Origin of the sequence: Nocardioides sp. zg-1308 (assembly GCF_013155375.1) — a bacterium.
Taxonomy (GTDB): Bacteria; Actinomycetota; Actinomycetes; order Propionibacteriales; family Nocardioidaceae; genus Nocardioides; species Nocardioides renjunii.
This window is the reverse complement of sequence record NZ_JABJQY010000005.1, coordinates 1-55,429: the sequence shown is the minus strand read 5'-3', so window position 1 is coordinate 55,429 and position 55,429 is coordinate 1. Positions and strand designations below refer to the sequence as shown.

Genomic DNA, 55,429 nt, shown 5'->3' with positions numbered 1-55,429 from the left:
TCCGGTCGGCCTCGAGCGAGAGCAGGGCGCCCGCGAGGATCGGGAACACCATGATCACGAGCATGCTGGTGATCAGCGTGTTCCACACGAAGATCGGCATCCGGAACATGGTCATGCCGGGCGCGCGCATGCAGATGATCGTGGTGATGAAGTTGACGCCACCGAGGATCGAGCCGAGGCCCGCCATCCACAGGCCCATGATCCAGAGGTCACCGCCGACGCCCGGGCTGCGGACGGCGTCGGAGAGCGGCGTGTAGGCGAACCAGCCGAAGTCGGCGGCGCCCGACGGGGTCAGGAAGCCCGAGGCGGCGATGAGGCCGCCGATCAGGAACAGCCAGTAGCTGAACATGTTGAGGCGCGGGAACGCCACGTCCGGTGCGCCGATCTGCAGCGGCATGATGACGTTGGCGAAGCCGAAGAACAGGGGCGTCGCGAACAGCAGCAACATGATCGTGCCGTGCATGGTGAACAGCTGGTTGTAGAGCTGCTCGTTGACGACCTGCTGGCCGGGGTAGGCCAGCTCGGAGCGGATCAGCATGGCCATCAGGCCGGCGATGAGGAACCACGCGAACGAGGTGCCGAGGTAGAGCTTGCCGATCAGCTTGTGGTCGGTCGTGGTCAGCAGACGGACGACCTGGGTGCCCAGCGCCTTGCGCGGCGGCTCGCCGGGCGTCATGCGCTGTGACTCGGTCGCGGTCGGAGCACTCACTCTTCGCTCCCTTCCTGGGACTGGCTCTCGCCGAGTCCGGTCTGCGTGGTGGCGTTGGCGCCGCCCAGGAGCGGCTCCTCGGAGGTCTGGCCGGCCTCGGCCAGCTCGGCGAGGTAGGCCTCGTACTCGGCCTGGCTCACGATCTCGACCTGGAACAGCATCCGCGAGTGGTAGACGCCGCAGAGCTCGTAGCACTTGCCGGCGTAGGTCCCCTCGACGGTGGGGGTGACCTGCAGCTTGTTGACCCGGCCCGGGATGACGTCCATGCGGGTGAGGAAGGACGGCACGCCGAAGTTGTGGATGACGTCGGGCGAGTGCAGGTTGAACTGGATGCGCTGGTCGACGGGCAGCACCAGCGTCGGGATCTCGCTCGCGTCGCCGGTCGTGTAGACGTACTCCTCGTAGGCGAAGTCCCCGTCGTCGCCGAACGCGTCCGGGTTCTGCTCGCCGATGCCGTGGTTGAAGCCCCACTGCCACTGGTAGCCGACGACCTCGACGGTCAGGTCGGGGGTGTCCTCGAGCTCGGTCATCACGTCCTGCACGCGGACGGTGTGGAAGAAGAACACGATGCACATCAGGACCGGGGCGATCGTGTAGAAGACCTCGAGCGGCAGGTTGTAGCGCGTCTGCCGCGGGACCTCGTCGTCGCTGCGTCGGCGGAACTTGACCACGACGTAGGCGATCAGGCCCCAGACGATGACACCGGTGATCATCGCGGCGACCCAGGCCCATTTCCAGAGCTCGTAGGTGTAGGGGCCCTGCTCGGTGGCGCGGTCGGGCATGGCGAGGTTCCTGATCTGGCGCGTGTCGGCCTCGGAACACCCGGCCAGCACCAGCATCGTCACGCCCAGGAGCGCGACCCTCAGGCTGCGCTGCAGCGCGCCCGAACGCTTGGGGACTTGCAGACCCACTGACGAGCCTCTCTCTCGGTCCTTCTCGACACACAGAGGGTATCCCCATCTTCCCCGTCCGTGCGGGGCAGGGTCCGGTGTCGCGCGATCGTGCCGACCGTCACACCCCGAGGGCTGTGATCCCGGCTGGCCAAGGTCCGGACAACGTTCCCGTACGTGCTTAGGCTGCCCCTGTGACACGGCCTGGCCAGGGAGCGGGAGACCTCGACAGCGCCTCCGCCGCGCCGCTGCACCCGGCGGCGCGGGAGGTCCTGCTCGCGGCCCTCGAGCGGGGGTACGCCGACCCGCGTCGGCTGCACCGCGCCGGCCGGGAGTCACGCCTGCTGCTCGACAACGCGCGCGAGGCGACGGCCGACGCGCTGGGCGTGCGCCCCGACGAGGTCACCTTCACGCCCAGCGGCACCCACGCCATGCACCTCGGCCTGCTCGGGCTGGTCCGCGGCTCCCGGCGCGGCGACGTGGTGGTCCACCCGGCAGTCGAGCACTCCGCCGTGCGGCACGCCGTGGCGTGGGGCGCCCGGGCCCGGGTGGTCCCGTGCGGGAGGGACGGCCGGGTCGACGTCGCCCGCCTGGTCGAGGAGGCAGCCGCCCCCGATGTGGGCGTCGTGGCGCTGCAGACGGCCAACCACGAGGTGGGCACGACGCAGCCGGTCGGGGAGCTCGGGCTGCCGGACGACGTCCCGCTCTTCACCGACGCCTGTGCGGCGATGGGGCGGCTCCCGCTGCCCTCCGGCTGGGCCGCGGCCGCCGGCTCCGCGCACAAGTGGGGCGGCCCGGCGGGGGTGGGCGTGCTGCTGGTGCGCAAGCGCGCCCGATGGCGCAACCCGTTCCCCGGCGACGACCGCGTCGACGAGCGGTCCACCGGCTTCGAGAACGTGCCCGCGGTCCTCGCGGCCGCCGCCGCGCTGCAGGCCGTGGTGGCCGAGCGCACCGAGGTCAACGCCCGCCAGCACGAGCTCGTCGACGTCGTACGCCGACGGGTGGCGGCGGAGGTGCCGGACGTCGAGGTGGTCGGCGACCCGGACCGGCGGCTCCCCCACCTGGTCACCTTCTCGTGCCTCTACGTGGACGGGGAGGCGCTGGTCACCGAGCTCGACCGCCGTGGCTTCGGGATCGCGAGCGGCTCGGCCTGCACCGCCTCGACCCTGACCCCGAGCCACGTGCTCGAGGCCATGGGTGTGCTCACCCACGGCAACGTGCGGCTCTCGCTCCACCGCGACACCACCCGCGCCGACGTCGACGCCTTCTGCGAGGTCCTGCCCGGGCTGGTGGCCGAGATCCGGGCGCGGGTGGGCCTGTGAGCGCCGACCCGGTCCCTGACGTCGCGCTCGAGCTGGACTGCCGTGCCCTGCCCTGCCCGATGCCCGTCATCGAGCTCGCCCGCCACCTCGCCGACGTCGAGGTCGGTGCACTGCTGGCGGTCGTCGCCCACGACCCCGCAGCGGCGGTCGACGTGCCGGCGTGGTGCCGGATGAAGGGCCAGGACTACGTGCGCGCGGACACCGCCGACGACGGCGCCCCACGCCACGTCGTACGCCGCGTCAGCTGACGCCGGACCCCCGGGCATCTGTGGGGCGCTGGGGGCGCTGGGCCCTCAGGGCCGGATGGTCTCGAGGTGCGGCTCGAAGTCGGCAACGGCCTCGTCGCCGTAGGTGGCCGCGCAGCGCGCGAGGAACGCCGCACGCGAGATCTCGTACTCCTGGGTGCCGACCTGCTCCACGACGTAGACCGCGAGCAGGCAGCCGAGCTGGGCCGCGCGCTCGTGGCCGAGGCCCCAGCTGAGCGCGGCCAGGAAGCCGGCGCGGAAGGCGTCGCCCACGCCGGTGGGCTCGACCTTCTCGATCTCCGGCACCGCCTGGACGACGATCGATTCCTCGCCCTGACGGTCGATGCGGACACCGGCGGGGCCGAGGGTCACCACCCAGGTGCCGACGCGGGAGAGGACCTCCTCGGCGCTCCAGCCGGTCTTCTGCGTGATCAGGCTGGCCTCGTACTCGTTGGAGAACAGGATCTCGGCGCCGTCGACGAGGGGACGGATCAGGTCGCCGTCGCCGAAGGCGAGCTGCTGCGACGGGTCGGCGAGGAAGGGGTAGCCGCGCTGGCGGCACTCCTCGGTGTGGCGCAGCATCCCCTGCGGGTCGTCGGGGCCGATGAGGACGTAGTCGGGGGCGCCGACGCGGTCGATGATCGGCTTGAGCTCGATCTCGCGCGACTCGCTCATCGCGCCGGCGTAGAAGCTGGCGATCTGCGCGTGCGCGCTGTCGTTGGTGCACACGAACCGGGCGGTGTGCCGGGTCTCGGAGACGTGCACGGAGTCGCAGTCGACGTTGTGCCGCTCCAGCCACGAGCGGTACTCGGCGAAGTCCTCGCCGACGGCACCGACGAGCACCGGGCGCAGGCCCAGGTTGCCGAGGCCGAAGCAGATGTTGGCGGCGCAGCCACCGCGGCGCACCTCCAGGTCCTCGACCAGGAAGGACACCGACAGCTTGTCGAGCTGGTCCACGACCAGGCTGTCGGCGAACTTGCCCGGGAAGGACATCAGGTGGTCGGTCGCGATGGATCCGGCAACGAGGAGGGACACGCCGCGAGACACTACCTCCCGGTACGCCTCCGGATACGCATCAGTAGCCCCTAGCGTCGACCTCATGACGACGTCGCGACACCCCGCACACCTGGTCCACGACGAGCTGGGCACGCCCGCGGAGCTGGCCGCCGACTGCGAGGAGGCCGGGCGCAACCTGCGGCTCGGCTCCCCGCTCGAGCGTGCCGCCCGGGCCGCGGTGACGGCACCGCCGAGCCTGCGCTTCGAGGACTACCCGGCAGAGGTCGGCAAGCGCGAGATCCGGGTCTCCGACGCCGCCGCCCGCCTGGCCAACGCGCTGCACCTGCACCTGGACTGACGCCTGACCGGCACGCCACCCACGTACGACGAAGGGCCCCAGCCGGGTGGCTGGGGCCCTTCGTCATGGTGCGTCAGGTCTCGACACGCGGGTCGTGACCTCGCTCAGTGGAACGAGTCGCCGCAGGCGCAGGACCCGGTCGCGTTGGGGTTGTCGATGGTAAAGCCCTGCTTCTCGATGGTGTCGACGAAGTCGATCTCGGCACCGTTGAGGTAGGGGACGCTCATCCGGTCGACGACGACGGTCACGCCGTCGAAGTCGGTCGTCACGTCGCCGTCGAGGGTCCGCTCGTCGAAGAAGAGCTGGTAGCGCAGGCCCGAGCAGCCACCGGGCTGCACGGAGATGCGCAGAGCCAGGTCGTCGCGACCCTCCTGCTCCAGGAGGCTCTTCACCTTGCCGGCGGCGACAGCGGAGAGGTTGATCTGGTCGGTGCGGCGCTCAGTGGTCTCGACCTGCTCGGTCATCTCATCACTCCAGGAAGTCTCGGGGTACTGCAGGTTCCAATGGTCGCACACGCGGGGTTATTCCCCACGGCGGCCGCGGGTTCGGGCGGTCCGCCTGCCCGCCTTCCTTCCCGCGCCGACTGCCTGCCGCCGGGGGTGGCGGCACATCGCGGGTTGAACCGGCCGTTCGAGGCGATCTGCCGCCACCCTGGACGGGCCCTCGGAAAGGTGGCGGCACATCGCGGCGCCGACCGGCCCTTCCAGGGGATCTGCCGCCACCCTCACGCCGTACGACGTCGCACGGGCGCCGCAGGGACGCGTGCGAGGAGCGCCGCCCGGCCGGCGGGGGTGAAGAGCGAGTCACGCAGGAGCGCGTGCCACAGCCTGATCCGCGCGGGGTCGTGCGGCCGGTCGAGCGCCCGGTCGGCGTCCTCGAGGATGGTCACCGCGCGGTGGATGACGTCACCCGCCGTGTAGCCGCGACGCGTGAAGCCCTGCCTCTCGATACGGCGGTCACGTCGCCGGTCCTGCACCCGTCGGGGCGCCTTCTCGTGCTCGTCCCCGTCGAACTCGTGCAGCGCCGTCGTGCCGCACAGCCACAGGTCCGCGGCGGCGACGAAGACGCCGTCGCCGTCCGTCAACGTCCACTGGGGCTCGACGTCGATCCCGCACGAGACGTGCACCAGCCTCAGCAACGACTCCCAGAGCGACTGCGAGCGTCCGTCCACCAGGATGAGCGCCTCCCGCAGTCGACGGGCGCCCGGACGCCTCGTCGCAGCCACCTCACTGAGCTCCTCCTCGGCCACGAGCTCGAGCTGGAGGGCCGCGTCGACCATCGCCACGAGGTCGATGAGCCCGACCCAGCGGCCGGCTGCGGCAAGCGCCTCGGCGACGACGGCGACCCGCAGACCGCGCTGAATGGCGTACGGCACCGGGCGCACGTGCCGGCTGGTGTGGACGCCGCGACGCAGCGGTCGCGGGTCGTCCTTCCCGAGTGCCAGGAAGACCGGGCACTCGGCGGGCAGCGGCGGATGCGGGACGCCCCAGACCTCGAGGGCCGTCAGACCGGTGAACGCTCCGTCGTCGGTCAGGAGCAGCTGCCAACCGGCGAGGTCGTCCTCGTCCCAGAACGGTGGGTGCTCGACGGGGTCAGGCGCCGTCGCGCCACGGTGGATCCCGTAGGTGACGTGAGCCCACTCCCGGCCCCGGCGGTGTCCCCTGACCGGCTCGCTCGATCCCATGACCGCAGGTTGAGGCCGTCAGGGCGGTCTCCGCCCATGTCGCTGGTCGAGCCTGGGGACTGCCGGGTGTCGGGGTCACCTGTGGACTCCCGGTGGCTCGCCCCCGGCGAAGGTGGCGGCAGATCACCGATCGACAACCCCGCCACACGCAATGTGCCGCCACCATGCCGGGTGACGGCCGTCGCCCCTCGTGAAGGTGGCGGCAGATGACCGATCAGCACCCCGGCCAGACGCAATGTGCCGCCACCCAGCAGCGGCGGGCGGCGGGCGGAGGGCGAGGGCGGAGGGCGGAGGGCGGAGGGCGGAGGGCGGAGGGCGGCGGGCGGAGGACGAGGACGAGGACGAAGGACCCCCGTCCCTCAGCGCGACCACGTCCGCGCCACCCGCTGCGCGAGGTCGGTGAGGGCCTCGGCGGGGGCGGCGAAGGCGCGCTCCTCCCCGACCAGCTCCACGACGGAGTACGCCGACTCGATCCCGAGGGCGCGCATCTCGCGTGAGCCCACCAGGACCTGGCCGGCGAGCGCGATGCAGGGGCGCAGGGCCTCGGAGGCCACGCCGGCCACGCCGTAGGGCACCTTGCCGGCGCGGGAGGAGAAGTCGAAGGCGCCCTCCCCCGTCACCACCAGGTCCGCGCGGCGGGCGCGCTCGGCCAGCGAGACCGCGTCGGTGACGAAGCCGATGCCGGGCTCGCGGGTCGCACCGAGCACGAGCAGGGCGTAGCCGATGCCGCCCGCGGCGCCCGCGCCCTTCTCGAGGGACGTACGCCGGTCCGTGGCGGCGGCGAACCCCTCCAGCCAGCCGTCGACCTCGGCGATCCGGTCCTCGCCGACGCCCTTCTGCGGCCCGTAGGTCTTGGTGGCCCCGAAGAGCCCCGTGAGCGGGTTGTCGACATCGCTCGCCGCGACGAGCGTGACACCGGCCAGCCGCTCCCGGGCGCCCGCGAGGTCGACCTCGGACACGGAGGCCAGTCCGGCCGCGCCCCGGTCCAGCGTGCCGTCGGAGGTCGCGCCGAGGGCGGCCAGCAGGCCGGCTCCGCCGTCGTTCGTGCCCGAGCCGCCCAGTCCCACGACGACCGTCCGCGCGCCGCCCTCGACGGCGGCCAGCACGAGCTCGCCGACGCCCCTGCTGGACGCCGTCTCGGCGTCGCCGTCGACCAGGTGCGGCCCGACCGCCTGCGCGCTCTCGACGTACGCCGTCCCCGCCACGCGCAGCACGACGGCGGGAACCGAGGCCCCGTGCGGGCCGGAGACCGTCACGGCGGAGAGCTCACCTCCGAGCGCGGCGTGCAGGACGTCCACGAACCCGGGTCCGCCGTCGGCCATCGGCGCCAGGTCGAGGTCGTCGTGGGGTGACTGGCGGCGCCACCCGGTGGCGATCGCCTCGGCCGCCTGCACCGCGGTGAGGGTGCCGGCGAACTTGTCGGGGGCGATGAGGACACGCATGGCGGCCATGATCCAGCACCGCCCCCGCTGCCCCGGTTCCGGCATGCTTGCGGCATGACTCTCGATCCCATCGTCGCGGAGGTCACCGTGCCGGTGACGACCACCGAGGCCTTCGTCGGCTTCACCGCCCAGATGGGCGAGTGGTGGGACCCCATGCTGACCCCCGACCCGGCCGCCTACACCGGCATCGCGATCGATCCCGACGGGCCCGTGGCGAGCGTGCACGGCGACGAGCAGTACGTCTGGGGCCGGGTCGTCGGGTGGGACCCGATCGGCCGCTACACGCAGGAGTTCTGGCTCGGCCACGCCGAGGAGGAGCCGACCACTCTCGACGTCACCTTCACCGACACGCCCGAGGGGACACTGGTCCACCTCGAGCACCGCGGCTGGACCGAGGGCAGCGAGGACGTGCGCGCCACGTACACCCACTGGGACGACCTGCTCCGCCGCTACGCCGCGCACGTGTCGTGACCGCACCCGTCATCCGGCCGATGCGCCGCGAGGACCTCGAGGACCTCGCCGACATCACGGCGACCAGCTACTACGAGGTCGACGCCCGGACCTACCAGCGCGCCTGGCCCGACCCCGTGCGCCGCCCGGCGTCCCGCAACGGGCACTGGCTCCACCGGACGGGGCAGGCGCTGGTCACGGACCCCGGTGGGTGCTGGGTCGCGGAGGTGGACGGGGCCGTCGTGGGTGGTGCGGTGTCACGCGTCCGCGAGCTCATGTGGATCCTCGCGTCCTTCGCCGTCCGGCCCGAGCACCAGGGGCAGGGCATCGGCGCCCAGCTGCTCGCGGCGGCCATGCACCACGGCCGTGGGTGCCTGCGCGGCATGTTCTCCGCCAGCGCCGACCCCGGCGCCGTACGCCGCTACCGGCTGGCCGGCTTCGACCTGCACCCGCAGATGATGCTCACCGGGGTCGTTGACCGCGACGCCATCCCGGTGGTCGAGCGTGTCCGCGAGGGCACGGCGAGCGACATCGACCTGATGGACTCGGTCGACCGGCGCACCCGCGGCGCCGCGCACCTCTCGGACCACGAGCTGCTGCTCGCGCAGTTCCGCCTGGTCGTCACGGACCACTCGACCGGCTCGGGCTACGCCTATGTCGACGACGACGGGGTGCCGGTGCTGGTCGCGGCCACCAACCGGCGTACGGCCGCCCGGCTGATGTGGGAGGCGCTGGCCTCGACCCGCCCCGGGTCACAGGTGTCGGTGCAGCACGTCACCGCCGCCAACGCCTGGGCCCTCGACGTCGGGCTGGCGGCGCGGCTCGCGATCCACCAGAGCGGCTACCTGTGCCTGCGCCGGATGAAGCCGCCGGTGCCCTACCTGCACCACGGCAGCCTCCTCTGAGGACGCGCTAGCCGCCCGAGCCCGGCTCGAGGCGTGCTCCGGCCGCGATGTCGAGGTCGACCCGCGAGTCGCGCCCGACGAGCACGAGGTCCTCGTCGCGAGCCCGCCTGCGCGACGACTCCGAGCCGACGGTCGTCCGGCGCACGACCTCGCAGCGCTCGTCCAGGATGGCGGTGCGCACGACCGCGCCGGCGCGGATGACGCAGTCTTCCATCACGACGCTGTCGTGGACCTCGGCGCCCTTCTCCACCACGACGCCCGGCCCGAGGACGCTGCCGACCACGAGGCCGCCGACGTCCGCACCCGGCGACACCACGGAGTCGCGGCACTCGCCGGACGCCCGTACGCGCGCGGCGGGCCGGTCGGGCCAGTGCGAGATCACCGGCCGGCCGGGGTGGTCGAAGACGTCGACCCGGCCGGCGAGGAGGTCGCGGTGGGACTGGAGGTAGAGCGACGGCTGGCCGACGTCGCGCCAGTAGCCGGTGAGCGGTACGGCCCTGGCCCGGCCGGTCTCCACGAGTCGCGGCAGCAGGTGCTCGCCGAAGTCGCCGATGCCGCTGTCGCCGTCCTCGTCGCCGGAGAGCTCGCGCCGCAGGTCCTGCAGCACGCCAAGGAGCACCTCGGTGTCGTAGAGGAAGATCTCGGTCGCGACCGTGCCGCCCGAGGGGCGCGCCGGCTTGTGCTCGACGCCGGTGATGGTGCCGTCCTCGTCCGCCAGCACCACGACGTTGTCGGAGGCGTCCCGCTTGGCCACCTCGCTCGTCAGCACGGTCGCGACGCGACCGGAGGCGACGTGCTCCTCGATCACGGGCGCGAGGTCCATGTTGAACACGTGGTCGGCGCTGCACACCGCCAGCGTGCGCGCACCGAAGGACTCGATGTCGGCCGACATCCGCAGCAGCAGGTCTCCGTTGCCGTGGGCGAACCCGCTCTCGGTCGCCGGGCCGGTCCCGGTCTGCGGCACGATGCGGCGGAAGCCGCCGCGGTTGCGGTCCAGGCTCCACGGCCGCCCACCGGAGAGGTAGTCGTCGATGGAGGTGACCTGGTACTCCAGCGAGACCCACACGTCGGAGAGGTCCGCGTGGACCAGGCCCGACAGCGCGAAGTCGATCAGCCGGTGCACCCCGCCGAAGGGCAGCGCCGGCTTGGCGCGCTCCCGCGTCAGCACGTCCATCCGGGACCCCTGGCCGCCTGCCTGCACCAGGGCGAGCACTTCTCCGCGTCGTGACATACCCCCAGCCTGCCAGCACAGGGGCTCCGGCCGGGTCCCCTCTTAGGATGGCGCCATGAGCATCGTCGACCTGCCGCTCCTCCCCCTCGGCAAGGGCCGCGACCTCGACGCCGAGCGCGGCGTGGAGTGCCCGGGGGACCTGCCGGCGGCCTCCGACCCGGACCTGGTCGCCCGGGCGCGCGCGGCCAAGGAGGCGCTGGGCGAGCGGGTGTTCGTGCTCGGCCACCACTACCAGCGCGACGAGGTCATCCAGTTCGCCGACGTCACCGGTGACTCCTTCAAGCTCGCCCGCGACGCCGCCGCGCGACCGGACGCGGAGTTCATCGTCTTCTGCGGCGTGCACTTCATGGCCGAGTCGGCCGACATCCTCACCTCCCCCGCCCAGCAGGTGGTCCTGCCGGACCTCGCGGCCGGGTGCTCGATGGCCGACATGGCCCGGCTGCGCCAGGTCGAGGACGCCTGGGACGCCATGGCCGACGCCGGCATCCAGGACAGCGTCGTGCCGGTGACCTACATGAACTCCAGCGCCGACATCAAGGCGTTCTGCGGCCGCAACGGCGGCGTGGTCTGCACCTCCTCCAACGCCGACGTGGCGCTGGAGTGGGCGTTCGACCAGAAGGCCGGCCTCGCCGACGGGGCCAAGGTCCTGTTCCTGCCCGACCAGCACCTCGGTCGCAACACCGCCGTGCTGCAGATGGGCATCGCGCTCGACGAGTGCGTCGTGTGGGACCCCCAGCAGCCGGGCGGGGGCCTGAGCGCCGAGGAGCTCCAGCGGGCCCGGATGATCCTGTGGAAGGGCCACTGCTCGGTCCACGGCCGCTTCTCCGAGGACGTCGTCGACGAGCTGCGCGCCCAGCACCCCGGGATCAGGGTGCTGGTGCACCCGGAGTGCAAGCACGAGGTGGTGCTGAAGGCCGACCTCGTGGGGTCGACCGAGTTCATCATCAAGACGATCGAGGCCGCCGAGCCCGGCACCGTGTGGGCCATCGGGACGGAGCTCAACCTCGTCAAGCGGCTCGCGGACGCCCACCCGGACAAGACGATCGTCTTCCTCGACCGCAACGTCTGCTACTGCTCCACGATGAACCGCATCGACCTGCCGCACCTCGTGTGGGCGCTCGAGAACCTCGTCGCGGGCACGGTCGTCAACCGGATCGTCGTGGACCCCGAGACCGAGGCGGACGCCCTGGTGGCGCTGCAGCGCATGCTCGACCTGCCGGGCAAGTCCCACCGCGACTGACCCACCGGACCAGGGGACGCACCGATGACGGCACTGCGCAGGATCAGCGACTCCGAGCGTCGGAGCCGGATCGGCGTACGCCACGCGCTGGCGCCCGCGCACCGGCTCGACAGCGTCCTCGCGGTCACCCGGGCGATGACGGTGCTCCACGCCACGGAGGCGGCGACCGTCCACCTCGCCGTCGCAGCCCGCTCCAAGGGCCTCGCCCCGCAGGACGTCGACGCCGCGCTCCACGACGAGCGCTCGGTCGTCAAGCAGCTGGCGATGCGACGGACGCTGTTCGTGTTCCCGCGCGAGCTGCTCCCCGCCGCCTGGGGCAGCGCGTCGGCGCGCGTCGCCACCGCCGAGGGCCGGCGCATCGCCAAGGCCATCGCCGCGGCCGGCATCGCCGAGGACGGTGAGGCGTGGCTCGCGGCGGCCCGCGACGCCACCCTCGCCCGGTTGGCCGCCGGCCCCGCCACCGCCGCCGAGCTGCGCGCACAGGTGCCCGAGCTCGCCGGGACGGTCGGTGGCGACTCGGGCAAGCCCTACGACCGGGCCGTGCCGGTGGCGCCGTGGGTGCTCACCCACCTCGGCCTGGAGGGCGCCGCGCTGCGCGGCCGCAACGCCGGGCACTGGCGGCTCAACAAGCCGACGTGGACCCGCGCGGAGGACTGGCTCGACACGGTCCCGGCACCGTTGGACGAGGCCGCCGGCTACGCCGAGCTCGTACGCCGCTGGCTGGGCACCTTCGGGCCGGGCACGGCGGCCGACCTGCAGTGGTGGCTCGGCTCGACGAAGACGGCCGTGACCCGGGCGCTCGCCGACCTCGAGGCGGTCGAGGTCGCCCTGGACGACGGCTCCAGCGGCTGGGTGCTGCCCGACGACACCGACGTGGGGCCGGTCGAGCCGTGGGCCGCCCTGCTGCCGACGCTCGACCCGACCGTCATGGGCTGGCGGTCCCGGGCCTTCTACCTCGACCCTGCCCACGTGCCCTACCTCTTCGACACCAACGGCAACGCCGGCACCACCGCGTGGTGGGACGGCCGCGTCGTCGGCTGCTGGGTGCAGGACGACGCGGGCGTGGTGCGCCTCTCCCTGCTCGACGACGTCGAGCCGGCCGGGCGGGACGCCCTCGACCGGGAGGCCGAGCGGCTCACCGCATGGCTCGACGGGACCGTGATCGGCAACGTCTACGCCTCGCGGCAGATGAAGCAGGCGAGGCTGCCCTAGCAGCCCCGGGGGTCCGTGGCGGGCTCGTCGTCGCCGGTGTCGAGCAGCTCGAACCAGAACACGGAGCCGCCGCCCTCGCGCCCGTCGACGCCCATCGTCCCGCCGTGCGCCTCGACGATGCGCCGACAGGTGGCCAGACCGATGCCCGAGCCCTCCACGCTCTTGTCGAGCCGCGCGAGCGGCGCGAAGACCCGCTCCCGCTTGTCGGGCGGGATGCCGCGGCTGCGGTCGCGCACCTCGATGCGGTGGTGCCCGTCGAGCGGGCGCGAGTCCACCTCGATCTCCGGGGCCTCCCCGTCGTCGACGAACTTCGCTGCGTTGTCGACGAGGTTCATCAGCACCGAGCGCAGCTGGGCGGCGTCGCCCCGGACGCGCGGCAGCGGACCGACCTGCACCCGCTCGCGGGCGACCCGCCCGGCGAGGTCGTCGAGCGCGGAGGACAGCTCGGCACCGAGGTCGACGACCGCGTCGCCGGGGGCGTCCCCCTGCGACGCGAACTCGAGCAGGTTGTTGATCAGGCCCGTCATCCGGTCGACGCCGCGGCGCGCCCGCGCGACCGTGTCGGCCTGGTCGGGCTCGGTGACGTCGAGCTCGAGCGTCTCGAGCGAGAGCGAGACGGAGGTGAGCGGGTTCTTGAGGTCGTGGCTGACCTGTCCCGCGAAGTGCGCGAGGCGCTCGTTGGAGGTGCTGAGGCGCGCGTTGGCCTCGCTCAGCCGCCGCGAGGCGAGCTCGAGCTCCAGCACGTCGACGACGCGGTCGGCGAGCTGTGCGAGCCCCTTGGCGGCCTCCGGGGTGACCTCGTGCGTCTCGTCGTCGTAGACGCAGAGCGTGCCGATGACGACGCCTGCGGGGGTCGTCAGCGGGTGGGAGCCGTAGAACCGCACGTCCGCCCGCTCACCCGTGGTCCAGGGGCTGTGGGACCAGCGCTCGTCCCTGCTGGCGTCCTCGACCATGACAGGGCGGCCGGACTCGACGACACGCCGGCACATCGACTCCTCGATCGGCATCCGCTCCGGGGGGAACCCCCGGGTGGCGATCGCGTGCTGGGACTCGGCGTCGAGCAGGTTGACGGCGGCGAAGGGCACGCCGGCGACCTGTGCCGCCAGGTCGACCAGGGCGCTGAGCTCGCGACGCGGTGGGGCGTCGACCACGCCGTACGCCGCGATCGCCTGCTCGCGACGTCGAGCCCCGTGGTCGTCGCTCACAGTCCCGGGGCCTTCCAGATCGCCAGCCACCGCTGCAGGTCGGGCTCCATCGGCAGCTCCTCTCCCAACAGGTCGCGCACGGACAGCTCGAGCAGCGTGTCACGGGACTGCTCGCCGGCGGGGGCGAACGGGTAGAACGTGCCCTGCTTGTAGAGGTAGGTCAGCCCGAAGGCCTGTCCCGAGGCGTTGCGGAACGGCACCATCGAGCACAGCAGGCCGCCTTCGAAGCCGTTGAGCTCCAAGGTGGTGTTGACGGCGTGCAGGTCGGTGCACAGCCCGGACATGTCGGAGGCGTCACCGGAGACGACGAGCCAGGTGAACCCGAAGTCGTCCTGGGTGACCGAGACCTCGGGCGCCTCGGCGTCGTCGCGGATCAGCGCGACCACGTCCTGCTGCGTCTGCGCGAAGGCCGCGCCGGCGGCGGAGCGGTAGCAGACCGAGCCGGAGCCGGTCGGCTCGAAGCCGAGGGCGGTCTGCAGCGTGATCGCCGCGCTCGGCACGAGGAACAGTGCGTCGAGGTTGTTGCGCTTGGGCTGCGTACGACCCCGCAGCGCCTCCCAGAGTCCCATCGGGTGCCCCTCAGCCCGTCGGCCGGCTGAGCTCGGCCTGGATGCGGGCCAGCTGCTCGAGCCGCTGCTGCAGGGGCGGGTGGGTGGCCATCAGGCCGCCGAGGCCACCGCCGCGGAGGGCGGGGACGATGCACAGTGCGCTGGCCGCGCTGGCCGAGCGCAGGTCGCGCTGCGGGGTGGCGGCCACCTCGCCGCTGATCTTCTGCAGCGCGGAGGCCAGCGCCGCTGGCTTGAGCGTCAGGTAGGCCCCGGCCCGGTCGGCGCTGAGCTCGCGGTAGCGCGAGAGCAGGCGCAGGAGGACGAAGCTCACGGCGTAGACGACCAGGCTCACCAGCAGGGCGACGAGGACCGCCGGCAGCGCGTTGTTGTTGTTGCTGCGCGAGCGGCCCATCCCGCCGAACTGCGCGAAGCGCATCAGCAGCCCGGCGGCGATGCCGGCCGACGACGCGACGGTCATGACCAGCACGTCGCGGTGCGCCACGTGGCTCAGCTCGTGGGCCAGCACGGCCTCGAGCTCCTCCGCGTCGAGCGTCTGCAGGATGCCGGTCGTCACGCACACCACCGCGCGGTCGGGCGAGCGCCCGGTCGCGAAGGCGTTGGCGAGCGCCATGTCGGAGATGCCGACCCGCGGCTTGGGCATGTCGGCGAGCGCACAGAGACGGTCGATCATCCCGTGCAGCTCCGGGGCCTCCTCGGGCGCCACCTCACGGGCCCGCATCGCCCGCATCGCCACCTTGTCCGAGCTCCACCACTGGTAGAACGCCATGCCGATGGCGATGATCGCGACGACGGGCGCGTAGCCGGGACCCACGGCGTAGATCAGCCCTACGACGAGCCCGACGAACAGCGCGCCGAGCAGGAACATGGTGAGGGTCATCCGGGCGGTGAGCCCGCTGTCCTTGATGAAGCGAGAGGTGGCCATGCGGTGGGCGTCAGCCCGGGATCAGGCCGTCGTCGCCCAGCAGCTGGCGCACCTCGTCGATCGTGGCGTCCGGGGGCGGCAGGATCAGGTCGGACTCGTCAAGGGAGTCGAGCTCGTGGTGCGTGCCGCTGGCGCGCACACCCGACAGGAGTCCGTGCAGCGCGGTGCGGAACATGTCCTCGTCGCCGGCGTCGATCGCCTGCTCGATCTGGTTGTCGAGGCCGTTGAGGGCGTCGAGGGCGTGGTCGTCGAGGTCGTACTGACCCTCGCCGAGGATGCGGACGATCATGCCCGGCCGCCCTCGGTGGAGTCGCCCTCGGCGCGCACGGCCTCGGGCTCGGCGGCGAGGATGTCGCCGTCGGGGGCCTCGATGGCCTGCGGGGCGGAGCCGGCCTTCAGCCGCGCCAGCTCGGCCTCGACGTCCGAGTCGGAGCTGAGCGCGTCGAGCTCGCGGGAGATGTCGTCGCCGGCGTTGAGCTGGGAGGCGTCGTCGAGCGCGCCAGAGGCGATCAGCTCGTCGATGGCCGCACCACGGGCCTGCATCTGGGCGGTCTTGTCCTCGGCGCGCTGGATGGCGAGACCGACGTCGCCCATCTCCTCGCCGATGCCCGACATCGCCTCGCCGATGCGCGTCTGCGCCTCGGCCGCGGTGTAGGTGGCCTTGATGGTCTCCTTGCGGGTGCGGAAGGCCTCGACCTTGGCCTGCAGCCGCTGCTGGGCCAGGACGAGCTTCTCCTCCTCGCCCTGGAGGGCGGCGCGCTGCTCCTTGAGGCTGGTGATCTGCGAGGCGAGGCCGGACTTGCGGGTCAGTGCCTCGCGGGCGAGGTCCTCGCGGCCGGCGCCGATGGCCTTCTCGGCCTGGCCCTGCAGCTTGGCGGCCTGCTGCTCGAGCTGGTTGACCTGCAGCTCGACGCGCTTGCGGCTGGTCGCCACGTCGGCGACCCCGCGACGGACCTTCGAGAGGAGCTCGAGCTGGCGCTGGTAGCTGTAGTCGAGGGTCTCGCGGGGGTCCTCCGCCTTGTCCAGCGCCTTGTTGGCCTTGGAGCGGAAGATCAGGCTGATGCGCTTCATGAGACTCATCGGGGTGGAAACCCTCTCTTGGTCAAGCGTGGGTGGTGGCTCGGTCGACGTTCTCACCCTAGGACCAAACCCAAGTCGGAGGTAGGGCATCCCGCGGGCGCGCCTCGTGGGGCCCGCGGGGATAGGGTGCCCCCAGCATCCGAACCACCTGAAGGCAGCACGCGTGTTCCGTCGCACCAGCCCCGAGCCGGAGACCCCGCCGATCGACGACAAGATCGGTGGCAAGGGTCGCCCCACGCCCTCTCGCAAGGAGGCCGAGGCGGCCGCGCGCGCCCGCGCCAAGGTCCCCCGCACCCGCAAGGAGCAGGTGGCCGCGCAGCGCTCCGCGCGCGGTGACACCTCGCGCCGGATGCGCGAGGCCATGAAGACCGGCGACGACCGCTACCTCCCCAGCCGCGACCGCGGACCGGTCCGCCGCTTCATCCGCGACTTCGTCGACTCCCGCTTCTCGTTCATCGAGCTGATGGTCCCGCTGCTGGTGGTGTCGATGGTCCTGGGCTACTCCGGCAACCGGTCGATGCAGAACCTGAGCAACACCATCCTGTTCACCACGCTGCTGGTGATCGTGTTCGACGTCGTGATGCTCCGCTTCCGCCTGCGCCGCGAGCTGGCCCGACGCTTCCCCGACGAGTCGCCGAAGGGTGCGGTGCTCTACGCCGCCATGCGCTCGCTGCAGATGAAGTTCCTGCGCCTGCCCAAGGCCCAGGTCCGGATCGGCGAGAAGCTGCCCGAGTCCTACCGATGAGCCACTCGCACGGCCCCGGCGGGGGGCCGAGCGCCGACGTGTCGGTGCGGGTGGCCTGGGCCGACGACGCCGCGGCGATCGCCGAGGTCCAGCTCCGGGCGTGGCCCGTCCTCTACGCCGGCCTGCTGCCGGCCGAGGTGCTGCCCACCGACGTGGCGGCGGTCGCCGCCCAGTGGCGCGAGGTCCTCGCCCGGCCCGCCGATGCCCGCAACCGGGTGCTGGTCGCCCTCGAGCGCAACCGCGTCGTCGGCTTCGCGCTGACCTCCGCGGCCGCAGACCCCGACTGCGACCCCGTGGCGGACGGCGAGCTCTCCGAGCTCACGCTCGATCCGACCGAGCGCGGCAAGGGCCACGGCTCGCGGCTGCTGCAGGCCGCGGTGGACACCCTCTCCGCGGACCGCTTCACCCGCGCGGTGTCGTGGGTCAACGCCGCCGACGACGCGCTGCGCACCTTCCTCACCGACGCCGGCTGGGCCCCCGACACCGCCCACCGCGAGCTCGACCTCGACGGCACCGGGAGCACCACGGTCAAGCAGGTCCGCCTGCACACCGCGATCGGCTGAGCGGACCACCGGCCGTCCGCCGCGGCAAAATCCACCCCCGGAGGACCTTGCTTTTCGCCCGCGGCGAGTCACCATGGAGGTCCGGCTACTCCGCCGGCCTGTTCGGGGGTCCGTCATGCTAGGTCCGCTTCCCGCTCTGCACCGGTTCGTCCTCGTCCTCGCCGCCCTCGTGGTGTGCATCGGCCTCGGCCTGTGGTTCGGCGCCGTCCCCGAGACCCACGTGAACCTCCGGGTCGGGCTCCTGGCCGGCGCCGGCGCCGGCGTTGCGGCAGCGTTCGTGCTCGTCCACGACTTCCACCGCCGCGAGTCGCGCCGACTGCGCGCCCGTCGTCGGCCTCACTGACGGAGCCGGCGAAAATGCGACGGGGCTGATGCGCAGGGTGCCTTAGCCTTCGGGCGTGTCCGAGAGCACCCTCGATCCCGGCGACCGATCCGCCATCATCCGTGACGGCCTGGCCGTCGGCGTCGCCACGGGCGCGTACGGCGTCGGGTTCGGCGCCGTGTCGGTCGCCTCCGGGCTCAGCGTCGCCCAGACCTGCGTCCTGTCGCTGCTGATGTTCACCGGAGCCAGCCAGTTCGCCCTCATCGGCGTCGTCGCCGCCGGCGGAGCGCCGATGTCCGGTGCCGCCACGGCCCTGCTGCTCGGCACCCGCAACACGCTCTACGGCCTCCGGATGGCCCCTCTGCTGAAGTGGCGCGGCTGGCGCCGGTTCGCCGCCGCCCACGTCCTCATCGACGAGTCCACGGCGATGTCGGTCAACCGCGACACGACCGAGGCCGCCCGCCTGGGGTTCCTGACCACCGGCGCCTCGGTGTTCGTCCTGTGGAACGTCGCGACCGCGATCGGCGCGTTCGCAGGTGAGGCCGTCGGGGATCCGCGGACCTTCGGCCTGGACGCCGCAGTGGGCGCCGCGTTCCTCGCACTTCTGTGGCCTCGGCTCCACGACCTGCGCAACGTCCTCGTGGCCCTCCTGGCCGCCGCCGTCGCCCTGGCGATGGTGCCCCTCACCGCGCCCGGCGTACCCGTGCTCGCGGCCGGCGGCGTGGCCCTCCTCGTCGGGGTGCTGGGCCGGCACCCGGAGCGGGACCCGGCGCCGGGCACCGACGAGACGGCGGGAGGGCAGCGCTGATGTGGACCGCGGTGCTCCTCGCCTGCGCGGGCTGCTACCTCCTCAAGCTCGCCGGCATGTCGCTTCCCGAACGCGTGCTCAGCCACCCGACGGTCGAGCGGGTGGCCGACCTCATCCCGGTCGCGCTCCTCGCGGCGCTGGTCGCCGTGCAGACCTTCTCGTCGGGCGACGCCCTCGCCGTCGACGCCCGGTCGCTGGGGCTCGCGTTCGCCGTCGTGGCCCTGCTGCTGCGGATGCCGTTCCTGGTCGTCGTGGTGGGTGCGGCGGTCGTGGCCGCCATGGCCCGCCTGCTCTGAGCGACCCGCCCGGTCACCCGAGGTCGAGCAGCTCCTCCAGGCCCACCGTCAGGCCTGGCCGGTCACCGATCGAGCGGACGCCGACGAGGACCCCCGGCGTGAACGACACCCGGTCGAGGGAGTCGTGGCGGATGGTCAGGGTCTCCCCCGCGGTGCCGAGGAGGACCTCCTGGTGCGCCACGAGGCCGCGGACCCGCAGGCCGTGGACGCGTACGCCGTCGACGTCCGCGCCGCGGGCGCCCTCGAGGCCCGTGGACGTGGCGTCGGGCATCGGCGGGCTGCCCGCCTCGCGACGCGCGGCGGCGATCATCTCCGCCGTGCGCCGGGCGGTGCCGGACGGCGCGTCGGCCTTGTCGGGGTGGTGCAGCTCCACCACCTCGACGGACTCGAAGAACGGCGCCGCCTGGGCCGCGAAGCGCATCATCAGGATCGCGCCGATGGAGAAGTTGGGGGCGATCAGCACGCCGACGCCGGGCGCGTCGGCGAGCCACTCCTCGAGCAGGTCGAGCCGGGCACGGTCGAAGCCCGTGGTCCCGACGACCGCGTGGATGCCGTGCTCGATGCAGAACCGCAGGTTGTCCATGACGACGTCGGGGTGGGTGAAGTCGACGACCACCGCAGCGCCCGAGCGGGCGAGCTCCTCGATGTCGTCGCCCGCGTCGACCCGCGCGACGAGCTCGGTGTCCGGGGCCGCCTCGACGGCGCGGCAGACCTCGGCGCCGACCTTGCCCCGCGCCCCGAGCACGCCGACGCGGACGGTGGTCTCTCCTGGTGCGCTCACGGGTCCAACCTATCGGCCGACGCGCCCGGTGCCCCCACGTGCCGGGTGGCGGTGGCTGACGGGCGAACACGGGTCTGGCAGGCTGTGCGCCATGCCCGTTTCGACCATCCCGCCGCGCATCAAGTGGGCCGTCGACCTCATGGACGTCCAGCCGGGCGACCAGGTCCTCGAGATCGGCTGCGGCCCCGGAGCCGGCGCCGAGGCGATCTGCAGCAAGCTGGAGACCGGCAAGCTGTTCGCGATCGACCGGTCGGAGTCGGGCGTGGACCGCACCAAGCGCCGCAACCAGAAGTACGTCGACGCCGGCCGGCTCGTCGTACGCCAGATCGACCTCGCCACGCTGCGGGTGCCGGTCAAGCGGCTCAACAAGGTCTTCGCGTTCAACGTGAACCTGTTCTGGGTCCGCGACTGCGACGACGAGGTCGCCCTGCTCCACGAGCGGGTCGTCCCCGGTGGCGCGGTCTACCTGTTCTACGACGCCGTTCGCCCCGAGCTGGTGCCCAACATCGTCAAGAAGGCCTCGGAGAACCTCGTCCGCGGCGGCTTCCGGGTCAGCGTGGTGGAGCAGAAGGCTCCCCCGGTGATCGGGCTCATCGGCCGCCGCTGACGCTGCCGGTGCTGACCGTCACGTCGTCGGCCCCACGACGGCCAGCAGCTCGGGCTGGGTGAAGAGCTCGCGTGCCAGGGCGTTGACGTCGTCGAGGGTGACGGCCTCGATGCGAGCGACGACCTCGTCGATGGTGAGCAGCTCGTCGTGGACCAGCTCGGCCTTGCCGATGCGCGACATCCGGGAGCCGGAGTCCTCCAGGCCGAGCACGAGCCCGCCCTTGAGCTGGCCCTTGCCGCGCTCGACCTCCTCCGCGGTGAGACCCTCGGAGGCGACCTTGGCGAGCTCGCCGCGCACGGTCTCCAGCACGGCGTCGTACTTGCCGGGCAGGCAGCCGACCGAGACGCCGACCACGCCGGCGTCGGCGTGGTGGGAGGCGAAGGAGTAGACGGAGTAGGCCAGGCCGCGGTGCTCGCGCACCTCCTGGAACATCCGCGACGAGGTGCCGCCGCCGAGGGCGGTGTTGAGCACGCCGAGGGTGTAGCGGCGGGGATCGGTGCGGGTCATGCCCTTGACGCCGAGGACGAGGTTGACCTGCTCCTGCGGCCGCACGGTCCGCGCCTCGCCGGGGTGCACCTTGCGGGCCTTCTCCGACTGCTGCGTCGGGGTGGGCTCGGCCTCCCCGTCGAGGAATCCGGCGCGCCCGAAGGCCTGCCGGACCTGGCGCACGACAGCGGCGTGGTCGACGTTGCCGGCCACCGAGACGACCATGTTGTCGGGGCGGTAGTGGCGGCGGTAGAAGCGGTGGATCTGCGCGCGGGTCATCGCGGTGATCGACGCCTCGGTGCCGGCGATGGGACGACCGAGCGGGGTGTCGCCCCAGGCCTGGTGGGCGAAGAGGTTGTGCACCACGTCGTCGGGGTCGTCGTCGTGCATGGCGATCTCGTCGAGGATCACGTCGCGCTCGGCCTCGACGTCGGCCTCGGTGATCGTGGAGGCGGTGACCATGTCGCCGAGCACGTCGACCGCCGTGGCCAGGTCCTCGTCGAGGACGCGGGCGTGGAAGACGGTGTACTCCTTGGTGGTGAAGGCGTTGAACTCGCCCCCGACCGCGTCGAGCGCCACGGAGATGTCCATCGCGGTGCGCTCGGGGGTGCCCTTGAAGAGCAGGTGCTCGAGGAAGTGCGAGCAGCCGTGCAGCACGGGCGTCTCGTCGCGCGAGCCGACGTTGACCCACACGCCGATGCTGGCCGAGCGGGTGCCGACCATCTGCTCGGTGACGATCCGCATGCCGCTCGGCAGGACCGTGCGCCGGACGCGTGAGGTCACCGCACCGTCGGCGTCCTTGACGGTGTGGAGGGTGCGGGTGGTGCCGTTCTTCTGCACAGGGGTCCTTCCGGGGGTGATGCCTGGGGTGAAGCAGCACGACCGGCCGGCCAGGCGGCCGGCCGGTCGTGGTGGTGGATCAGGTCACTCGGCGTCGGTCGCCTCGGGGCTGACGTCGGAGCCGGCGTCGGCCTCGTCCTCGGAGCCGCCCTCGGCCTCGTCGACGACGGGGACCAGCGAGAGCTTGCCGCGGTCGTCGATCTCGGCGATGGAGACCTGGACCTTCTGGCCGACGGACAGGACGTCCTCGACGGCCTCGACACGCTTGCCACCGGCGAGCGCACGCAGCTTGCTGATGTGCAGCAGGCCGTCCTTGCCCGGCAGGAGCGAGACGAAGGCACCGAAGTTGGTGGTCTTCACCACGGTGCCGAGGTAGCGCTCGCCGACCTCGGGCATGGTCGGATTGGCGATCGCGTTGACCGCGGCCTTGGCGGCCTCGGCCGCCTCGCCGTTGGTCGCACCGATGTAGACCGTGCCGTCGTCCTCGATGGACAGCGTCGCGCCCGTGTCGTCCTGGATCTGGTTGATGACCTTGCCCTTGGGCCCGATCACCTCGCCGATCTTGTCGACGGGCACGCGGATGGTGATGATGCGCGGGGCGTGGACCGACATCTCCTCCGGCGCGTCGATGGCCTCGGCCATCACGTCGAGGATCGCCAGGCGCGCGTCGCGGGCCTGGGTTAGGGCGGCGGCCAGCACCTCGGCCGGGATGCCGTCGAGCTTGGTGTCGAGCTGCAGCGCGGTCACGAACTCGCGGGTGCCGGCGACCTTGAAGTCCATGTCGCCGAAGGCGTCCTCGGCACCGAGGATGTCGGTCAGCGCGACGTACTGCGTCTCGCCGTCGACCTCGTCGGAGATGAGGCCCATCGCGATGCCGGCGACGGAGGCCTTGAGGGGCACACCGGCCTGCAGCAGCGACAGGGTCGAGGCGCAGACCGAGCCCATCGAGGTCGAGCCGTTGGAGCCCATGGCCTCGGAGAGCTGGCGGATCGCGTAGGGGAACTCCTCACGCGAGGGCAGCACCGGCAGGAGGGCGCGGCGCGCGAGGGCGCCGTGGCCGACCTCGCGACGCTTGGGCGAGCCCACGCGGCCGGTCTCGCCGGTGGAGAACGGCGGGAAGACGTACTTGTGCATGTAGCGGCGGTGCTTCTCCGGGGAGAGCGTGTCGAGCTGCTGCTCCATCTTGAGCATGTCGAGGGTGGTGACGCCCAGGATCTGGGTCTCGCCACGCTCGAACAGCGCGGAGCCGTGGACGCGCGGGATCACGTCGACCTCGGCGTGCAGCGGACGGATGTCGGCGAGGCCGCGGCCGTCGATGCGGACCTTGTCGCGCAGCACGCGCTGGCGGACCAGGCTCTTGGTCAGCGAGCGGAACGCCGCGCCGATCTCCTTCTCGCGGCCCTCGAACTGGCCGGAGAGCTGCTCGAGGAGCGCGCCCTTGATCTCGTCGACCTTGAGCTCGCGCTCCTGCTTGTCGCCGATGGTCATCGCGGCGGCCGTGTCGTCCTTCACGGCGGACTCGACCGCGGCGTAGACGTCGTCCTCGTAGTCGAGGAAGACCGGGAAGTCCTGGACCGGCTTGGCGGCCTCGGCCGCGAGCTGGGCCTGCGCCTCGACGAGCTGCTTGATGAAGGGCTTGGCGGCGTCGAGGCCACCGGCCACGATCTCCTCGGTCGGCGCCTGGGCGCCGTTCTGCACGAGGTCGAGCGTGGCCTCGGGGGCCTCGGCCTCGACCATCATGATCGCGACGTCGCCGGACTCGGTGACCCGACCGGCGACGACCATGTCGAAGACGGCCGACTCGAGCTGCGAGTGGGTCGGGAAGGCGACCCACTGGCCCTCGATGAGGGCGACGCGCACGCCGCCGACGGGGCCGGAGAACGGCAGGCCGGAGAGCTGGGTGGAGAGCGACGCGGCATTGATCGCGAGCACGTCGTAGGGCATGTCGGGGTCGAGCGCCATGACGGTGATGACGACCTGGACCTCGTTGCGCAGGCCCTTCTTGAACGTCGGGCGCAGCGGGCGGTCGATGAGGCGGCAGGTGAGGATCGCGTCCTCGCCCGGGCGGCCCTCGGAGCGGAAGAAGGAGCCGGGGATCTGGCCCACGGCGTACATCCGCTCCTCGACGTCGATCGTGAGCGGGAAGAAGTCGAAGTGGTCCTTGGGCGTCTTGCCCGCGGTCGTCGCCGAGAGCAGCATGGTCTCGTCGTCGAGGTAGGCCGTGACCGAGCCGGCGGCCTGGCGGGCGAGCAGGCCGGTCTCGAACTTGACCGTGCGCTTGCCGAAGGAACCGTTGTCGAGGACGGTCTCGACAGCGGAGATGATGGGTTCACTCATGGAAGCAGGATCTGCTTTCTCTTCGCGGAGCGATCCGCGTCGTCCACACTCGAACGTGTGGGGCATCGAGGGCCCCGCGGGGCCGGTCTTCGATCGAGGCCCGCAGATCTCCCGGTGACGGGTGCCGATCTGAAGGCCACTACCGAGGACCGGGCCGGACGTGCGGGTCGCTCCTGTTGGCTGTGTGTTCAGTTGTTCCGGGTCGACACTAGCGCGGCGGGTCCCGGATGTGAGAGGAGCGGCTCCCCGTGGCGGGGAACCGCTCCTGTCGCGATCAGCGGCGGAGGCCGAGGCGCTCCACGATCGAGCGGTAGCGCTCGATCTCCGTCTTCTGCAGGTAGTTGAGCAGCCGGCGGCGCTGGCCGACCAGCAGCAGCAGTCCACGACGGCTGTGGTGGTCGTGCTTGTGCGTCTTGAGGTGCTCGGTGAGGTGCGAGATGCGGTGGCTGAGCAGCGCGATCTGGACCTCGGGGGAACCGGTGTCACCCTCGGTCAGGGCGTACTCGGCGATGATCTTCTTCTTGGTCTCCGCGTCGGTACCAATCGACATGGGGGCTCCTTCGGTTCTCGTTGCGCGGCGCGCCCGGGCCTGTTCACCGGGGCACTCTGGATCCGCGGCCGTCGTGACGGCGTGTCACCCTCCCGGGCAACCGCAGCAGCATATCGAGGCCCCGGACCGCCGGCCCAATCCGCGCCGCGCGACGAGGACGTACGTCCCCCGGTCGGGATCGCTCAGACGGCCGGCGGGGGCGGGTCCGACTCGGTGGTGCGCTGGCTGCTGGCCTGGCGTCCCTGCGCGTCGGTCGTGGTGGCCGTGGTGGTGTGCCGCCGGCGGGTGTTCTGCTGCACGATCGTGAGCACGAGCCAGAGCGCGCCGGCCAGGACCAGGATCCAGCCCAGCGTGGTGACGTTGAGCGGTCCCACCTGCTCCTGGTTGAACGCGAGCGCCAGGACGAGCCCGACGACGATGAGGCCGATCGGCCCTCCGTAACCCATGACGGTCTCCCTTTCTGTGGGGATGCTGCCCGGCGGTGGCCGGGCCGCGCAGAGTCTGGCCGCCGCCCGGTCCGGTGTCACCCTCCCCTGGGGTGCCCGACGTGCGACGATCCCGGGATGGGCGAGAAGCGGATCGGCGTGTGCAACCTCTGCGAGGCCATCTGCGGGCTCGAGCTGACCGTGGAGGGCCGCGACGTCGTCGCCGTCCGCGGCCACGCCGCCGACCCGCTCTCCCGCGGCCACGTCTGCCCCAAGGGGGTCGCGATCGCCGACGTGTACGCCGACCCCGACCGGTTGCGGCGCCCGGTGCGCCGGGTCGGCGAGGGCGCCGGGGCACGGTGGGAGGAGATCGGGTGGGACGAGGCGTTCGACCTGGTCGCCGACAACCTCGCCCGGGTGGTGCGGGAGCACGGCGACGACGCCCTCGCGCTCTACCTCGGCAACCCCAACGCGCACAGCCTCGGCTCGATGACCCACGGCACCGCGATGGCGAAGTCCTTCCGGACCAGGAACCGCTACTCCGCGACCTCGGTCGACCAGCTCCCCCACCAGCTGGTGGCCCACCTCATGTTCGGCCACCAGCTGTTCCTGCCGGTCCCGGACATCGACCGCACGTCGTGGTTCCTCGTCGTCGGCGCGAACCCGATGGCCTCCAACGGGTCGCTGATGACCGTGCCCGACTTCCCCCAGCGGGTGCGTGACCTGCGCGCCCGCGGCGGCCGGATGGTCGTGCTCGACCCCCGCCGCACCGAGACCGCCAAGGTCGCCGACGAGCACCACTTCGTCCGCCCCGGCTCCGACGCGTGGGTGCTGCTCGCGATGCTGCACGTCCTCACCGCCGAGGTCTCCCCCGACGACCTGCCCACCGTGCCGTCGTACGTCGACGGGCTGGGCACGGTGGTCGACCTCGTCGCCGACGTCACCCCCGAGCTGGCCGAGTCGATGAGCGGGCTCCCCGCCGGCGAGGTCCGCCGCCTCGCGCGCGAGCTGCTGGCCGCCGACGGCGGCGTCGTCTACAGCAGGATCGGCGTCTCCGCCGGTCCGTGGGGCACGGTGTGCCAGTGGGCCGTGAACTGCCTCAACATCCTCACCGGCAACCTCGACCGGGTCGGCGGAGCCATGTTCACCACGCCCGCGATCGACGCCGTCGGCACCGGGTTGATCGGGCGCGGGCACCACGACGTGTGGCGCTCACGGGTCCGCGGGCTCCCCGAGACCGCGGGCGAGCTGCCGGTCGCGGCGCTGCGCGAGGAGATCGAGACACCGGGCGAGGGCCAGGTCCGCGCGCTGCTGACGGTGGCCGGCAACCCTGTGCTCTCCACCCCTGACGGAGCGCGGCTCGACCGCGCGCTGGACGGGCTCGACTTCATGGCCGCCGTCGACATCTACGTCAACGAGACGACCCGTCACGCCGACGTCATCCTGCCCCCGACCACCGCGCTCGAGCGCGACCACTACGACCTGGTCTTCCACCTGCTGGCCGTGCGCAACACCGCGCGCTTCACCCCGGCGGTCTTCGAGAAGGAGGCCGACCAGCGGCACGACTGGCAGATCTTCCGCGAGATCACCCTGCGCACCGCCGCCCGGCTCGGCCGCAGGGCACCGCTGAGGAAGCGGCTGGTGCAGCGGGCCCGCCTCACCGCCAGCCCGACGCTGCTGGTCGCCGGCCTCCTGCGCCGCGGCACCAGCGGCGTGACGCTGAAGAAGCTCCGCGCGCGGCCCGCCGGCATCGACCTGGGACCACTGCGGGGCGGCCAGCTGCCCGGGCGGCTGCCCTCCCGCGACCGGCGGATCGACCTCGCTCCGCCCCTCGTCGTCCAGGACGTCGCCCGGCTGGCGGCGGCGGCGGCCGCGCCCGACGAGGGGCTGCTCCTCATCGGCCGCCGCCACCAGCGCGACTGCAACTCCTGGATGCACAACTCCGAGCGCCTGACCCGTGGCCGTGCCCGCCACCAGCTGCTGATGAACCCCGCCGACCTCGCCGTCCGCGAGCTCGCGGACGGGGCCCGGGTGCGGGTGACCTCCCGCACCGGCACGGTGGAGGTCGAGGTGGCCGCCTCCGACGACCTGATGCCCGGGGTGGTCTCGCTCCCCCACGGCTACGGCCACGCCCGCGAGGGCGTCCTGATGACCCGCAGCCGTGCGGTGCCGGGCGTCTCGGTCAACGACCTGACCGATCCCGAGCTGCTCGACGTGTCGGGCAACGCGGCCCTCAACGGCGTGCCGGTGGAGGTCACGGCTGCCGGCTGACCGCCAGCTCCGGGACCGGCTCCACCACCTGCTCCCCGGGCACCTCCCGGCGCCCCCAGACCCGGTCGCCGAGCAGCACCAGCACCGCCGGCAGCATCACCAGCCGGATCAGGGTCGCGTCGAGCAGGATCGCGACGGCGAGGCCGACGCCCATCATCTTCATCTCGAGCATCGACAGCGTGGCGAAGATGGCGAACACCGACACCATCACCGCGGCGGCGCTGGTCACGACGCCCGCCGTGTCGGTGACGCCCCGCTCGACGGCGAGCCGCGCGGGCAGCCCGCGTCGCACGTGCTCGCGGACCCGGCTGAGGACGAAGACGTGGTAGTCCATCGACAGGCCGACCAGGATGACGAGGACGATCATCGGGATCCAGTCGATGAGGAAGCCCGGCGAGGTGAAGTCGAGCGCTCCCTCGAACCAGCCGTGCTGGAACACGAGCGTCATCATCCCGAAGGCGACCGCCACCGAGGCGAGGTTGAGCACCGAGGACACGAGCGCCAGCCGGACGCTGCGGAACGCGATGCCCATCATGACCATCGTCAGCAGCACCACGAAGCCGATCACGATCGGGAGGTACGTCGCCAGGTGGTGCGCCGAGTCGTACGACTCTGCCGCTCCCCCGCCGACCGCGTGCTCGACGTCGAGGCCGTCGAGCGCCGTGGGCACGAGCTCGTCGCGCAGCAGCTCGACCGCCTCGTCCACGCGCGGGTCGCTCTCCTCGTGGGGGATGGCGAGGTCCAGGACGGTCGTCCGGCCGTCGTCGGAGACCTCGATGCCGGCGTCACCCGCCGCCACGAAGTCGCCGGTCCGGGCCGCCGCCTCGTCGAGCCCGACCAGCGCCGAGCGGACCCGAGCCGCGTCGGCGGCGTCGGCCTGCACCACGACCTCGGCCGACGCACCCTCGAGCGGGAAGGCCTTCGCCATGTCGCGGGCGGTGACGACCTGCGGGATGGAGTCAGGCAGCGTCTCGAGGTTGGCGCTGTGCACCTTCATGCCCAGCATCGGCACGGCGAGCGCCACCACGACCGCGCCGCCCAGGGCGAGCGCCACGACCGGGCGTCGCAGCACCGGCGCGAGCAGCCGACGGCTGATCCCGCCCCGCCCGATCCGGCGGTTGAGCCGCCAGAGGCCGGGGACGCGCGGGCGGTCGACCCAGCGGCCGAGCTTGACCAGGAGGGCGGGCAGCACGGTGATCGAGCCGAGCACGGCGATCGCGACCACGAGGATCGCGCCGGTGGCCAGCGAGTTGAAGGTGACGCCGCCGACGACGTAGAGGCCCGACATGGCGACGACGACGGCGAGGCCGGACACCAGGATCGAGTGGCCGGAGGTCTCGGCGGCCACCTCGACGGCGTCGAGGGTCGAGCGACCACGGGCCCGCTCCTCGCGCTCGCGCTTGAGGTAGAAGAGCGAGTAGTCGACGCCGACCGCCATGCCGATGAGCACGATCATGCTGGTGACGGTGGCCTCGGCCGGCACCAGCCACGAGACGGGTGCGGTGATGCCGATCGTCACGACGACACTGCTCGCCGCCAGCAGGACGGGGATGCCGGCCGCGATGAGGGCCCCGAACGCGAAGAGCATCAGCACGAGCGTCACGGGCAGGCTGATGCCCTCGGCCGAGGCCAGGTCGGCCTCGACCTGCTCGTCGATGCCCTCGTCGATGGTGAGGTCACCGGCCTGGCGGATGCGCAGGTCGGCGTACTCCTCCTGCACCGCGTCGGTCACCGCCGTCATCTCCCCGGTCTCCTCGTGGTCGGCGGCGAGCCGCACGGCGACCAGCAGGGCGGACCGGTCCTGGCTCCACACGGGTGCCATCGCCTCCTCGACCCCGGGGACCTCCGCCATCTCCCGCCCGAGCTGCGCAGCGGCCTCCTCCGCCCGCGCGGGGTCCAGGCCGGAGGCGCCGGCGGTGACGAGGACGTTCTCGGTGAGCGGGTCGGACATGCCGGCGTCGTCGATCCACTGGGCGGCGCGCCCGGACTCGTGCTCGCGGTAGTCGACGTCGTCGGCGGTGTTGGTGGGGACGGCCGCGGCGAGCACCACGGCCACGGCGACCAGGGCGAGCCAGCCGAGGATCGCGCGCCACGGGTGGGTGGCGCTCCAGCGGGCGGCCCGGAGCGGGGCTCCGGCGAGAGGGTTGCGGACGGACATGACGGACTCCTGGGTCGAGGTGGAGGGACGTCCTCAGCCTCGGCCGGCGCGAGGGCCGCGTCGCTGGCGCCAGGTCCCCTGCCGGGGTGGACCTAGGTCCACTGCGCCCAGCGCCCGGCTCGGGGAGGATGGGGGCATGCGCACGCCAGCCGGTCCGTGGACCGTCACCGGGTTCGCCGCCTGCCAGCTGCTGCTCCTCGTACCCACGGTCGTGGCCTTCGTGCTGGTGGGTGTCGGAGGACTGCTCGCCCTCGTCACGGTCGGCGTCCCGATCCTGGTGCTGGGCCTGCCGGCGCTGCGCTGGATCGCCGAGCGGCACCGCTCGATGGCGGCGCGCACCCTCGGCCACGAGGTGCCCGCCGGCTACCTCCCGACCAGCGGCCTCGGCACGCTGGCCCGGGTGCGCACGTGGGCGGTGGACCCGATGACCTGGCGCGACCTGCTGTGGGTGCTGGTCTCCCTGACGGCGGGCTTCGCCCTGGCCCTCCTCACCGTGCTGCTGCTGCTCCTCGTCGTCACCGGTGCCATCTGGTGGTACGGCGCGCCGCACGTCATGCGCCTGCGCGCCACCCTCGACCGGACCTTCCTCACGCGCGGCCACACCGAGCAGCTCGAGCAGCGCGTCGTCGACCTGACGGTGTCGCGGGCCGACACCGTCGACCACAACGCCGCCGAGCTGCGACGGATCGAGCGCGACCTCCACGACGGGGCGCAGGCGCGGCTCGTGGCGGTCGGGATGACGCTCGGCCTGGCCGACGACCTGTTCGAGCGCGACCCCGAGGCCGCGCTCCGGCTCGTCGCCGAGGCGCGGGACACGACCGGGGCGGCCCTCGCCGACCTGCGCGCCGTCGTCCGCGGCATCCACCCGCCGGTGCTCGCCGACCGCGGGCTCGCCGGCGCCGTCGAGGCGCTCGCGCTCGACATGGCGCTGCCGGTGACGGTGCTGTCCGACCTGGAGGGCCGACCACCCGAGCCGGTGGAGTCGGCGGTCTACTTCGCGGTCGCGGAGTGCCTCGCCAACGTGGGCAAGCACGCGGGGGCGAGCCGCGCGTGGGTGGACCTGCGCCACGACTCCGGCGTGCTGCGCGCCTCCGTCGGCGACGACGGCCGCGGCGGGGCCGATGCGCGACACGGCACCGGCATGCTCGGCATCATGCGACGCCTGTCGGCGTTTGACGGCACGATGGTGGTCTCGAGCCCCGACCGGGGGCCGACGCTGATCACGCTGGAGATTCCGTGCGCCTTGTCATCGCCGAGGACAACGCTCTCCTCCGCGACGGACTGATCCGGCTGCTGGAGGCCAACGGCTGCACCGTCGTGGCGGCCGTCGACAACGCCCCACAGCTCGACGCGGCCCTCCGTGACGTCGAGGCCGACGGCGCCGTGCTCGACGTGCGGATGCCGCCGACCTGGTCCGACGAGGGACTGCGGGCCGCCATCGCCGTGCGCACCCGGCGACCCGGCTACCCCGTGATGGTGCTCTCGCAGTACGTCGAGCAGCTCTACGCCCGCGAGCTGCTCGCCAGCGGCGAGGGCGGGGTCGGCTACCTCCTCAAGGACCGCGTCGCCAACGTCGGCGAGTTCGTCGACGGCGTACGCCGGGTGGTGTCCGGCGGGACCGTCATCGACCCCGAGGTCATCGCCGCGATCATGGCCCACCGCCGCGACGAGCCGCTCGACCGGCTCACGGCCCGCGAGCGCGACGTGCTGTCGCTGATGGCGGAGGGGCGCTCCAACGCCGCCATCGCCGGCGCGCTCTTCGTCTCCGAGAAGGCCGTCGCCAAGCACACCAACAGCATCTTCACCAAGCTCGACCTGCCCCTCGCGCCCGACGACAACCGGCGGGTGCTGGCCGTGCTCGCCTGGCTGCGCTGAGGGCCGGCGGTCATGGGGAGCGGTCACCCCCGCGACCACTCCCCATGACGTGCGCAACCGGGGTCATGGCCTTCGGTCGTTCCGTGGGGTCTCACGACCCTCGCCGGCCTTCTCGCGCCGCTCGGCCCGGTCCGGTTGCGGCTCGTCCGCCGGTCCGGGGCTCACGAGCGGGTGGGTGACCTCCGGCGTCGTGGCCCGGTCAGGGACCGGGAACGCAGTCTCGCCGAGGTCGGCACGGCGCGCCGACGTACGAGCGGGACGCTCGCGCTCGGCGAGGGGGAAGACGTTCCAGCGGGCGACGTCGCCGAGGATCCACGGAACGGTCCGGGCCTGCTGGTCCCAGCACCGCACGTCGAGCGGTCGTCCCTCCTGGTCGAAGAGCTGTACGCCGGTCAGCGGCTGACCCGCCGCGTCGTAGGCCGCGATGTTGCAGACCTCGCGGCCACCGTTGAGGACGCCGGACTCCGTCATGAAGAGCTCGGCCTCCCCGTAGCCCTGGTTGTAGCGGCTCCAGGACTGCTGGTCGAGCTCGCCGTTGATGACGGGCAGGCTCACGATCGCGCACAGGTTGAGCGCCAGGAGCACCACACGAGCCAGCAGACTCCGCGAGCCGGGGGTCCGCGCGCCCGGCCACAGCACACCGAGCCCCACGAGCGCGCTTCCCACCACGCAGACCGCGAGCATGAGGAGGCCGATCGCCGGGTGCACGCCCGGCAACCAGGTCAGCCCGTAGTCGTACCACCCCGGCCACAGCAACGCGACCACGACCGAGGCGGCCCAGGCGCGCAGCACCCACCAGGCAGGACGCAGGGTGACGAGCACCCGCCACGCCGACACCACACGCGGCCGCGAGACCTGGAGGTCGAACCACGCCCGGGCGGCGTCGAGCTGCTCGAGCAGCATCACTCCCGCCGGCGGGCTCGGGCGCCGACCAGGGACCGGGTCGAACCCGGCGGCGGTGCGCAGCTCGCGGGCATAGGCCACCGCGTCGCCGAGGACGTCCGCCCCCTGCTCCGCGACCTGGTCCGCCAGGTCGGCCTCGAGTCCCTCTGTCAGCTCGAGCCGGTCCTCCTCGGGAAGGTCGGAGAGGAGGTCGCGGACTCTGTCGACGAAGCCGGCGACGTCAGGTCGGACGGGAAGATCGGTGGTGCTCATGCGCTGACTCCCGGAGTGGTCGAGTGAGGTGCGGTGGAGGCGAGGAGCCCGTCCAGGGTGGACGCGAAGGCGTACCAGTCCGTGCGCTGCTCATGGAGCTGCCCACGACCGACCGGCGTGATGCCGTAGTACTTGCGGTGCGGTCCGCTCTCGGAGGGCACGACGTACGACGTCAGTGCGCCCGCGGCGTAGAGGCGGCGCAGCGTCCCGTAGACCGAGGCGTCGCCCACCTCCCGTAGGCCACCGTCGCGCAGCCGCCGCACGATGTCGTAGCCGTAGCCGTCCTCCCCCTCGACCACCGCCAGCACGGCGAGGTCGAGCACGCCCTTGAGGAGCTGGGTCTGATCCATGCAGCGCACACTACTCCGTATCGCGCAGTACCGCGCAGCACGCTGTCAGCGTGTCGCCCGTGGCCCGGACGTGCGAGACGGGGCCGACCCCCATGGGCCGGCCCCGTCGAGCTCACGCTGGTGGGTCAGACGGTGACCCCGTCGAGGACGGCGAGGACCTCGTCGGCCGTCGTGGCCGCCCGGAGACGAGCCACCTGCGACTCGTCCGCGAACACCATGGCCAACGAGCGGAGCAGGGCCAGGTGGTCGTCGCCGGCGCCGGCGATGCCCACGACGAAGTCGGCCTGCTTGCCGTTCCAGTCGATGCCCTGGTCGTAGCGGACGAACGACAGCGCGGAGCGGCGGATCGCGCCCTTGGCCTCGTTGGTGCCGTGCGGGATCGCCAGGCCGTTGCCCATGTGGGTCGAGACCGACTTCTCGCGCTCGTGCATCGCCTCGACGTACGACGCGTCGACCGCGCCGGCCGCGACGAGGAGCTGGCCCGCCTCGGCGATGGCGTCGTCCCGCGTGCGGGCGGAGCCGCCGAGGACGATCGAGTCGCGCGAGAGCACGTCGGCCGCCGCGGCGGCCGGGGCCTCGTCGGCGACGGCGGTCCCGGAGGAGGTGCCGAGCATCTCCACGATCTCGTCGTAGCGAGGGCTGCCCATGAAGTTGTCGACCGAGACGTGCATGGCGGACGGCGTCCTCTGGCGGGCCCGGTCCGTGAGGTCCTGGTGGGTGACCACGAGGTCGTAGCTGTCGTCGAGGCTGGAGATCGCCTTGTTGACGACCGTGACGTCACCGTGGCCCGCCTGCTGGATCTTCCGGCGGAGCACCGAGGCGCCCATGGCGGAGGAGCCCATGCCGGCGTCGCAGGCGAACACGATGGACCGCACCGGGCCCGCGGCGGCGGCGGAGCCGCCGAGCATGCCGCTGACCGAGGACTTCTTGCCCTTGTTGGCCTCCATCTGCGCGGTGGCGGCCGCGAGGTCGCCCTCGTCGGTGGAGCGGTCGAGCTTGAGCAGGAAGGAGGCGATCGCGAAGGACACCGCGGTGGCGGCGACCACCGACAGGGTCACCCCGACGAAGCTGCCGGCCGGGGTCGAGAGCCACACCGCGATGATCGAGCCGGGCGAGGCGGGCGAGCGCAGGCCGGAGCTGAAGGCCACGTTGGTCGCCACACCGGCCATGCCGCCGCCGATGACGGCGAGGACCAGCTTGGGCTTCATCAGCACGTAGGGGAAGTAGATCTCATGGATACCGCCGATGAACTGGATGATGATCGCGCCCGGCGCCGACGCCTTGGCGGCACCACGGCCGAAGAACGTGAAGGCCAGCAGCAGCCCCAGGCCGGGGCCGGGGTTGGCCTCGAGCAGGAACAGGATCGACTTGCCCTCCTCGAGCGCCTCGGTCGTGCCGAGCGGCGTCAGGATGCCCTGGTTGATCGCGTTGTTGAGGAACAGGATCTTGGCCGGCTCGATGAAGATCGAGGTGAGCGGCAGCAGGCCGTTGTCGACGAGCGTGTCGACGACGTTGGACGCCAGCTTGCTGAACTGCTCGACGAACGGCCCCGCCACGACAAAGCCGAGGATCGCCAGGATGGCGCCCCAGATGCCGGCGGAGAAGTTGTTGACGAGCATCTCGAAGCCGGGTCGGATCTTGTGGGACCACAGCGCGTCGAGCTTCTTCATCGACCAGCCGCCGAGCGGGCCCATCACCATGGCGCCGAGGAACATCGGGACGCTGGCACCGGCGATCGCGCCCATGGTGGCGATCGCGCCGACCACGCCGCCGCGGGTGCTGTCGTCGTACATCATCCGACCGCCGGTGTAGCCGATGAGCAGCGGCAGCAGGTAGGTGATCATCGGGCCGACGATGCCGACGCTGTCCGTGCCCTCCCAGCCGCCGAGCTGGCCCACGAACCCGTAGGTGTAGCCCTCCTCCAGCGTGTAGCCGAAGGCGTTGTCGCCGATGAGGGCAATCCAGCCGGTGGGGATGAAGAGCGCGGTGATGAGGCCCCACGCGATGAACGCGCCGATGTTCGGCAGGACCATGTTGGAGAGGAACGTGCCGAACTTCTGCACGCGCACCCGCGCGCCGGAGCTCGACGCGGGAGTGGAAGTTGTGATCGCCATGCTTGATGTCCTCCAGTCGAACGTGGGGTGAGCCCCATCACATGATGTCCGCGATTAAACCTCACGAACGGGCCTGTTGCCAAGCATTCGGGCACGATTCGTGCCCGACTGTGTGGCTTTAGGCCTCAGCCGTTCAGCTGGCTGTCGAACAACGCCCGCTCCACCTCGTCGTTCCACGTGCCGCCGGGCCCCAGCTGGGCGGCGACGTCCGGCAGCTTCTCCTCCAGCTCGTCGAGTCCCATGAGGGGGAGGTCGTGGATCTGGGGGAAGATCAGGACCTTGCCGGAGTAGGTCCCGTCGACCAGGGCCCGGAGGCCGTCCTTGGCCGCCAGCATGCCGCCGACGGCGCCCACGATGGATCCCGGGGAGAGCTGGCCCTTGTTGGCCAGGTCCACCACCTGCTGCTGGTCGTGGATGGTCAGGCCCGAGGTCCCGGTGTACTGCGCGTTGCCCAGGTAGACCGCGCTCAGGTCCAGCGGCGCCAGCGTGCCGTTGGGGACACCGGCGAAGAAGACCAGCATCCCGTCGGGCCGCATCAGCGTGTCGGCCTCGGCCATCACGGCGGAGATGGGGACGCTGACCACGACGTCGTCAGCCCCCTGGCCGTCGGTGAGGCCCATGACGAAGTCGACGAGGGACTGGTCCGCGGTCTGGGAGTTGAAGGTGATCAGCTCGCAGTCGTTGCTCTCCGCCAGGTGGGCCAGTCGGTCCTCGAGGCTCCTGAGGCGTTCGTCGCTCACCTCGGTGGCGATGATCCGCTTCGGGCCGTCGGTCTGCTGGATGGCCCTCTGGACGTGCATCAGGCCCATCGGGCCGCCGGCGCCGACGAACACCGTCGTACCTCCCGGGCGCAGGTCGCAGCGGTTGCGCGCCTCGCCGTAGGAGGCGGCGATGTCCGGACCCCGACCGCCGAGGTAGGCGGTGTAGTCGTAGTGCAGGCGGCCCACGTCGAGGTCCACGAGGCCGTCCAGGGCGGTCTCGCCCACCAGGTTGAGGGTGCCCCGCCGCGCGATGTGCGCCGCGACGGCACCTGCCGTCGCGGCGGAACGAGGGTCGAGCACGACGATGTCGTCGAAGCCGGCGCCGTCGGTCAGCTCGTCCACCAGTGCCTGGTAGTCGTCGACGCCGATGCCGTCGCGCACGACCACGTCGGCCGAGGTGCTCTCCAGCAGCTCGCGCACGGAGGCGGGCACGTCGGACGTCACGATGGTGGCCGGGGCGTCGAGCCCGGAGGAGAACTCGTAGTCCCGCTCGTCCCCGGGCCGGCCGACGATCCACATCGTCCCGCCGGTCTTGGGCTCCAGGCGGCGGCGCTGCGTGTAGGCCGCCATCACGCACCCCCAGGGCTCCAGCGTGGACCCCTCGGCGTAGCCCATGGTGTCGGGGAGGGGCAGCAGGCAGGCGCCGTCATCGGTCTCGAGCATCTCCGCGCCCATGAGGTGGTACTGCGTCAGGCCGCCGGGGACGGTGTAGCCGTAGGCCGTGCTCCTGCCGTCCTGGTAGATGTCGGGCTGCACCGCCAGCCTCTGGCCCGGGTGGTAGCGGTCCTTGAGGTTGTCCCCCACCTCGATGACGGTGAGGCTCACCTCGTGCCCGAGCCGGGTGGGGTCGTGGGCCAGGTCGCGGTCGTAGAGCTTCGGGTGGCTGCCGCCCTGACGCATGATCTTCACGTCGGAGAAGCAGAGTCCCACGCTGTCGATGCGCACCAGCATGTGGTTGGCGTCGGGCGTGGGGACGGGGACCAGCTCGGGGGCACCGTCCTTGCCCATGTTCTCCTCGCCCGCGCCGTGCAGGTACCAGGTCCAGGAGCCGTCCGGCAGCTCGGCATCCGCCGCGCGGTACCGGTCGTACGTCGATGTCATGCGTCCTCCGTCGTGAGATGGGTGGGGGTTGTCAGTGGCCGAGCAGCTCGCGGACGGCTGCTCGCGCGGCCATCGGGTCGGGCGCCCCGAGCGCGGCCTCGGCTGCCGCCTCGCACGTCTCCAGGCTCACCATGCCGAGCTGGGCGCCGACAGGACGTACGGCGCGTGCGGCCATGGAGAGCGACGAGATGCCCATGCCGATGAGCGCCGTGGCGAGCAGCGGGTCGGCGGCGGCCTCCCCGCAGACGCCGACCGGCTTGCCGGCCTCGGTGCCGGCGTGGGCGGTGATCGCGATCAGCTGGAGGACGGCGGGCTGCCACGGGTCGGTGAGGTGGGCCAGGTCCGTGGCCATCCGGTCGGCGGCCATGGCGTACTGGGTGAGGTCGTTGGTGCCGATGGAGAGGAAGTCGACGACCTCGAGCATCCGGTGGGCGAGCAGGGCGGCGCTCGGGATCTCCACCATCACGCCGGCCTTGAGGCCGCGGGCGTGGACCTTCGCGGAGAAGTCGGCCGCCTCGGCCACCGTCGCGACCATCGGAGCCATCACCCAGGTCTCGGTGCCGGTCCGCTCGGCCGCTGCCGCGATGCCGTCGAGCTGGCGGTCCATCAGGCCGGGGTTGTCGAAGCTCAGCCGGAGCCCGCGCACCCCGAGCGCCGGGTTCTCCTCGCCCGTGTGGGTCGCGAAGGCGACCGGCTTGTCCGAGCCCGCGTCGAGGGTGCGGACGACGACGTAGCGGCCGTCGGCGTAGGGCGCGAGGACCTTGCTGTAGATGTCGGCCTGCTCCTCCACGCTCGGCTCGTCCTTGCGGTCGAGGAAGCACAGCTCGGTGCGGAACAGCCCCACGCCCTGCACCGGCTCGCGGCCGGCCGACTCCGCGGAGGCGCCGTCGGCGACGTTGGCGAGCAGCTTGAGCGGCAGTCCGTCGGCGGTGGCCGCCGGACCGCTCCAGGACGCGAGCTGCTCACGGAGCCGCAGGCTCTCCGCGACCCGCGCGCGGGCGTCGTCGGGGTCGGCGCCCGTCTCGATCGTGCCGGTCTCGCCGTCGACCACCACGAAGGTGCCCGCGGGGAGCTCGGTGACCCCCGCGGCGCCGACGACGCACGGGATCCCGAGCTGGCGGGCGATGATCGCCGTGTGGCTCGTCGCGCCGCCGCGCTCGGTCACCAGCGCGGTCACGAGCGCGGGGTCGAGGCCGGAGGTGTCGCTCGGGGCGAGGTCCTCGGCCACCAGGATCGACGGCTCCGTCGGGGTGGGCACGCCGGGGGCCGGCTCGCCGACGAGGTGGGCGACGACCCGGCGCTCGATGTCGCGCAGGTCGGTGACGCGCTCGGCCATGAGCCCGCCCATGCTGGTGAAGATCGTGACGAACTGCTCGACGGCGCCCTGCACGGCTGCCACCGGCCCCTGGCCGGCCGTGAGGTTCTTGGCGACGCCCGAGCGCAGTCCCTTGTCGCGCGCCAGGCCTGCGCTCGCGGTCAGCACCTCGGCCGCCGCGCCCTCGGCGCGGGCCGCCTTGTCGGTGAACGTCTGCGCCACGGCGCCCACCGCGTCGTCGTACGCCGCGAGTGCGGCGTCCGGATCGGCGAAGTCACCCTCGCCGTAGCGCGCGATCGCCTCGGGCGAGACCTCGCCGCGGACGTGCAGGACGGGGCCCGCGGCGACACCCGGTACGACCGGGGTCCCGCTCAACGAGGGGTGCTCGGCTGTGGTCATGGACACACCGTAGAACACCGCGTTGTTGACAAGCAACATATTCGGGACTAAAACAACACATACACAGATCCTCGGGAAGGGGACCGATGTACGCCGAAGAGCGCCAGCAGGCCATGGCCCACCTGATCAGTCGCCGCGGCCGGTTGTCCGTGGTGCAGCTGGCCGAGGAGTTCGAGGTCACCACCGAGACCGTGCGTCGCGACCTGTCCACCCTGGACCGGATGGGTCTGGTCCGCCGGGTGCACGGAGGCGCCGTCCCCGCCGGCTCGCTCACCGTCATCGAATCAGGGATCGGCGAGCGCGACCAGTCCAACACGCAGGCCAAGGAGGCGATCGCCAACGCGGCGGTCGCCCTGCTGCCGCCGCCCGACTCGGTGGTCGTGATCGACGCCGGGACCACGACCTCCCGCTTCGCGGCCGCCCTCCCCCGCGACCACCGCCTGACCGTGGTCACCCACGCCGTCCCGGTCGCCACCCGCCTGGCCGGCCTGCCGCAGATCGAGCTGCACCTCCTGCCCGGCAAGGTGCGCCCGGCCACCCACGCCGCCGTGGGCGCCGACACCGTCACCGCCCTGTCCGACCTGCGCGCGGACGTCGCCTTCGTGGCGACCAACGGCATCACCGTGGGCCACGGGCTCACCACGCCCGACAGCGACGAGGCGGCGAGCAAGCGGGCCATCATCGCCTGCGCGCGGCGTACGGTGGTGCTCGCAGACTCGACCAAGTTCGGCATCGAGACGGCCGTGCGCTTCGCGACCCTCGACTGCCTGGACGTGCTCGTCACCGACAGCGACATCGAGGCCGCGGACCGCCGCGCGCTGGAATCCGCCGGAATCGAGGTAGTGATCGCATGATCCTCACCCTGACGCCCAACCCCAGCTTCGACCGGACGGTCGCCCTCGACGGCCACCTCGACCGCGGCCAGGTGCACCGCGTGGTCTCGGTGACGTCGCAGGCCGGCGGCAAGGGGGTCAACATCTCGCGGGCCGCGGTCAGCGCCGACATCCCCAGCATCGCCGTCGTGCCCGCCCTCAAGGACGACCCGTTCGTCCTCGAGCTGCTCGGCGTGGGCATCGACTGCCGCCCGGTGCGCCCGGCCGGCAACGTGCGCGTCAACCTGACGATCACCGAGCCCGACGGCACCACCACCAAGCTCAACTCCCCCGGCGCCGAGGTGGCCACCGAGGACCTCGAGCGGATGGCCGAGGCGGTCCTGGCCCGCGCGTCGGTCGCCGCCTGGACCGTGCTGGCGGGCTCGCTGCCCGCAGGCGCGCCGCCCGGCTTCTACGCCGACCTCGTACGCCGCCTGCGCGCCGTGGGCGGGCACGTGGCCGTCGACACCAGCGACGGCCCGCTGCAGGCGCTGGTGGAGGCGCTCCCGGCAGCCGCCCCGGACCTGATGAAGCCCAACGGCGAGGAGCTCGCCTCCTTCACCGGCGGCGACGCCGAGAAGCTCGAGGCCGATCCCGCTGCCGCGGCGGTGGCCGCCCGCCAGCTCATCGAGCGGGGCGTGGGCGCCGTCCTCGCCACCCTCGGGGGCAACGGCGCCGTCCTCGTGACGGCGGAGGGCGCCTGGCACGCGACTCCCCCGCCCACCACTGTCGTCAGCACCGTGGGTGCCGGCGACTCCAGCCTGTTCGGCTACCTGCTCGGCGACATGCGGGGGCTGCCGGCCCCCGACCGCCTCGCACTCGCCGTCGCCTACGGCAGCGCCGCCGCAGGTCTGCCCGGAACGACCATCCCCCAGCCCTCGCAGCTCCGCACCGAGCTCGTCGGCGTCACCGCCCTCGGAGGCACAGCATGACCGACCTCATCACCACAGACCTCGTCCGGCTCGGTGCCGGCTGGGGCGCGGACAAGCACGAGGTGATCCGCGCCCTCGCGGCCGTCGTCGACGACGCCGGCCGCGCCACCAGCAGGGACCAGCTGATCGAGGACGCGTTCGCCCGCGAGTCCACCTCGTCCACCGGGCTGCCCGGCGGCATCGCGATCCCCCACTGCCGCACGGCCGGGGTCGAGACGCCGACGCTCGCCTTCGCCCGGCTCGACCCCCCGGTCGACTTCGGCGCCAAGGACGGCCCCGCGGACCTGGCGTTCCTCATCGCGGCACCGGCCGGCGGCGACGCCGACCACCTGACGATCCTCACCAAGCTCGCGCGTGCCCTCGTCAAGCCGGCCTTCACCGACTCGCTGCGCTCGGCCGGATCGGCCGAGGAGGTCGTCGACCTGATCACGCACGAGATCGGCGAGACGGCCCCCGTGGCGAAGAAGACCCCCGCCCCGGCGTCCGGCACCCCGTCCGGTGCGGCCGAGCCCGGAGGCGGCGAGACCCGGGCCCCGGGCCAGGCCGTCGCCGACGCGACCGGCTCGACGCCCCCCGCCACCTCCGACGGCGCGCCCGCGACCTCGGCCGGTACGTCGGCCGGCACCTCGGCGGCCGCCGCGGCACCCGCCTCCGACGGCAGGCCGACCCTCGTCGCGGTCACCGCGTGCCCGACCGGCATCGCCCACACCTACATGGCGGCCGAGGCCCTCGAGGCCGCTGCCGAGCGGGCGGGGGTCCAGCTCGAGGTCGAGACCCAGGGGTCGGCCGGCGCCACCCCGCTGGCACCTGCCACCATCGCCGCCGCCGGCGCCGTCATCTTCGCCGTCGATGTGGGCGTGCGTGACCGGTCCCGGTTCGCCGGCAAGCCGATGGTGACCTCCAGCGTGAAGCGTCCGATCGACGACGCCGACGCGATGATCGCCGAGGCCCTGCGCTACGCCGCCGACCCGTCGGCCTCGCCCCGGGTCGAGGGCGCGGCCGGCGGCGGGTCCTCGGAGGGCACCGGCGCGACCGGGCAGGAGAGCTGGGGCGGTCGTACGCGACGCGTCCTGATGACCGGCGTCTCCTACATGATCCCCTTCGTCGCCGCGGGCGGCCTGATGATCGCCCTCGGCTTCCTCTTCGGCGGCTACGAGATCGTCGGCCCCGCGCAGGAGATCCTGCTCGAGAACTCCTTCACCAACCTGCCCGACCCGTCGGCGCTCGGCCTCGACCACGCCCTGTTCGACTCCGGGTTCTTCGCCTACATCGGTGCCCTGCTGCTGATCATCGGCCAGACCGCCTTCGCGTTCTTCATCCCTGCGCTGGCCGGCTACATCGCGTACGCCATCGCGGACCGCCCCGGCATCGCCCCCGGCTTCGTCATGGGTGGCCTCGCCTCCAACGTGATCGGCGTGAGCGGCGACTCCGCCTACCCCGCGACGGGCTTCCTCGGCGCGATCGTCGGCGGCGTGCTCGCCGGCGTCATCGCCCACTGGATCGCGGGCCGCAAGGTCCCGGCCTGGGCCCGCGGCCTGATGCCGGTGCTCGTGATCCCGCTGGTCACCAGCGTGGTGGCCGGCTTCCTCATGCTGGTGGTCCTCGGCCGGCCGATCGCCTGGCTGATGGGCCAGCTCGAGGACGGCCTCAGCTCGCTGAGCGGCGGCAGCGCCGTCCTGCTCGGCGTCATCCTCGGCCTGATGATGGCCTTCGACATGGGCGGTCCGCTCAACAAGGTCGCCTACAGCTTCGCCGCCGCCGGCGTCGGCGGTGCCGCGCTCTCCGGCGACGCACCCGAGCTGCGGATCATGGCCGCGGTCATGCTGGCCGGCATGGTCCCGCCGATCGCCCTGGCGCTCGCCACGGTGATCCGCCCCAGCCTGTTCTCCATCCCCGAGCGCGAGAACGGCAAGGCCGGCTGGCTGCTCGGGGCGTCGTTCATCACCGAGGGCGCCATCCCCTTCGCCGCGGCCGACCCGCTGCGGGTCATCCCGTCGATCATGGCCGGCAGCGCCGTCACCGGCGGCCTCGCCATGGCGATGGACGTCAGCGTGCGGGCACCCCACGGTGGCATCTTCGTGCTGTTCGCCGTGGACGGGGTCCTCGGCTACCTGATCGCCCTCGCGGCGGGCGTCGCCGTCGGTGCCGCTCTCGTGATCGTCCTCAAGAGCCTGGGCCGCCCGAGCCCCGACGTCGCTACTGTCTGACCACGCCCGTCCCGCCGCACCCCACAACCCCACCCCACCCCAAGGAGAACCATGCCCAGCAAGTCCGTCGTCGTCGGCTCCGCCGTCGGCCTCCACGCCCGCCCCGCCGCGATCATCGCCGAGAAGGCCGGCGAGCTCGGCTCCGACGTGACCATCAACGGCGTCGACGCCAGCTCGTCGCTGATGATCATGACCCTCGGCGCCGGCAACGGCGACACCGTCGAGGTGGCCGGTGACGACCAGGCCGCGGTCGACGCCATCGCCGCGCTGGTCGAGCAGGACCTCGACGCCTGAGGCACTCCCGGTGGGCGGTGCCCGAGCCACGTCCTCGTCGTACGACGAGCAGCTCGGGCACCGCCCACCGGCATGTCCGGGGCCGATGCGCCGGGCGGCGGCGAGCCCTGCGTCAGTCGGTCCGTCGCAGCGCTCGGTAGGCGGCCCGCACGCTCACCGCACGCTCCAGCTCGGCCACGATCGAGCTGAAGAACTGGGTGCGGTAGACCTCGTCGGTGACGGCGTAGACCGTGAAGTAGAGACCGCTGAAGGCCGCCAGGAACGTCGACACCTGCACCAGCTCCCAGTTGGCGCGGGCGGAGAACGGCAGGTTGGTCACCTCGTGGCCGATCCACCCGGCGATGACGCCCGGGTCCATGACCAGCAGCCCGAAGACCACGAAGAACACGAAGACGCTGACGCTGAGCAGCACGACCTGCACGAGCTGGGTGATGAGCAGCATCAGCACGAGGTTCGCCTTCTGGAGCCCCGAGATGGCCACCTCGTCGACGACCTTCGCGCCCGCAGGCTGCCGGAACCCCTCGAGCGGCGTGCCCACCAGGTGGCGTGCCAGCTCGTCGGGGTCGACGTGCTCGTCGAACCCCGCCAGCTCCTCGGGCAGCCGGACGAGCAGGAACCCGACGGTGATCGTGAGGAACAGCGCCACCGTCAGCCACATCACCCGGCCGTCGAGCGTGGCCGACACCTCCCAGACCTCGGCGTTGATGAAGAGGAAGGTCACGAAGAGCAGCAGCAGTGGCAGCGCTCGCGTCACGAGGGGGAAGAGCAGGCCGAGGCTCGAGAAGGTCTGGCTCGCGGCCCATCGGGCCACCACCCACGCACGCAGGGTGAACAGCGCGTAGAGGGCGACGCTCAGCAGGCCGAGGTTGATCCCGGGGACCAGGCCGTCGTCCCACTCCAGGTGGTCGGTGAGGGCGAACCCGCACACCACCGCGGCCGCGAGCACGACGGCGAGCAGGCCGACCCGGACGAGCCGACCGCGCGCCAGCCCGCGCTGCACCTCGGCCCGGATGTCGTCGACGAAGTAGGGCAGCCCGTGGTCGACGAACCACTGCTCCACGGCCGCCAGGTCCGTGCGGTCGGTGCGGTCCCCCGTCACGCCAGCAGGTCCCGAGCCCGGCGCACGTCGTCGTGCATCGTCTCGATGAGTGCCTCCATGCCCTCGAACTTCACCATCCCGCGCAGCCGGTCGACGAACGCGACCTCGACCTCCACGCCGTAGAGCTCGAGGTCGTCGCGGTCGAGCACGTAGGACTCCACGCGGCGGTCCCGCTCCCCGTCGAACGTGGGGTTGGTGCCGACGGAGATCGCCGCCGGGTAGCGCTCGCGCGTGTCGAGGCGCGTCAGCCAGCCGGCGTACACGCCGTCGGCGGGCGCGGCGTCCACCGGCGGGATCGGCACGTTGGCGGTCGGGTAGCCCATCTGGCGCCCGCGCTTGTCGCCCTCCACCACGGTCCCGCGGACGGTGAACGGACGACCGAGGGCCTCTGCGGCCCCGGCGACGTCGCCGGTCGCCAGGCACTGGCGCACGTAGGTCGAGCTCCAGACCTGCGGCCCACCGTCGAGAGCCACGCCGACGGTCTCGAAGCCGCGCGAGGCGCCCGCCTCGACGAGCGTGGCCACCTCGCCGGCGGCCTTGGCGCCGAAGCGGAAGTTGGCGCCGACCACCACGGCGCCGGCGTGGAGGGTGTCGACGATGATCCGGTCGATGAACTCCTCCGGCGACCAGCCGGCGATCTCGCGGTCGAAGCCGACCACGAGGATCGCGTCGACGCCGGCGGACTCGAGCAGCCGGGCGCGCGTGTGGATCGAGGTCAGGGTGGGCGGCGCGTGGTCGGGCCGCAGCACCGCCATCGGGTGCGGGTCGAACGTCACCGCCACGACGGTGTCGATGCCGAGCCGGGAGGCGGCCGCGCGGGCCTCGCGCAGCACGTGGGCGTGCCCGAGGTGGACGCCGTCGAAGTTGCCGATGCTCACCACGGTGCGGCCGAGGTCGGCCGGCACGTCCTCGACGTCTCGCCAGATCTGCACGTCGGCAGCCTACTGGCGGCCCCGAGCCGGCCCCGCCACTCCCCCCGCCGTCCCCCCGCCGTCCCCCTCGCTGCCGCCCGCCGTTGCTCAGACAAAGACGGCGACGGGCCTGGCGCGTGCGCCGTGCGGCTCGTAGAGAGCGAGGAACTCGCCCCCCGGCGCGAAGACCGCGTGCGCCCCGTCCCCCGGCAGCGCCAGGTCGAGGGGGCGCCCGAACCGGACGTGCGCAGCCTGCTCCTCGTCGAGGTCGATCGAGGCGAACGTGCCGCGGGCGGCGTCGGCGATGGGGACCACGGCGAAGTCGTCGGCCAGCTCGTCGAGCGTGCGGGCGACCGAGAGGTCGAAGGAGCCGACGGCCGTGCGCCGCAGCGCCGTCAGGTGACCGCCGACGCCCAGCGCAGTCCCCAGGTCGCGCGCGATGGCGCGGATGTAGGTGCCGCTCGAGCAGCGGACCGAGATGCGCACCTCCGGCAGCGTCACGTCGGTCACGGCCAGCTCGTGGATCGTCACCGGCCGGGCCTTGAGCTCGACCTGCTCGCCGGCGCGGACCCGCGCGTAGGCGCGCTGCCCGTCGACCTTGATCGCGGAGACGGCGGTCGGGACCTGCTCGATGTCGCCGACGAACCGCGCCAGCTCCGCGCGTACGTCGTCCTCCCGCACGCCGCCGGTGCCACGCGTCTCGACGACCTCACCCTCGGCGTCGTCGGTGGTCGTCGACACCCCCAGCCGGATGGTCGCGTCGTAGGCCTTCTCGGTGAGCATCAGGTGCCCGAGCAGCCGCGTGGCCCGGTCGACGCCCAGCACGAGCACACCGGTCGCCATCGGGTCGAGGGTGCCGGCGTGGCCGACCTTCCGGGTGCCGGCGAGGCGGCGGACCCGGGCGACGACGTCGTGGGAGGTCATGCCCGGGGACTTGTCGACGACGACCAGACCGGGGTCGACCATCAGGGGCGGACGTCCCCGTCGAGGTCGTCCCCGCCGGGCTCGTCCGCGTCGAGCTCGTCCTCGTCGTCGAGGTCGTCCTCGGCCGCCCGCGGCTTCTTGTAGGGGTCGGGCTCGCCGGCGTAGGCCGTGCCGCGCTGCGCGGCGACCGCCTCGTCCTGCTCCTTGGCGCGGGCGAGCACCTCCTCGAGCTCCCGGGCGCTCTCGGGGAGCGCGTCGGGGATGAAGGTCAGCGACGGCACGATGCGCATGCCGAGCTGCCGGGCGACCTCGGAGCGGATGACGCCCTTGGCCGACTCGAGCGCGGCGGCGGTGCTGGTCCGCTCCTCCTCCCCGCCGAGGACGGTGTAGAAGATCGATGCCTGCTGGGAGTCGCCGGTGACCCGGACGTCGGTGATGGTGACGAAGCCGAGGCGCGGGTCCTTGATGCGACGCTCGAGCATCTCGGCGACGATCACCTGGATGCGGTCGGCGATCTTGCGGACGCGGGGGTTGGTCATGTGCTCACTCTCTCAAATGCCGACCGGGCACCTGCACAGCAGTGCAGGTGCCCGGTCAGTGTCCTACGTCAGCTGCGCGGGATCTCGCGCATCTCGAACGACTCCACGACATCGCCGATCTTGATGTCCTGGAAGTTGCGGAGCACCAGACCGCACTCGAAGCCCTCGCGGACCTCCGAGGCGTCGTCCTTCTCGCGGCGGAGGGAGAGGAGGTCGAGGTTGTCGGCCACCACCGCTCCGTCTCGCAGGACCCGGACCTTGGCGTTGCGCCGGATGAGGCCGGAGGTGACCATGCAGCCCGCGATGTTGCCGGCCTTGGACGAGCGGAAGATCTCGCGGATCTCCGCCTGGCCGAGGGTCGACTCCTCGTAGATGGGCTTGAGCATCCCCTTGAGGGCCGCCTCGATCTCCTCGATCGCCTGGTAGATGACCGAGTAGTAGCGGATCTCGACACCCTCCTTGTCGGCCATCTGGCTCGCCTTGCCCTGCGGGCGGACGTTGAAGCCGATGATGATGGCGTCGGAGGCGGCAGCCAGGTCGACGTTGGTCTCAGTGATGGCACCGACACCGCGGTCGATGACCCGCAGCGAGACCTCGTCGCCGACGTCGATCTGCGACAGGGCGTCCTCGAGCGCCTCGACCGAGCCGGACACGTCGCCCTTGAGGATGAGGTTGAGCTCCTGGCTCTCGCCCTTCTCCATGGAGGCCATGAAGTCCTCGAGGCTGCGACGCACGCGACGCTTGGCCTGCATGGCCGCACGCTCGCGCGCCTCACGCTTCTCGGCGATCTGGCGAGCCATCCGGTCGTCCTCGACCACGATGAAGTTCTGCCCGGCACCCGGCACCGCCGAGAGGCCCAGCACCATCGCGGGACGTGACGGGTCGGCCTCGAGGATCTCGTTGCCGTGCTCGTCGAGCATCGCGCGGACCCGGCCGTGGGCCGGACCGGCGACGATCGAGTCGCCCACGCGCAGCGTGCCGCGCTGGACCAGCACCGTCGCGACGGGGCCGCGGCCGCGGTCGAGGTGCGCCTCGACCACGAGGCCCTGTGCGTCCTGCGTGGGGTTGGCCCGCAGGTCGAGCGACGCGTCGGCCGTCAGGACGACCGCCTCGAGCAGCTTGTCGAGGTTGATGCCGGCCTTGGCCGAGACGTCGACGAACATCGCGTCGCCGCCGTACTCCTCGGGGATCAGGCCGTACTCGGTGAGCTGGCCGCGGACCTTGGTGGAGTCGGCCTCCGGCTTGTCGATCTTGTTGACCGCGACCACGATCGGCACCTGGGCCGCCTTGGCGTGGTTGAGCGCCTCGACCGTCTGCGGCATGACGCCGTCGTCGGCCGCGACGACCAGGATCGCGATGTCGGTGGCCTGGGCACCACGGGCACGCATGGCGGTGAACGCCTCGTGACCGGGGGTGTCGATGAGGGTGATGCGGCGGTCCTCGCCGTCGACCTCGGTGTGCACCTGGTAGGCACCGATGTGCTGGGTGATGCCACCGGCCTCCTTGTCCACCACGTTGGCGTCACGCAGCGCGTCGAGGAGCTTGGTCTTTCCGTGGTCGACGTGACCCATGACGGTCACGACCGGCGGACGGATGACCAGGTCGGCCTCGTCGCCCTCGTCGGCACCGAACTCGAGGTCGAAGGTCTCGAGCAGCTCGCGGTCCTCGTCCTCGGGCGAGACGATCTGGACGACGTAGTTGAGCTCCTCGGCGAGCAGCTCGAACGTCTCGTCACCCACCGACTGCGTCGAGGTCACCATCTCGCCGAGCGAGAACAGCATCTGCACGAGGGCAGCGGCGTCGACGTTGATGCGCTCGGCGAAGTCGGTCAGCGAGGCGCCACGCGGGAGACGGACGGTCTCCCCGTTGCCCTTGCGGACCCGCACGCCGCCGATCGTCGGGGCCTCCATGGCCTCGAACTCCATGCGACGCGCCCGCTTGGACTTGCGTCCGCGGCGCGACGGGCCGCCGGCGCGCCCGAAGGCACCCTGGGTCTGGCCACGCTGGCCGGGACGACCGCCACCGGGGCGACCGCCACCAGACGGACCGAAGCCGCCGGGGCGACCCGGGGCACCGCCGCCGGGAGCACCGGCACCGGCGCCGGGACGACCCGGGGCACCACCGCGGGCGGGGGCACCCGGACGACCGGGACCGCCACCGGGACCACCGCGGGCCGGACGGCCGCCGGGGCCGTTGCCGAACGCGGCCGGGGACTTGGGCATCATCGCCGGGTTGGGGCGCGGCATGCCGGGGCGTGCCTCGCCGCCGCCGGCCGGCGGACGCGGCGGACGGGTGTCGTCGCCCGGGGTGCGCGGGGCCGGGCGCGAGCCCATCCCCTGGCTGGGGGCGAACGGGTTGTTGCCGGGACGCGGTGCGCCGGGCCGGCCCACCGGACGCGGTGCCGGGGACTTGGCGGCCGGAGCAGCCGGGGCTGCCGGGGCAGCCGGGGCGGCAGGCGCCGCGGACTCGGCCGCGGGTGCCTGCGGCTCGGCGGCAGGTGCCTTGGGTCCGGGCCTCGGGCCGGGCCTGGCGGCGGCCGGTGCGGCCTCCTCGACGACGGCCGGGGCGGGAGCCGCGGCGGGTGCCTCGGCGGCGGGCGCAGCGGCCGGCTTGGGGCCGGGACGCGGCGCCGCCTTCTTGTCGGCCGGCTTGTCAGCGGGCGCGTCGGTGGACGTCGCAGCCGGCGCGGCGGCCTGCTGGGTCGCGGGGGCGGCAGCCTCGGCAGCGGGGGCTGTGGCCGCAGCGGCCTTCAGCTCGTCGCCGTACTGCTTCTTGAAGCGCATCTCGACGGGCGGCTCGACAGTCGACGATGCCGACTTGACGAACTCCCCCATCTCCTTGAGCTTCTCGAGAACGAACTTGCTCTCGACTCCGAACTCCTTGGCGAGTTCGTGGACTCGGGTCTTTGCCACGGTTGGTCTCTACTCCTTCTGGTCCGTGACCCCAGAAGGAGAGGGGAAACGGAACAGCTAGTGGGTGTGCACACTCATTACGAGTTACTCATCGAGTGCTCATGAGCTGCGTGCTCCAGTTTCTGGTCGGTCGAGCGGTGATTCGGACTGGTCGATCACGGTGGCGAGGTAGTCGGCCACCGGTGTGTCGGCGAGCGGGCCCCCCGAGCGGAGCGCCCGGGGTAGTGCTCGGCGTCGTGCTGCGAGCTCCCAGCACTCGGTCGTGGGGTGCAGGTGCGCCCCGCGACCGAGCGCTCGGCGGTCCGGATCGGGCACCAGGGCCGGTCGGCCCTCGGCGTCCGAGCCTGCGACCACCCGCAGCAGCTCGCTCGCAGCGGCCCTGGCCCGGCAACCCACGCACGTCCGGACGGGTCCGGGCGCAGGGGTGTCAGACGTGGTGGCCACTGCGGTCCACTCTACTGCGTCGGACCAGCGGATGACGAACCGGCCGCGTCAGTCCGGCGTGGGCGCCTCGTCGGAGCGGATGTCGATCCGCCAGCCGGTGAGCCGCGCGGCGAGGCGGGCGTTCTGGCCCTCCTTGCCGATGGCGAGGGAGAGCTGGAAGTCGGGTACGACGACGCGGCAGGAGCGGGCGGCCAGGTCGACGATCTCGACCGAGTTCACCCGAGCCGGGGAGAGGGCGTGCGCGACCATCTCGGCCGGGTCTTCGGCCCAGTCGACGATGTCGATCTTCTCGCCGTGCAGCTCGCTCATCACGTTGCGCACCCGCTGGCCCATGGGGCCGATGCAGGCGCCCTTGGCGTTGACGCCCGCGACGGACGAGTGGACGGCGATCTTGGTGCGGTGCCCGGCCTCGCGGGCGATGGCGGCGACCTCCACGGTGCCGTCGGCGATCTCGGGCACCTCGAGCGCGAAGAGCTTCTTGACCAGCGTCGGGTGCGAGCGCGACAGGGTGATCTGCGGGCCGCGCATCCCCTTGCGCACTGAGGTCACCAGGCACTTGATGCGCTCGCCGTGGACGTACTTCTCCCCCGGCACGCGCTCGCTGACCGGCAGCAGCGCCTCGACCTTGCCCAGGTCGACCATCACGTCGTCGGGGTTGCGGCCCTGCTGGATGATCCCCGAGATGATGTCGCCCTCCTTGCCGGAGAACTCGCCGAACTTGATCTCGTCCTCGGCGTCGCGCAGCCGCTGCAGCATCACCTGCTTGGCGGTCGTGGCCGCGATGCGGCCGAAGCCCTGCGGGGTGTCGTCGTACTCGGGGCCGGCGTTGCCCTCGTCGTCGACCTCGCGCGCCCAGACCGTCACGTGGCCGCTCTTGCGGTCCAGCTCGACCCGCGCGGGGTGCTGCGACTCGGTGGCGCGCTGGTAGGCCGTCAGGAGGGCCTGCTCGATGGCCTCGGCCAGCACCTCGAAGGAGATCTCCTTCTCACGCTCCAGCATCCGCAGGATGCTCAGGTCGATGTCCATCAGTCGTCGTCCTTCTTCTCGCTCTTGCGGTTGAACTCGATCTGCACCAGGGCCTTGGCGACGTCGGTGTAGGCGACCTCGCGCCGGGTGCCCTCGACGTCGAGGGTCGCGGACTCCTCGGCCGAGCCGACGATGCGGCCGGTCACGCTGGACCCGTCGGTGAGGGTGGCCTTGACCAGGCGGTCCTGGTTGCGCCGCCAGTGGCGCGGCAGGGTCAGCGGCCGGTCGACGCCGCGGGAGGTGACCTCGAGGGTGTAGGGCATCTCGCCCATCACGTCGGACTCGTCGAGGACGCGGGAGACCTCGCGCGTCGCGTCGGCGACGTCGTCGAGGGTGACGCCGCCGTCCTTGTCGACGGCCACCCGCAGCACCCGGCGCTTGCCGGCGGGGGTGACCTCGACGGCCTCGACGTCGAGGCCCATCACGCGCAAGGGGTCGACCAGCTCCGCTTCGATGCGGTCCCGGGTGGCGTCCTGGTGGGGAGTGCTCATCGGGTGCGACCTCCTCGTGTGCAGTTGTCGAGCCATCACCCTAGCGGCCGTCCGGGCTGCCCCGGAATCGTGCGCCGGCCGGTCGGGAGCGACGCGCGCGAGGGTTAGGGTGCGGGGGTGCCGAGACGCCCGCTGACCCGTCGTACGACGGTGGGGTCGGCGCTGTGCGCGCCGCTGGTCCTCGCGGGCTGCGACATCGACCCGCCGGTCCGCGACGGTGGCACCTCCGCCGCTCCAGCACCCCCGCCCGACGCCGAGCTGGTCGCCGCCGTCGTCGGGTCGCTCGTGCGCGCGCAGTCGGTCCTGGAGGCCGCCACGTCGTCCGCGCCCGCCCTAGGCGCCCGCCTGGCGGCGATCGGCGAGGCCCATGCCGCGCACCTCGACCTGCTGGCCGGCGCGGTCCCCGGGAGCGGTCTCCCGAGCGCCGCCCCGCCCACGGTCCCGTCGCGGGTCGACCGGGCGCTGGGAGCGGTCCGCCGGTCCGAGCAACGGCTGCTGCGCGAGGCGCGGGAGGCGTGCGCCGTCGCCGCCAGCGGCGACCTGGCCAGGGTGCTGGCCAGCATCGCCGCCTCCACGGCCCAGCACAGCGCCGCCCTGGCCGGCGCCCCCACGGGTGCCACGCCGGTGGAGGCGAGCCCGTGAGCGTCGTCGACGCCCTCCAGGTCGTCCTCGCCGACGAGCATGCCGCCGTCTACACCTACGGCGTCCTCGGGGCACGGACCTCGCAGGCGGCCACCCCCGCGCTCCTCGACGCGCTGACGACCGCCCACCGCCGGCACCGGTCGCGGCGCGACCAGCTGCGGACGATGGTGGTCGAGGCCGGCGGCGAGCCGGTGGCTGCCGCTGCCGCCTACGAGCTCGACGGCGCGGCGCTGCGCCCGGCGCAGGTCGAGGCGGCCGCCCGCGACCTCGAGGGGGGGAGCGTCGAGGCCCTGCTCGCACTGGTCGCCCGCTCGACCGGCACGGTGCGCGGGTGGGCGCTCACCGAGGCGACGTGGTCGGCGACCTGGCAGGTCGGGCTGGGCGCGACGCCCGCCACCTGGCCGGGGGCACCCGAGCTCGGCTGAGCCAGCTCCGCCCCACTCGACCGGCCGCGTCGCCACATCCTCTGGACCGAGGCACCGGGAAAGGGAAAGCGGCCCGCGGCCTCAACCTTTGGGAAAGTCCCGAGATCTCTCCCAAAGGCCGAGGACGCGGACCGCTCGTGGGGTTGGTCAGCATCACCCTGCGTGGCCGTCCTGTGGGGGTGGAGCGGCCACATGCACAATCATGCAGCCGATCGGCGGCCAGCAACAGGCTCACCGACTTGCATGTTCGTGCAACGCACAAACTTGCAGGACGTGGGCTCGTCCGCGGCGCTCACCCGCGGTCGAGGGCACGGACCACGGCAGGCACCTCGGCGAGCGAGGCGACGGTGGCGTCGGGCTCGCCCTCGGTGTGGCCGACCTGGTCGACCGGGATGTTGCTCAGGGGGACGTGGACGGCGCGGAGGCCGGCGTTGTGGGCGCCCCAGACGTCGTCGAAGAGCCGGTCCCCGACGTAGACGCACGCGGCCGGGTCGGCCACGCCCACGGCGTCCATGGCGGCGCGGAAGGCGTGCGGCGACGGCTTCGTCCACGGGATCTCGCTGGTGTAGACGTCACCGTCGACCAGGTCGAGGACGCCGTCGCGCTCGAAGAAGCCGACGTGCCACTCGCGGGGCCAGATCGTGTTGGACAGGACGCCGACCTTGAGCCCTGCGGCGCGCAGCTCCTCGAACATCGGTCGCACCTCGGGGTCCGTCAGCGTGTGCGGCTCCCAGAACTCGTAGTAGGCGCGCAGCAGCTCGGGGTCGTGCTCGAGCCCGGCCTCGGCGAACAGGTCGGCGATGGTGGCGCTCTGCTGGTGGTCGCGGCTGCGGCCCCAGACCGCGGCTCCGGCACGGTGCAGCCGCTCGGCATGGGCGTGGTGGTCGTCGTCGAGCGTCGGCGTACGTCGTACGGCCGCGGCCAGCGCGACCGACTCGGCGTGGAAGTCCACGTCGTGCCACCGCGTCAGCGTCCCGCCCCAGTCGAAGATGACCGCCTCGATCCTCGTCCCGGCCATGCGCGGAGCAGCCGCCGTCAGCTGCGGACGAGGCCGACGACGTGGGTCGCCGCAGCGCCCACCGCGACGTCCTCGCGGTCGCCGGAGCGCCGGTCGCGCACCTCGACGTTGCCGTCCGCCAGGCCACGGCCGACGGTGACGATCGTCGGGACGCCGATCAGCTCGGCGTCCTTGAACTTCACCCCCGGGCTGACCTTGCCGGTGCGGTCGTCGAGGAGCACGTCGAGGCCGGCGCCCTTCAGCTCCTGCGCGAGCACCTCCGCCGCGGCAAGGATCGACTCGTCCTTGCCGGCTGCCACCACGTGCACGTCGGCGGGCGCGACGTTGCGCGGCCAGCAGAGCCCGATCTCGTCGAGGGTGCCCTCGGCGATGGCGGCCACGGCGCGCGAGGGCCCGATGCCGTAGGAGCCCATGGTGACCGTGACGAGCTTGCCGTTCTCGTCGAGGACCTGCAGGCCCAGCGCCTCGGCGTACTTGCGACCGAGCTGGAAGATGTGGCCCATCTCCACCCCGCGCGCGGACTCGAGCGTGCCCTCGTCGCAGTTGGGGCAGGCGTCGCCGTCGCGGACGTCGGCGGCCTCGATGGTGCCGTCGGGGGTGAAGTCGCGGCCCACCACCATGTCGACCACGTGCGAGCCGCGCACGTCGGCGCCGGTCACCCACCGGGTGCCCTGCGAGACGCGGGGGTCCACGAGGAAGCGGATGCCGGACGCGGACTCCGCGCCGAGCGCCCCGGGGCCGATGTAGCCCTTGACCAGAGCGGGATGCCTCGCGAGCTCCGCCTCGTCCATCGGCTCGACCTCGATCGGCTCGAGCTGGCCCTCGAGGCGCTTCTGGTCGACCTCGCGGTCGCCGGGCACGCCGATCGCCAGCGGCTCGCGCGTGCCGTCGGGGTGCTTGAGCACGACGAGCACGTTCTTGAGGGTGTCGCCGGCCGCCCAGGGACGGTCGTCGCGCGGGAACGCCGCGTTGAGGTGGTCGACGAGGGAGTCGATGGTCGGCGTCCCGGGGGTGTCCTCGGCGTGCGCGGCCGGCACGTCGTCGTACGACACGGGTGCGGGGGTCGGGACTGCGACGGCCTCGACGTTGGCGGCGTAGTCGCAGTGCGTGCAGCGGACGTAGGTGTCCTCGCCGACCTCGGCCTTGGCGAGGAACTCCTCGCTGGCCGACCCGCCCATCGCGCCGGACGTCGCCTTGACGATCACGTACTCGAAGCCGAGCCGGTCGAAGATCCGGACGTAGGCGTCGCGGTGCCGCTGGTAGGAGCGCTCCAGGCCGGCGTCGTCGATGTCGAAGGAGTAGGAGTCCTTCATGACGAACTCGCGACCGCGCAGCAGGCCCGCGCGGGGACGCGCCTCGTCGCGGTACTTGTTCTGGATCTGGTAGATCGAGAGCGGCAGGTCCTTGTAGGAGGAGTAGAGGTCCTTCACCGCGAGCGTGAACATCTCCTCGTGGGTGGGCCCGAGGAGGTAGTCGCCGCCCTTCCGGTCCTGGATGCGGAAGAGGCTGTCGCCGTAGTCGGTCCAGCGGCCGCTCGCCTCGTAGGGCTCCTTGGGGAGCAGGGCGGGGAACAGCACCTCCTGCGCGCCGATCCCGTCCATCTCCTCGCGGATGATGTCCTCGATGCGGCGCAGCACCCGCAGGCCCAGCGGCAGCCAGGTGTAGATGCCCGGGGCGGCCCGGCGGATGTAGCCGGCGCGCACCAGCAGCCTGTGGCTCGGCACCTCGGCGTCGTTGGGGTCGTCGCGCAGGGTGCGCACGAACAGGGTCGACATGCGGAGGATGCGGCCAGTCATGCGCGCAACAATAGGTGCGCGCCTCCGGGCGTCGCGAACCAGTTGCGACGGGGACGCCCGGGCCGGGCCCGCCCGATCCCGGTGGTGGCGGCACATCGCACTCCCAGCCGGCGCCCGCCCGCCCGATCCCGATGGTGGCGGCACATCGCAGCCGAACACGGCCGTCGCGTGCGATGTG

At 72.5% G+C, this 55,429-nt stretch carries 55 protein-coding genes (1 of these 55 cut by a window edge); 22 read left to right on the top strand and 33 right to left on the bottom strand.

What is annotated here, in order from left to right:
* A protein-coding gene (gene ctaD, locus HN031_RS18840) for a cytochrome c oxidase subunit I (protein WP_172275083.1) crosses the window boundary here: on the bottom strand, positions 1–676 show its 5' portion. 1,067 nt of this gene lie to the left of the window's left edge; 676 of the gene's 1,743 nt are visible here — the first part of the coding sequence; the start codon lies at positions 674–676; the stop codon falls past the left edge of the window.
* Positions 677–705: 29 nt separating this feature from the next.
* Positions 706–1,620 carry a cytochrome c oxidase subunit II gene (gene coxB / locus HN031_RS18835; protein WP_367650822.1) on the bottom strand — a complete coding sequence of 305 codons (915 nt, stop codon included), beginning with the start codon at positions 1,618–1,620 and terminating at the stop codon, positions 706–708.
* A 173-nt stretch (positions 1,621–1,793) separates the two neighbouring features.
* Here coxB and HN031_RS18830 point away from each other — a divergent pair, with 173 nt between their 5' ends.
* Entirely contained in the window at positions 1,794–2,921 is a 1,128-nt protein-coding gene (locus HN031_RS18830) for an aminotransferase class V-fold PLP-dependent enzyme (RefSeq protein ID WP_172273950.1), read from the top strand.
* Positions 2,918–3,169, top strand: coding sequence for a sulfurtransferase TusA family protein (locus HN031_RS18825; protein ID WP_322425503.1), 252 nt, complete (start codon positions 2,918–2,920; stop codon positions 3,167–3,169). The genes HN031_RS18830 and HN031_RS18825 overlap by 4 nt, the downstream gene beginning before the upstream one ends.
* 45 nt (positions 3,170–3,214) lie before the next feature.
* On the opposite strand, the gene HN031_RS18820 is transcribed toward HN031_RS18825, so the two are convergent.
* Positions 3,215–4,201, bottom strand: a complete 987-nt coding sequence (locus HN031_RS18820) for a PfkB family carbohydrate kinase (RefSeq protein WP_172273947.1) — start codon at positions 4,199–4,201, stop codon at positions 3,215–3,217.
* Positions 4,202–4,265: 64 nt separating this feature from the next.
* On the opposite strand from HN031_RS18820, the gene HN031_RS18815 reads away from it, so the two are divergent.
* A complete protein-coding gene (locus HN031_RS18815; protein WP_172273944.1) occupies positions 4,266–4,520 on the top strand; it encodes a hypothetical protein in 255 nt (84 codons plus the stop codon).
* A 104-nt stretch (positions 4,521–4,624) separates the two neighbouring features.
* Here the strand turns inward: HN031_RS18815 and erpA are convergent, their stop codons facing one another.
* The 3 genes from erpA to HN031_RS18800 form a co-directional block, all read right to left on the bottom strand.
* Positions 4,625–4,984: an iron-sulfur cluster insertion protein ErpA gene (gene erpA, locus HN031_RS18810; protein ID WP_090971856.1), complete on the bottom strand. Its 360-nt coding sequence runs from the start codon at positions 4,982–4,984 to the stop codon at positions 4,625–4,627.
* A gap of 260 nt (positions 4,985–5,244) precedes the next feature.
* Complete coding sequence (locus HN031_RS18805) at positions 5,245–6,204, bottom strand: hypothetical protein (protein WP_172273941.1); 960 nt, start codon at positions 6,202–6,204, stop codon at positions 5,245–5,247.
* Between the two features lie 359 nt (positions 6,205–6,563).
* A complete protein-coding gene (locus HN031_RS18800; protein WP_172273938.1) occupies positions 6,564–7,646 on the bottom strand; it encodes a glycerate kinase in 1,083 nt (360 codons plus the stop codon).
* 54 nt (positions 7,647–7,700) lie between these two features.
* Here HN031_RS18800 and HN031_RS18795 point away from each other — a divergent pair, with 54 nt between their 5' ends.
* On the top strand, positions 7,701–8,117 hold the full coding sequence (locus HN031_RS18795) for an SRPBCC domain-containing protein (protein WP_172273935.1): 417 nt from the start codon (positions 7,701–7,703) through the stop codon (positions 8,115–8,117).
* Positions 8,114–9,001: a GNAT family N-acetyltransferase gene (locus tag HN031_RS18790; RefSeq protein ID WP_322425506.1), complete on the top strand. Its 888-nt coding sequence runs from the start codon at positions 8,114–8,116 to the stop codon at positions 8,999–9,001. The genes HN031_RS18795 and HN031_RS18790 overlap by 4 nt, the downstream gene beginning before the upstream one ends.
* 7 nt (positions 9,002–9,008) lie before the next feature.
* Here HN031_RS18790 and HN031_RS18785 read toward each other — a convergent pair whose 3' ends face one another.
* The gene (locus HN031_RS18785) at positions 9,009–10,232 is read right to left on the bottom strand and encodes a glucose-1-phosphate adenylyltransferase family protein (RefSeq protein ID WP_172273932.1); all 1,224 of its coding nucleotides are present in this window, start codon (positions 10,230–10,232) and stop codon (positions 9,009–9,011) included.
* 55 nt (positions 10,233–10,287) lie between these two features.
* Here HN031_RS18785 and nadA point away from each other — a divergent pair, with 55 nt between their 5' ends.
* Positions 10,288–11,472, top strand: a complete 1,185-nt coding sequence (nadA, locus tag HN031_RS18780; protein ID WP_172273929.1) for a quinolinate synthase NadA — start codon at positions 10,288–10,290, stop codon at positions 11,470–11,472.
* A 24-nt stretch (positions 11,473–11,496) separates the two neighbouring features.
* Positions 11,497–12,684, top strand: coding sequence for a winged helix DNA-binding domain-containing protein (locus HN031_RS18775; protein WP_253943608.1), 1,188 nt, complete (start codon positions 11,497–11,499; stop codon positions 12,682–12,684).
* Here the strand turns inward: HN031_RS18775 and HN031_RS18770 are convergent.
* Genes HN031_RS18770 through HN031_RS18750 form a run of 5 tightly spaced genes read right to left on the bottom strand, consistent with a single transcriptional unit; the run spans position 12,681 to position 16,460 of the window.
* The gene (locus tag HN031_RS18770; protein WP_172273926.1) at positions 12,681–13,889 is read right to left on the bottom strand and encodes a GAF domain-containing sensor histidine kinase; all 1,209 of its coding nucleotides are present in this window, start codon (positions 13,887–13,889) and stop codon (positions 12,681–12,683) included. The two genes, HN031_RS18775 and HN031_RS18770, sit on opposite strands and share 4 nt — an antisense overlap.
* A complete protein-coding gene (locus HN031_RS18765) occupies positions 13,886–14,458 on the bottom strand; it encodes a hypothetical protein (RefSeq protein WP_172273924.1) in 573 nt (190 codons plus the stop codon). The genes HN031_RS18770 and HN031_RS18765 overlap by 4 nt, the downstream gene beginning before the upstream one ends.
* A 10-nt stretch (positions 14,459–14,468) precedes the next feature.
* Positions 14,469–15,380, bottom strand: coding sequence for a zinc metalloprotease HtpX (htpX, locus tag HN031_RS18760; RefSeq protein WP_172273921.1), 912 nt, complete (start codon positions 15,378–15,380; stop codon positions 14,469–14,471).
* Positions 15,381–15,390: 10 nt separating this feature from the next.
* Positions 15,391–15,669, bottom strand: coding sequence for a hypothetical protein (locus tag HN031_RS18755; RefSeq protein ID WP_172273918.1), 279 nt, complete (start codon positions 15,667–15,669; stop codon positions 15,391–15,393).
* On the bottom strand, positions 15,666–16,460 hold the full coding sequence (locus HN031_RS18750; protein WP_172273915.1) for a PspA/IM30 family protein: 795 nt from the start codon (positions 16,458–16,460) through the stop codon (positions 15,666–15,668). The genes HN031_RS18755 and HN031_RS18750 overlap by 4 nt, the downstream gene beginning before the upstream one ends.
* Positions 16,461–16,623: 163 nt before the next feature.
* Here HN031_RS18750 and HN031_RS18745 point away from each other — a divergent pair, with 163 nt between their 5' ends.
* The 5 genes from HN031_RS18745 to HN031_RS18725 all read left to right on the top strand — a co-directional run bounded on the left by HN031_RS18745 (position 16,624) and on the right by HN031_RS18725 (position 19,194).
* Positions 16,624–17,205: a DUF3043 domain-containing protein gene (locus HN031_RS18745; protein WP_172273912.1), complete on the top strand. Its 582-nt coding sequence runs from the start codon at positions 16,624–16,626 to the stop codon at positions 17,203–17,205.
* Positions 17,202–17,768 (top strand): GNAT family N-acetyltransferase, encoded by a 567-nt coding sequence (locus HN031_RS18740; protein ID WP_172273909.1) that lies wholly within the window; start codon positions 17,202–17,204, stop codon positions 17,766–17,768. Before HN031_RS18745 ends, HN031_RS18740 begins: the two co-directional genes overlap by 4 nt.
* A gap of 115 nt (positions 17,769–17,883) precedes the next feature.
* Positions 17,884–18,111: a hypothetical protein gene (locus HN031_RS18735; protein WP_172273906.1), complete on the top strand. Its 228-nt coding sequence runs from the start codon at positions 17,884–17,886 to the stop codon at positions 18,109–18,111.
* Between the two features lie 55 nt (positions 18,112–18,166).
* The gene (locus HN031_RS18730) at positions 18,167–18,898 is read left to right on the top strand and encodes an AzlC family ABC transporter permease (RefSeq protein WP_172273903.1); all 732 of its coding nucleotides are present in this window, start codon (positions 18,167–18,169) and stop codon (positions 18,896–18,898) included.
* A complete protein-coding gene (locus HN031_RS18725; protein WP_172273900.1) occupies positions 18,898–19,194 on the top strand; it encodes an AzlD domain-containing protein in 297 nt (98 codons plus the stop codon). Before HN031_RS18730 ends, HN031_RS18725 begins: the two co-directional genes overlap by 1 nt.
* Positions 19,195–19,207: 13 nt before the next feature.
* On the opposite strand, the gene dapB is transcribed toward HN031_RS18725, so the two are convergent.
* Entirely contained in the window at positions 19,208–19,975 is a 768-nt protein-coding gene (dapB, locus tag HN031_RS18720) for a 4-hydroxy-tetrahydrodipicolinate reductase (protein WP_172273897.1), read from the bottom strand.
* A gap of 91 nt (positions 19,976–20,066) precedes the next feature.
* Between dapB and HN031_RS18715 the strand changes: the two genes are divergently transcribed.
* Positions 20,067–20,582 carry a trans-aconitate 2-methyltransferase gene (locus tag HN031_RS18715; protein WP_172273894.1) on the top strand — a complete coding sequence of 172 codons (516 nt, stop codon included), beginning with the start codon at positions 20,067–20,069 and terminating at the stop codon, positions 20,580–20,582.
* Between the two features lie 18 nt (positions 20,583–20,600).
* Here HN031_RS18715 and HN031_RS18710 read toward each other — a convergent pair whose 3' ends face one another.
* The 4 genes from HN031_RS18710 to HN031_RS18695 form a co-directional block, all read right to left on the bottom strand.
* Entirely contained in the window at positions 20,601–21,908 is a 1,308-nt protein-coding gene (locus HN031_RS18710) for a M16 family metallopeptidase (protein ID WP_367650821.1), read from the bottom strand.
* Between the two features lie 84 nt (positions 21,909–21,992).
* The gene (locus HN031_RS18705; protein WP_172273891.1) at positions 21,993–24,245 is read right to left on the bottom strand and encodes a polyribonucleotide nucleotidyltransferase; all 2,253 of its coding nucleotides are present in this window, start codon (positions 24,243–24,245) and stop codon (positions 21,993–21,995) included.
* A gap of 274 nt (positions 24,246–24,519) precedes the next feature.
* Entirely contained in the window at positions 24,520–24,795 is a 276-nt protein-coding gene (gene rpsO, locus HN031_RS18700; protein WP_056906479.1) for a 30S ribosomal protein S15, read from the bottom strand.
* 182 nt (positions 24,796–24,977) lie between these two features.
* The gene (locus tag HN031_RS18695; protein ID WP_172273888.1) at positions 24,978–25,241 is read right to left on the bottom strand and encodes a DUF6458 family protein; all 264 of its coding nucleotides are present in this window, start codon (positions 25,239–25,241) and stop codon (positions 24,978–24,980) included.
* Positions 25,242–25,358: 117 nt separating this feature from the next.
* Between HN031_RS18695 and HN031_RS18690 the strand changes: the two genes are divergently transcribed.
* Positions 25,359–27,491, top strand: coding sequence for a molybdopterin-dependent oxidoreductase (locus tag HN031_RS18690; protein ID WP_172273885.1), 2,133 nt, complete (start codon positions 25,359–25,361; stop codon positions 27,489–27,491).
* On the opposite strand, the gene HN031_RS18685 is transcribed toward HN031_RS18690, so the two are convergent.
* Positions 27,475–29,649 (bottom strand): MMPL family transporter, encoded by a 2,175-nt coding sequence (locus HN031_RS18685; protein WP_172273882.1) that lies wholly within the window; start codon positions 29,647–29,649, stop codon positions 27,475–27,477. The genes HN031_RS18690 and HN031_RS18685 overlap by 17 nt on opposite strands.
* A gap of 136 nt (positions 29,650–29,785) precedes the next feature.
* Here HN031_RS18685 and HN031_RS18680 point away from each other — a divergent pair, with 136 nt between their 5' ends.
* Both HN031_RS18680 and HN031_RS18675 read left to right on the top strand, forming a co-directional pair.
* The gene (locus tag HN031_RS18680) at positions 29,786–30,934 is read left to right on the top strand and encodes a sensor histidine kinase (protein WP_172273879.1); all 1,149 of its coding nucleotides are present in this window, start codon (positions 29,786–29,788) and stop codon (positions 30,932–30,934) included.
* Positions 30,886–31,524 carry a response regulator transcription factor gene (locus HN031_RS18675; RefSeq protein WP_172273876.1) on the top strand — a complete coding sequence of 213 codons (639 nt, stop codon included), beginning with the start codon at positions 30,886–30,888 and terminating at the stop codon, positions 31,522–31,524. The genes HN031_RS18680 and HN031_RS18675 overlap by 49 nt, the downstream gene beginning before the upstream one ends.
* A gap of 63 nt (positions 31,525–31,587) precedes the next feature.
* Here the strand turns inward: HN031_RS18675 and HN031_RS18670 are convergent, their stop codons facing one another.
* From HN031_RS18670 to ptsP, 5 genes are all read right to left on the bottom strand, one after another.
* Entirely contained in the window at positions 31,588–32,679 is a 1,092-nt protein-coding gene (locus HN031_RS18670; protein ID WP_172273873.1) for a hypothetical protein, read from the bottom strand.
* Positions 32,676–33,029, bottom strand: coding sequence for a PadR family transcriptional regulator (locus tag HN031_RS18665; RefSeq protein WP_172273870.1), 354 nt, complete (start codon positions 33,027–33,029; stop codon positions 32,676–32,678). Before HN031_RS18665 ends, HN031_RS18670 begins: the two co-directional genes overlap by 4 nt.
* Positions 33,030–33,154: 125 nt before the next feature.
* Complete coding sequence (locus HN031_RS18660; RefSeq protein ID WP_172273867.1) at positions 33,155–35,143, bottom strand: PTS mannitol transporter subunit IICBA; 1,989 nt, start codon at positions 35,141–35,143, stop codon at positions 33,155–33,157.
* 125 nt (positions 35,144–35,268) lie between these two features.
* Entirely contained in the window at positions 35,269–37,005 is a 1,737-nt protein-coding gene (locus tag HN031_RS18655; protein ID WP_172273864.1) for a zinc-binding dehydrogenase, read from the bottom strand.
* Positions 37,006–37,036: 31 nt separating this feature from the next.
* The gene (gene ptsP, locus HN031_RS18650) at positions 37,037–38,719 is read right to left on the bottom strand and encodes a phosphoenolpyruvate--protein phosphotransferase (RefSeq protein WP_172273861.1); all 1,683 of its coding nucleotides are present in this window, start codon (positions 38,717–38,719) and stop codon (positions 37,037–37,039) included.
* Between the two features lie 86 nt (positions 38,720–38,805).
* Between ptsP and HN031_RS18645 the strand changes: the two genes are divergently transcribed.
* Genes HN031_RS18645 through HN031_RS18630 form a run of 4 tightly spaced genes read left to right on the top strand, consistent with a single transcriptional unit; the run spans position 38,806 to position 43,024 of the window.
* Positions 38,806–39,573 carry a DeoR/GlpR family DNA-binding transcription regulator gene (locus tag HN031_RS18645; protein ID WP_172273858.1) on the top strand — a complete coding sequence of 256 codons (768 nt, stop codon included), beginning with the start codon at positions 38,806–38,808 and terminating at the stop codon, positions 39,571–39,573.
* Positions 39,570–40,523, top strand: coding sequence for a 1-phosphofructokinase family hexose kinase (locus HN031_RS18640; RefSeq protein WP_172273855.1), 954 nt, complete (start codon positions 39,570–39,572; stop codon positions 40,521–40,523). Before HN031_RS18645 ends, HN031_RS18640 begins: the two co-directional genes overlap by 4 nt.
* Positions 40,520–42,730 (top strand): fructose-specific PTS transporter subunit EIIC, encoded by a 2,211-nt coding sequence (locus HN031_RS18635; RefSeq protein ID WP_172273852.1) that lies wholly within the window; start codon positions 40,520–40,522, stop codon positions 42,728–42,730. The genes HN031_RS18640 and HN031_RS18635 overlap by 4 nt, the downstream gene beginning before the upstream one ends.
* Before the next feature lie 51 nt (positions 42,731–42,781).
* The gene (locus HN031_RS18630) at positions 42,782–43,024 is read left to right on the top strand and encodes an HPr family phosphocarrier protein (RefSeq protein ID WP_056602465.1); all 243 of its coding nucleotides are present in this window, start codon (positions 42,782–42,784) and stop codon (positions 43,022–43,024) included.
* Positions 43,025–43,136: 112 nt separating this feature from the next.
* Here HN031_RS18630 and HN031_RS18625 read toward each other — a convergent pair whose 3' ends face one another.
* From HN031_RS18625 to rimP, 8 genes are all read right to left on the bottom strand, one after another.
* The gene (locus HN031_RS18625) at positions 43,137–44,123 is read right to left on the bottom strand and encodes a hypothetical protein (RefSeq protein ID WP_172273849.1); all 987 of its coding nucleotides are present in this window, start codon (positions 44,121–44,123) and stop codon (positions 43,137–43,139) included.
* Positions 44,120–45,055, bottom strand: a complete 936-nt coding sequence (locus HN031_RS18620; RefSeq protein ID WP_172273846.1) for a bifunctional riboflavin kinase/FAD synthetase — start codon at positions 45,053–45,055, stop codon at positions 44,120–44,122. The genes HN031_RS18625 and HN031_RS18620 overlap by 4 nt, the downstream gene beginning before the upstream one ends.
* 87 nt (positions 45,056–45,142) lie before the next feature.
* On the bottom strand, positions 45,143–46,000 hold the full coding sequence (gene truB / locus HN031_RS18615) for a tRNA pseudouridine(55) synthase TruB (protein WP_172273843.1): 858 nt from the start codon (positions 45,998–46,000) through the stop codon (positions 45,143–45,145).
* On the bottom strand, positions 46,000–46,497 hold the full coding sequence (gene rbfA, locus HN031_RS18610) for a 30S ribosome-binding factor RbfA (protein WP_172273840.1): 498 nt from the start codon (positions 46,495–46,497) through the stop codon (positions 46,000–46,002). Before rbfA ends, truB begins: the two co-directional genes overlap by 1 nt.
* 68 nt (positions 46,498–46,565) lie before the next feature.
* Entirely contained in the window at positions 46,566–49,409 is a 2,844-nt protein-coding gene (gene infB / locus HN031_RS18605) for a translation initiation factor IF-2 (protein WP_172273837.1), read from the bottom strand.
* Positions 49,410–49,508: 99 nt separating this feature from the next.
* Positions 49,509–49,805: a YlxR family protein gene (locus HN031_RS18600; protein WP_367650833.1), complete on the bottom strand. Its 297-nt coding sequence runs from the start codon at positions 49,803–49,805 to the stop codon at positions 49,509–49,511.
* A gap of 96 nt (positions 49,806–49,901) precedes the next feature.
* Positions 49,902–50,879: a transcription termination factor NusA gene (gene nusA / locus HN031_RS18595; protein WP_172273834.1), complete on the bottom strand. Its 978-nt coding sequence runs from the start codon at positions 50,877–50,879 to the stop codon at positions 49,902–49,904.
* On the bottom strand, positions 50,879–51,370 hold the full coding sequence (rimP, locus tag HN031_RS18590) for a ribosome maturation factor RimP (RefSeq protein WP_172273831.1): 492 nt from the start codon (positions 51,368–51,370) through the stop codon (positions 50,879–50,881). Before rimP ends, nusA begins: the two co-directional genes overlap by 1 nt.
* 117 nt (positions 51,371–51,487) lie before the next feature.
* On the opposite strand from rimP, the gene HN031_RS22420 reads away from it, so the two are divergent.
* The gene (locus tag HN031_RS22420; RefSeq protein WP_172273828.1) at positions 51,488–52,012 is read left to right on the top strand and encodes a ferritin-like domain-containing protein; all 525 of its coding nucleotides are present in this window, start codon (positions 51,488–51,490) and stop codon (positions 52,010–52,012) included.
* Entirely contained in the window at positions 52,009–52,437 is a 429-nt protein-coding gene (locus HN031_RS22415) for a DUF4439 domain-containing protein (protein ID WP_172273825.1), read from the top strand. Before HN031_RS22420 ends, HN031_RS22415 begins: the two co-directional genes overlap by 4 nt.
* Before the next feature lie 292 nt (positions 52,438–52,729).
* On the opposite strand, the gene HN031_RS18575 is transcribed toward HN031_RS22415, so the two are convergent.
* Together HN031_RS18575 and HN031_RS18570 are read right to left on the bottom strand one after the other, a co-directional pair.
* Complete coding sequence (locus HN031_RS18575) at positions 52,730–53,455, bottom strand: HAD family hydrolase (protein ID WP_172273822.1); 726 nt, start codon at positions 53,453–53,455, stop codon at positions 52,730–52,732.
* A 17-nt stretch (positions 53,456–53,472) separates the two neighbouring features.
* Positions 53,473–55,251, bottom strand: coding sequence for a proline--tRNA ligase (locus HN031_RS18570; RefSeq protein ID WP_172273819.1), 1,779 nt, complete (start codon positions 55,249–55,251; stop codon positions 53,473–53,475).
* Between the last annotated feature and the right edge of the window lie 178 nt (positions 55,252–55,429).

What these genes read in the sequence shown, in the direction of transcription:
- HN031_RS18685 (WP_172273882.1), bottom strand. Translation starts at nt 29,649, where the DNA reads ATGTCCGTCCGCAACCCTCTCGCCGGAGCCCCGCTCCGGGCCGCCCGC.
- truB (WP_172273843.1), bottom strand. Translation starts at nt 46,000, where the DNA reads ATGGTCGACCCCGGTCTGGTCGTCGTCGACAAGTCCCCGGGCATGACC.
- nadA (WP_172273929.1), top strand. Translation starts at nt 10,288, where the DNA reads ATGAGCATCGTCGACCTGCCGCTCCTCCCCCTCGGCAAGGGCCGCGAC.
- HN031_RS18665 (WP_172273870.1), bottom strand. Translation starts at nt 33,029, where the DNA reads ATGGATCAGACCCAGCTCCTCAAGGGCGTGCTCGACCTCGCCGTGCTG.
- htpX (WP_172273921.1), bottom strand. Translation starts at nt 15,380, where the DNA reads ATGGCCACCTCTCGCTTCATCAAGGACAGCGGGCTCACCGCCCGGATG.
- rpsO (WP_056906479.1), bottom strand. Translation starts at nt 24,795, where the DNA reads ATGTCGATTGGTACCGACGCGGAGACCAAGAAGAAGATCATCGCCGAG.
- HN031_RS18800 (WP_172273938.1), bottom strand. Translation starts at nt 7,646, where the DNA reads ATGCGTGTCCTCATCGCCCCCGACAAGTTCGCCGGCACCCTCACCGCG.
- HN031_RS18705 (WP_172273891.1), bottom strand. Translation starts at nt 24,245, where the DNA reads ATGAGTGAACCCATCATCTCCGCTGTCGAGACCGTCCTCGACAACGGT.
- HN031_RS18815 (WP_172273944.1), top strand. Translation starts at nt 4,266, where the DNA reads ATGACGACGTCGCGACACCCCGCACACCTGGTCCACGACGAGCTGGGC.
- HN031_RS18740 (WP_172273909.1), top strand. Translation starts at nt 17,202, where the DNA reads ATGAGCCACTCGCACGGCCCCGGCGGGGGGCCGAGCGCCGACGTGTCG.
- HN031_RS18805 (WP_172273941.1), bottom strand. Translation starts at nt 6,204, where the DNA reads ATGGGATCGAGCGAGCCGGTCAGGGGACACCGCCGGGGCCGGGAGTGG.
- HN031_RS18645 (WP_172273858.1), top strand. Translation starts at nt 38,806, where the DNA reads ATGTACGCCGAAGAGCGCCAGCAGGCCATGGCCCACCTGATCAGTCGC.
- HN031_RS18680 (WP_172273879.1), top strand. Translation starts at nt 29,786, where the DNA reads ATGCGCACGCCAGCCGGTCCGTGGACCGTCACCGGGTTCGCCGCCTGC.
- HN031_RS18765 (WP_172273924.1), bottom strand. Translation starts at nt 14,458, where the DNA reads ATGGGACTCTGGGAGGCGCTGCGGGGTCGTACGCAGCCCAAGCGCAAC.
- HN031_RS18640 (WP_172273855.1), top strand. Translation starts at nt 39,570, where the DNA reads ATGATCCTCACCCTGACGCCCAACCCCAGCTTCGACCGGACGGTCGCC.
- HN031_RS18750 (WP_172273915.1), bottom strand. Translation starts at nt 16,460, where the DNA reads ATGAGTCTCATGAAGCGCATCAGCCTGATCTTCCGCTCCAAGGCCAAC.
- HN031_RS18670 (WP_172273873.1), bottom strand. Translation starts at nt 32,679, where the DNA reads ATGAGCACCACCGATCTTCCCGTCCGACCTGACGTCGCCGGCTTCGTC.
- HN031_RS18570 (WP_172273819.1), bottom strand. Translation starts at nt 55,251, where the DNA reads ATGACTGGCCGCATCCTCCGCATGTCGACCCTGTTCGTGCGCACCCTG.
- HN031_RS18755 (WP_172273918.1), bottom strand. Translation starts at nt 15,669, where the DNA reads ATGATCGTCCGCATCCTCGGCGAGGGTCAGTACGACCTCGACGACCAC.
- ptsP (WP_172273861.1), bottom strand. Translation starts at nt 38,719, where the DNA reads ATGACCACAGCCGAGCACCCCTCGTTGAGCGGGACCCCGGTCGTACCG.
- HN031_RS18630 (WP_056602465.1), top strand. Translation starts at nt 42,782, where the DNA reads ATGCCCAGCAAGTCCGTCGTCGTCGGCTCCGCCGTCGGCCTCCACGCC.
- HN031_RS18690 (WP_172273885.1), top strand. Translation starts at nt 25,359, where the DNA reads ATGGGCGAGAAGCGGATCGGCGTGTGCAACCTCTGCGAGGCCATCTGC.
- HN031_RS18785 (WP_172273932.1), bottom strand. Translation starts at nt 10,232, where the DNA reads ATGTCACGACGCGGAGAAGTGCTCGCCCTGGTGCAGGCAGGCGGCCAG.
- HN031_RS18725 (WP_172273900.1), top strand. Translation starts at nt 18,898, where the DNA reads ATGTGGACCGCGGTGCTCCTCGCCTGCGCGGGCTGCTACCTCCTCAAG.
- HN031_RS18635 (WP_172273852.1), top strand. Translation starts at nt 40,520, where the DNA reads ATGACCGACCTCATCACCACAGACCTCGTCCGGCTCGGTGCCGGCTGG.
- HN031_RS18575 (WP_172273822.1), bottom strand. Translation starts at nt 53,455, where the DNA reads ATGGCCGGGACGAGGATCGAGGCGGTCATCTTCGACTGGGGCGGGACG.
- HN031_RS18695 (WP_172273888.1), bottom strand. Translation starts at nt 25,241, where the DNA reads ATGGGTTACGGAGGGCCGATCGGCCTCATCGTCGTCGGGCTCGTCCTG.
- HN031_RS18655 (WP_172273864.1), bottom strand. Translation starts at nt 37,005, where the DNA reads ATGACATCGACGTACGACCGGTACCGCGCGGCGGATGCCGAGCTGCCG.
- erpA (WP_090971856.1), bottom strand. Translation starts at nt 4,984, where the DNA reads ATGACCGAGCAGGTCGAGACCACTGAGCGCCGCACCGACCAGATCAAC.
- rimP (WP_172273831.1), bottom strand. Translation starts at nt 51,370, where the DNA reads ATGAGCACTCCCCACCAGGACGCCACCCGGGACCGCATCGAAGCGGAG.
- HN031_RS18715 (WP_172273894.1), top strand. Translation starts at nt 20,067, where the DNA reads ATGCCCGTTTCGACCATCCCGCCGCGCATCAAGTGGGCCGTCGACCTC.
- nusA (WP_172273834.1), bottom strand. Translation starts at nt 50,879, where the DNA reads ATGGACATCGACCTGAGCATCCTGCGGATGCTGGAGCGTGAGAAGGAG.
- HN031_RS18795 (WP_172273935.1), top strand. Translation starts at nt 7,701, where the DNA reads ATGACTCTCGATCCCATCGTCGCGGAGGTCACCGTGCCGGTGACGACC.
- rbfA (WP_172273840.1), bottom strand. Translation starts at nt 46,497, where the DNA reads ATGACCAACCCCCGCGTCCGCAAGATCGCCGACCGCATCCAGGTGATC.
- HN031_RS18775 (WP_253943608.1), top strand. Translation starts at nt 11,497, where the DNA reads ATGACGGCACTGCGCAGGATCAGCGACTCCGAGCGTCGGAGCCGGATC.
- HN031_RS18660 (WP_172273867.1), bottom strand. Translation starts at nt 35,143, where the DNA reads ATGGCGATCACAACTTCCACTCCCGCGTCGAGCTCCGGCGCGCGGGTG.
- HN031_RS18735 (WP_172273906.1), top strand. Translation starts at nt 17,884, where the DNA reads ATGCTAGGTCCGCTTCCCGCTCTGCACCGGTTCGTCCTCGTCCTCGCC.